Below are 57,671 nucleotides of genomic sequence, written 5' to 3'. Positions count from 1 at the left end.
CAGCCTTGACATCGATCTGCGTAAGGCTTTACATTAAACCCATGCGTACATCCACTCATATCACTGCTGCGAAAACAACTGCCGGACACAGACCCGCTCTGCTGCTCGCGTTTTCGGGCTGGATGCTACTGACTCTGCTATCACTGGCATCTCTACTACTACCTAAATAAGCGCAGAAATTCTGCTAAAAAAGTAGTCTCAATCAGGTTTTACTCCCGTTTTTATTTTCAGTTTTTTCGACTTCACCGAAGTCTTCCTTCAGGAATCCGCATGTACATCAGCGCCAGATTGATCAGCCGTTTTCAGCATCGTAGCGACGCCGAGCTGATGCTGTCCATCGCTGTGCAAGCACTGCTATCCGTACTACGACTACCGATCGGTTAACTGGCCTCGCGTACTGTTTGCTGGCCGTCAGTTAACCTCTGAGCGCCAGCTTCATTCCGTTCAACAGTCCAGACCACTATCGCTTGAAAGCGAGGCGGACTGCCGTTAAAACCTAGCCGAGAGATACAGATGCTTGCTCAACCGTCGAACAAATACCGCCCGTTTCCTCCTATCGATTTGCCCACACGTCAGTGGCCAGAACGCGTCATCAGCGCAGCACCCATCTGGATGAGCACCGATTTACGTGATGGGAATCAGGCGCTGACAGAACCCATGAACAGCGCCACCAAATTGCGCTTTTTTGAAATGCTGACACGCATCGGTCTGAAAGAAATTGAAGTGGCGTTCCCGGCGGCATCGGACACCGACTTCGATTTCGTCCGTCAATTAATTACGGAACAGCGGATTCCTGATGACGTGACGATAGAGGTATTGACTCAGGCTCGCCCCGAACTGATACACAGAACCATCGCGTCGCTGAAAGGTGCGCGACGTGCGATCGTGCATTTGTATAACCCGATTGCACCCGCATTTCGCCGTATTGTCTTTGCAAAAAGCCGCGAAGAAATAAAACAAATTGCCATCGCCGGAACACAACTGATCAAAACGCTGACCGACGCACAACCGGAAACCGAGTGGATTTTTGAATATTCACCCGAAACCTTCAGCATGGCTGAGCTCGATTTTTCGAAAGAAATATGCGATGCCGTCAGCGAAATATGGCAAGCGACACCTGAGCGGAAAATCATCATCAACTTGCCAGGCACCGTTGAATCAAGTACGCCGAATATTTATGCAGATCAGATTGAATGGATGCACAGGCATCTCACTTACCGCTCTGCGACAGTGCTCAGCGTTCATCCGCATAATGACCGTGGTACCGCCGTTGCGGCAGCCGAACTGGCCATAATGGCCGGCGCCGATCGTGTTGAAGGCTGCCTGTTCGGTAACGGTGAACGCACCGGCAATGTCGATCTTGTGACGCTGGCACTGAATTTATATACCCAGGGGATACATCCGCAGCTTGATTTTTCTGACATCGATTCTGTGCGTCAGTGTGTGGAAGAGTGCAATCAATTGCCGGTGCATCCGCGTCACCCTTATGTCGGCGATCTGGTGCATACCGCATTTTCAGGCTCACATCAGGATGCCATAAAAAAAGGACTGGCTCAGCAAGACCCACAAGGTTTTTGGGAAGTTCCGTATTTACCTATAGATCCACAAGATATAGGGCGTAATTACGATGCAGTCATCCGCGTCAACAGCCAGTCAGGTAAAGGCGGAATGGCATTTTTACTTGAACATGAATATGGCATACGGCTGCCACGTCGCTTACAAATCGAATTCAGTCAGGTCATTCAGCGCGTTGCAGACAGCAGCGGCAAAGAAATGCAGGCGTCAGAAATTTTTCATATTTTCAGTCAGGAATACCTGACACCGTTTCCGCACTACGCTTATCAGGCACATCAGCTTCTGGAACACAGAGCACAGCCATCCGATTCAGCGCAATTATCGTTGCAGCTGGAGCTGCTGTTTCACGGACAATCACAAGTTATCCGTGCGACAGGCCGTGGCATTCATGAAACCTTACATCGGGCCTTTCAGTCACAAGGCATAGAACTGCAGATATTCAGCCACAGCGAAGAAAAAATACGTCAGAATCCAGAGAGTAAAGTGCTTTGTATTCTGGAAATACGAGTGAACGGCGCGCGCGAGTTTGGTGTTGCAATGGCCTATACCAGTGAGGCAGCGTCGATACAAGCCACCATTAACGCGATTAACCGGCGACAACATCAACGTCTGGAAGAAACAATACTCTGACGTTGGCACATTAAACCAACAATACCCGCAGCGGCATCATGGTTCGTGTTGATACCGCTGCAGATCGGCTACAAGTATTCTGATCATTACGTTAAACTGTCTGTCAACACTGAGCGAACCGGTTTTACTGATCGCGCTGTTTGGCAACGCAGCATCAAATCGTGTCGGGACAGGTACAGCTAAATTTATCCATGATCGCCTGAAGGAATTATATGGAACAGTATTGTGCAAAAGTGGTTTGGAATCGCGGTGAGCAAAATTTCAGTGATAATAAATATAGCCGCGGTCATGAATGGAAATTTGACGGCGGCCTGACGATACCTGCGTCTTCGGCGCCATCATCCGTTCCTCTGCCATTCTCGGTTGCAGAAAACATAGATCCGGAAGAAGCACTGGTCGCCGCGCTTTCGAGCTGTCATATGCTGTTTTTTCTCGCCTTCGCCAGCAAGCAAGGCTTTATCGTTGACAGTTATGAAGATAACGCCGCCGGTATCATGGAAAAAAATGAAAAAAGGCGGATGTCCATCACCCGCATAGAATTGCGCCCGCATACTGTATTTTCCGGGCCAACCATTCCGACTGCCGAACAAATTCTGGCGCTGCATCACTTGTCCCACGAACACTGTTATATAGCGAACTCTATACGTGCAGAAGTCGTCATTACCCCAGTGTGAGCGAATAAAATGTATACACCCGCAGTGTTCTCCGAGCAAAAAATTGAAGTGCTGCATGCACTGATAGCTGAACATCCGCTGGCAAGCATAGTGACTCAGGCTGAGGATGGCTTGACTGCAGATCATATTCCCTTGATCATCGCCCCGCCGAGTGCTGATGCGCCGTTCGGGACGCTGCGCGGACACGTCGCGCGACAAAATCCGCTATGGCAGTACCCGTCAGAAATGCTGTGTATTTTTCAGGGGCCGAGCGCTTACATCACACCTAGTTGGTATGAAGAAAAAAAACAGAATGGCGCCGTTGTTCCTACATACAACTATGCAGTGGTACACACATACGGAAAGTTACGTGTCGTCGAAGATCAACAGGAATTTCTCGCGCTGCTCAATAGCCTGACCACACATTTTGAGGCTCAACGGACGATGCCGTGGCACATCAGCGATGCCCCATCAGACTATATTCATCATCTGATGGAGGCCATCGTCGGCATCGAAATTCCCATCACCCGCATCACGGGAAAATGGAAAGCAAGTCAGAATAAAATAACGCAAAACCGTATCAATATTGCGATGGGTTTGCGTGAAGAAAATAATCAGGATGGCATTGCGATGGCAGACCTGATGGAACTAGCTTTGTTTTCTCCGAATGAAAATAACACGTAAAAAATATTGCGTTTTTTACGCCGGGTTTCATACAGCTGCAAATGCCGGCATCTCGTTGCAGTGTCTTGGAATACAAGTTGATACGTAAAAGGCTGCACGCCTGAACCGAATAGTTTTTCATTTTTTTTACTGAGAGTTTCTGCACCAAACAAAAAATCATTCCGCCCTGAAAAACAACTTCAGAAAGCATGCCATGCCGACGAAAAAGAACGTGTATTTCTATATCTACATTTCTTATTTTTTTACCGGACTCATTCTGATTTTTGCTTTGATTATGGGCGCGGTACAATTTCCGCACATGAGCAGAATCATTCTCGCTCAGGCGAACAATGCATATGAGCTGATCGGTAAAGAAATTACCACGGATGTCCGGGAAATTTATGAGCCGGTAAAAAACCAGACTGAAATTCTGGCGCAGATTCATCCCCTACCCGGTAACAGCCTGAATGAACGATTGCGGAATGTCGCCTATCTGGCGAAAGCAATAGAAAAACTGCCATCGGCAACCTCCACCTATGTCGGTTATGCCAATGGCGATTTTTTTCTGTTGCGTCAGTTTGCAAAATCGAATGGCGGCAAAGAAGTATTTAACGCCCCGCCCGATACCACCTGGATAGCGCAAAGCACCAGCCATGATCATGGCCATCTGGTCGAATACATTGTGTATCTGAACGGCAATCTCAAAGAAATAAAACGGCTGGAAATTCCTTTAAGAAATTTCGATCCACGTCAACGTAACTGGTACTTGTCTGCAATGGAAAATCAAACCAGGGCAAACGTATCGGAACCCTATTATTTCTTTACTACCGGACAAATCGGTATCACCTACTCACAGAAAATTGTGAATGAAGAAGCGGTGGTTGGCATCGACATTGAAATACCGACGATACAAGACATCATCAGGAATCACAACGTCACGCCCTCGACTTCGATTGCGCTGACGGACCAGCAAGGGCAGTTACTCGCGTGGAAAAACGGGCGCTATGGCAGCTATAAGCCGCAGATCAGCGTACGTAAGGATGGCAGCAAAGGCATGCCACTGCTCGCAGATCAGGATGCGCCTGTGCTGAATCAAATACGAAAAACTGACGGATCGGTGCCAGCAGAACAGGTTCACACTAAAAGTGCAGCGATTGATGTGCATGGTGAAACCTGGTCAACATATCAGACCAGACTGCACATTCCGGGTGGGCAGGATCTGAACATACTGATCGCCAGTCCGCATGCGGAGCTGCTGGCAGACATCTTGAGCATGCGCAAACAAAACATCGTGATATTTGCGCTACTGCTGCTCGGAGAAATCGGCGTAACAATTTATTTTTCACGTCTGGCGTCAAAGCCGTTGAATCAACTATCAGACGAAGCGAAAAAAATTGCGCACTTCGACTTTCACAGCAAAATAGAAATTGAATCGCGTATCAGAGAAATTGCCGATCTCGCTGATTCTATGAAAGGGATGAAAGCCACCATACAATCGTTTCTCGACATCGCCAGCAGTCTTGCATCAGAAAGTAATTACGATCGTCTGCTGGCCAGAGTTTTAAAAGAAATGTCTGAAATAACAGGTGCTAAATCGGGCCTGCTGTATCTGTACGAACCGCAAAAAAATGCGCTGAATGTTGTTCAGATTTATGCCGATCATCAAGTGATTGAAACAGATGCACAAAGCGTCGTCATGAGCGATCACAGCCATCCGGTTGTTGCGGCCTGCCATTCCGGTTCGCAAATTATGCAACTACAGGCAGGTGATCTGAAACTATTTTTCAGTGCATTACCAGAGTCGTCGCATGTAATGACACTGATTTCTATCCCTCTGAAAGACCGCAACAACACACTGTCAGGCGCGATCGCACTGGTGATTGACGCGGCCGGAATTGACGATGCTCATCTGGCAATGGCGGAAGCTGTATCTGGCGCTGCCGCAGTCGCAATAGAAAATCAACGTCTGATTCAGGAACAGAAAGCCTTGCTGGCATCGTTCATACAACTGATCGCCAGTGCGATTGATGCCAAAAGCCCCTACACCGGAGGACATTGCCAGCGCGTTCCTGTGCTGACAAAATTACTCGCACAAGCAGCCTGCAGAGAAACCAGCGGGCCTTATGCCAGCTTTGATCTGAATGACGAAGAGTGGGAAGAATTACATGTAGCTTCGTGGTTGCATGACTGCGGTAAAGTAACGACGCCGGAGTACATCGTCGATAAGGCCACGAAACTGGAAACACTGTATGACCGAATTCATGAAATACGCATGCGCTTTGAAGTAATGAAACGCGATGCCGAGATCGCCTGCTGGCAAGCCATTGCCAATGGCGGAAATACGGCAGAACTGAAAGAAAAACTTAGTTCCGAAATCAGACAACTGGATGATGACTTTGCCTTTATTGCCGAATGCAATGAAGGTGGAGAATTCATGGCGCCAGATAAAATCGCCCGTATAAAAGCGATCGCTGAACGAACCTGGCTCAGAACATTATCTGACCGCATCGGCATTTCACACGACGAAAAAGAACGCAAAAACTGTACTCCGGAACCGGCACTGCCCGTAAGCGAATACCTGCTCAGCGACAAACCTGAACATATTTTTACCCGCTCAGCACGCGATCACATTCCTGCAGATAATCCCTGGGGCTTCAAAATCAAGGTGCCAGAGAATTTATATAACCGCGGCGAGCTGTATAACCTGTGCGTAACCCGCGGCACACTGTCCGAAGAGGAGCGCTATAAAATCAATGAGCACATGACGCAAACCATCATGATGCTGGGAAAATTGCCGTTTCCGCGCTATCTGGCAAAAGTACCTGAAATCGCTGGCGGTCATCATGAGAAAATGGATGGCACCGGCTATCCGAAACGTCTGACCGGCACTGAGATGAGTATTCCCGCCCGTATGATGGCCATCGCTGACATCTTTGAAGCCCTGACCGCTGCCGACCGCCCGTACAAAAACGGCAAGACCTTATCCGAAGCCATCAGGATTATGAGCTTCATGAAAAAAGACCAGCATATTGATGGTGACTTGTTCACGCTATTCCTAAAATCAGGTATCTATCTCGAATACGCGAAAATGTTTATGAAGGCTGAACAAATTGATGAGGTTGATGTGAGTATGTATTTAGCATCAGCAGATCACCTTGAGTAACTCGGCAGTTGATGTCCTTAAGGCACAGTATGTTCACACCAGCTTGAGACACCGATGTCCGCTACAAATTTACAAAAAAAAACGGCTTATTTACTAGCCGTTTTTTTGTTTTCAAAGTATGCCAAATTAACGTTTCAAACCTGAGAATATCCCAGAGTAAGCTGTATTTGGCACTGACCAACGTCCAGTAACACTACCGTTAGCGGAATCAATACTGCCACTAAAAGTAGCGCTGCCTGCATAACCAGTACTTGTCATTGATACGCTACCACTGGACGAAACCGTACCTGAAACGGTAAACGTCAAGTTATAAACTGTGGAATAGCCAGTTCCGATAATACGACCATCATTTCCAAGGCTCACACTGAAGGTGCCATTGTCGGCGCCACTGAAACTACCTGAATAATTACCGGAAAAACTGGCTACCGTCGGTATGCTGCTACCAAATTGAAAGCGGCTGAGCGGAATCACGACTCCATTTGGCATGGTCAGGCTGGCCACTGTCGGACTCTGAAATTTCAGCGTCACATTACCAACGTTAGCGTTAACCATCTGTGCCGGCTTAAAAAGGCCGGTCAGCGTCTGGCCATTTCCATACTGTTGCCAAACACCTTGATAAGTATCTGTACTGACAGGTAAGGTCGGGCCAAAGGCGTACCAGGTAGGATTACCTGCAGCATCATACATATATCCGGCCATATACAGCGTCCCATTTTGCACTTCTATGGTGTAACCGCGTCCACCTTCGGCCGGATTCCACCACCAGCCAGTTTGCGGCGCAGTCGGTGACACAGGAGCATTAACGCCGCCAGCAACAATATTGAACCGTTCAATCGGAACCGTACCACCTGGCCACGTCATCACACCATGTGAAGGATCTGAGAATACGATGCTGACGTTACCGCTATTCATCGTTCCGGTCACAGGATGATAAGTGCCAGTCAATGACTGACCACCCAGATAAGTAATTAACGGCGCACTGAACGTCGAGCCTGACATGGCGGCAGGCCCTGCCGCAAGCCACGTTGCGCGCCCTGACGGATCATACAAGTAACCTGCAAGATAGATTGTTCCATTTTGTACTTCCAAAGCGAAACCTCGACCACCCTCGGCCGGATTCCACCACCAGCCAGACTGAGGTACAACTGCATACACATTTGCCACGAAAGCAAAAATAGCAATGAAGCTAAAAATTATATTTTTGCAGATTTTCAAATACTTCATATACCACCTTAAAAAATTGATTTATCGAGAATAATCAACGAGAAAAGTATGCACTTTTTCAAAGTTGAAAAGGCTAACATCAATACTTAATTGACAATTATTTTTTACAAATAGTTACCCCATTCTTCACGTCATTTTTTTGTAATCAAACGACTTTTTTCCATCTTGTATTACTTGAAAAAAAAGAAAATCCGCTTTTGCAGCAACAAAAGCGGATCAAGGTCGGTAAAAAAACGCAGATAAAATCTAATCGCCGGATACTTGCGCCTTCGCCAGCATTGCATGCAATAACACATTACATCCGGCGGCCAAATGCTCCGGCTTTGCATCTTCGATTTCGTTATGGCTGATACCGTCTTTGCAGGGAACGAAGATCATGCCCGAAGGTGCCAGTCTGGCGGTGTAGATGGCGTCATGACCCGCACCGGACACGACATCCATGGTGCTGTAACCCAACATGGCCGTTGCATTGCGCACGGCATCCACGCAATCAGGATGAAACGGACATGGCGGATAATAAGACACTCTTTCAACGCTGATCTGAAGCCCGCTGTTGTTACTGGTTTGTTCAACAAACGCCAGCATTTCCTGATGCATGGTATCGAGTAATTCAGAAGACACGTTGCGCAGATCAATACTGAATTTGACTTCACCGGGAATCACATTCCGGCTATTCGGAAACACCTGCACCATGCCAACAGTGCCGCGACCATACGGCGGATAACGATTACCGATGTTCACCACTTCCTGCATGATGCCGGTGGCGACTTGCAGTGCATCTTTGCGTAAGCCCATAGGCGTGGGACCTGCATGCGCTTCCATCCCGGTGACCACGCAATCGTACCAGGATAAACCCAGCACACCGGGAACCACCCCTATCACTTTGTCCGCATCTTCAAGCACTGGCCCTTGTTCTATATGCGTTTCAAAATATGCGCCGATAGGATGCTGGCCGGGTACTTCTGTACCTTTATAGCCTATGCGCTCAAGCTCATCACCGACGGTTTTTCCTTCGGTATCTTTCGCGGCATAAGCGGTTTCCAGCGTAAATGCGCCGCAGAAGACGCCTGAGCCCATCATCACCGGCACAAAGCGTGAGCCTTCTTCATTGGTCCAGAACGCGACTTCGATCGGTGCTTCGGTTTCGATATGGTGATCGTTCAGCGTACGCACAACCTCCAACGCAGCCAGCACACCATAGTTGCCGTCAAACTTGCCGCCGGTAGGCTGGGTATCGATATGACTACCGGACATCACCGGCGGCAATGCAGAATTTCGCCCTGCCCTGCGCATGAACACGTTACCGATCTGATCGATGGTGATGCTCATGCCCGCCTGCTTACCCCAGGAGACAACCAGATCACGGCCTTGCTTATCCAGATCAGTCAGCGCCAGACGTTTCACGCCGCCTTTCGCAGTCGCGCCTATCTGCGCCAGTTCCATCAGTGATGACCATAAGCGGTCACCGTTAATTCTCAAGTCTGCTACAGACATGCTTTACTCCTGTCAGATTGCGTTGTGCATTTTGCTGAGTGCACCGAACATCGCTGAAAACGGTGGGCGCTTAATGTATTTGCCGCTACCGGCAACGGCACGCAAATCACCTTCCTTAAAAACCAGTTGACCACCGCTGATGGTGTGGGTCGGAATGCCTTTAACGGTGCGTCCTTCAAAGACGTTGAAATCACCTTTGGAGAACTGAGTGGCAACGGATAATGTCTTACTACCCTCCGCGTCCCATAAGACGATGTCAGCATCGGCACCGGCAGCAATCACGCCTTTACGCGGGTAGATATTAAAAATCTGGGCGCAATTAGCTGACGTAACTTTGACAAATTCGGAAGGCGTCAGTCGACCTGTATTCACACCGGCATCCCATAACACCATCATGCGTTCTTCTATGCCGCCACAACCATTTGGAATTTTAGTGAAATTGTCTTTACCCGCTGCTTTTTGTTCAGCGCAAAACGTGCAGTGATCGGTCGCAGTTGTGTGCAGATTACCGCCCTGCAATCCCTGCCACAATGCCTGCTGATGACTGCTGCTGCGGAAAGGCGGGCTCATGACATGCCCGGCTGCCTGTGCGAATTCGGGGTGTTGATACACACTGTCGTTAATCGTCAGATGTCCGGCCAACACTTCGCCAAAGACACGTTGACCGCTTGCGCGGGCACGGGTGATCGCACCAAGCGATTCGGCGCACGACACATGCACGACATACAGCGGCGTATTGAGTACATTCGCAATCGCGATGGCACGCTGCGCGGCTTCTCCCTCCACCATCGGTGGGCGCGATAAAGGATGAGCGTCTGGCCCGGTTTTGCCTTCTTGCAGTAAGCGTTGCTGCAACAGATAAACCAGCTCGCCATTTTCCGCATGCACGGTCGGCATGGCACCCAGCTCCAGCGCCCGGCTGAAACTTTTTACGAGTATTTCGTCATCTGCCATGATGGCGTTTTTATACGCCATGAAATGCTTGAAGCTGTTGACTCCATATTCCTGCACCAACTTCCCCATATCGGCATGCACGCTATCGTCCCACCAGGTTACCGCGACATGAAACGAATAATCGGCAGCCGATTTTTCCGCCCAGCCACGCCAGAGATGAAATGCTTCCATCAGACTTTGCTGCGGATCAGGAATAACGAAATCGATGATACTGGTTGTGCCGCCAGCCAGCCCTGCTGCGGTGCCGGTAAAGAAATCATCCTGCGTGACCGTTCCCATGAATGGCAACTGCATGTGCGTATGCGGGTCGATCCCGCCTGGCATCACGTACAAACCAGCGGCATCAATGATTTCAGCGCCGACGGGGACATCCAGTTGCTCGCCTACGGCAAGAATCTTTCCGTCATCGCACAACACATCTGCCTGAAATTCACGGTCCGCATTCACTACCGTACCACCACGAATCAGAATACTCATCACCCCTCCGTTCCGAATGCTGCAATGAAAGAGGTCAACGCAGGTTCACCTCGGTTGATTTCAGTTTTCACTGACACGCGTATCTGTTACCTGATGCACTCATACAGAAGCGCGCTTATTCCGCATCAACACAAAATACACGATGCCGGAGATTGCCAGACCGACAAACCAGGCATAGGTATAAATTGTTTTCAGCACAGCGGAAACTTCTGGAAAAGAAGCTGGAAATGCTGCATTCAGAAAGCCCGGAATATTCGGTATAACACCAATAGCAAATGCGATCACTGCCGCCATATTCCAGCCCTTACGGTAGCTGTATTGACCATGCTCCTCATATAAAGCTGGTACGTTAATTTGCGTCTGGCGAATGAAGTAATAGTCGATAATCAGAATACCGGCGATAGGCCCAAGCAGGGCTGAGTAGCCGATCAGCCAGGTGAAAATATAGCCTTGTGTGGTTTCCAGAATTTTCCACGGCATCATCACCAGCGCGATACCTGCCGTAATGTAGCCACCGGTTTTATACGAAATCAACTTCGGATTCAATGCAGAAAAATCGTAAGCGGGACCGACCAGATTCGCAGCAAGATTGACCGAGACGGTATCGATCAGCAAAATCACCAGAGCGATCAGCACAGCTGCACCTGTCATGCGGCTCGCGACATCTACCGGATCCCACAACGCTTTGCCGTATAAAACGACGGTCGCTGATGTAACGATCACCGCCATTAAAGCCAACAAGCCCATAGGCGCTGGTAAGCCAACGGTTTGACCAAGTATCTGATCTTTTTGTGATTTGGCAAAACGTGTGAAATCAGGAATGTTCAGCGCCAGTGTTGCCCAGAAACCGATCATCGCGGTCAGTGACGGCCAGAAGGTCGTCCAGAATTGCCCGGCTTTTTTGCCGCCCTCTACAAACTGTGAAGGCTGATCCAGCAACGCGCCAAAACTGCCCGCTTTGTTGTACACCCATGCCAGCAACACAAAACAGATGAGTATCTTTAACGGCGCGGTATATGTCTCTAGCTGGCGTATCGATTCCATGCCATGAAAAATGTACCAGAACTGTATGCCCCAGAAAATCAGAAAGCAAATCAGCTGAGCGGCGTTAATCCCTAAGCCTGTGATGTTGTCACCACCAAGCGGATGTCCGATTAAAACACCTCCGAGGGTGTAGATCATCTGCCCGCCAAACCATGTTTGTATGCCATACCAGCCACAGGCAACAATGGCACGCATCAGTGCAGGCAGACGTGCACCGCGCACACCAAACGAGGTACGCGCCAGCACCGCATAAGGGATACCATATTTCGCACCAGCGTGACCAATCAAAAGCATGGGAACCAGCACAATCGCGTTCGCCAGAAATACTGTCCAGACCGCCTGATAGCCGGACATGCCGCCCTCAATCAGACTGGCAGACAAGGTGTAAGCAGGAATGCACATCACCATGCCTACCCATAACGCCGCGAAGTGATACCACCGCCAGGTGCGCTGCGCTTCTGAGGTCGGTGCTAAATCCTCATTCCAAAGTTGATTGCTTTCCGCTTGCATATAGTTTTTCTCCAAGGTCAATATCTGAGGATTTGCACAAACACATCCATGCCAACAACGCTACTGATACGAGAAAAAATGTCAGTGTTAAGTGGAATGAAATTGATGCAAAAAAAGATCTGAAAAGATGTATTAGATGCATAGCAAACTTCATTCCACAAAACCACATATCGGCCGCATGCATTTTTTACGCAGTCAGTGCGGTGTGAATTCCTGTCAAGCCCGGTATGCGGCAACATCACCTCATACCGTAACAAAGCGGGATTTATACGCTCACATAAGACTGATGACAAGCAAAGCGTGAAACAGAAGAAAAATGCTTCGATGCTGGACTTGCCTGAGCAACTTACTCAGCAAGCGGTTTCTCAACTTATTTTGTTACTCAGCGCATTATTTACTGAGCGCTCTGGGATTGCGCGGGTCTTGCGTCCAGTTCATATAAGGCTTGCCGGTTACCTGTGGCACCATGGTGATGCACTGTTCTACAGGACAAGTGATCTGACACAAATTGCATCCAACACATTCTTCTGCTTTCACTTCGTAACGGCGCGTACCTTCTGCGTTGATCAGTTGTGCAATCGACTGATGCGACGTATCTTCGCAGGCGATATAACAGCGCCCACATTGTATGCATTTATCCTGATCAATCTCCGCGATGACCTGATAATTCATATCCAGATATTTCCAGTCAGTGGTATTCGCCACCGCTTTACCTGAAAAGTCACTGATACGCTGATAGCCTTTTTCATCCATCCACCGCGACAAGCCATCCTGCATTTCTTTAACGATGCGAAAGCCATGCAGCATGGCTGCAGTACAGACCTGAACCGACCCCGCACCTAATGCCAGAAATTCAGCCGCATCACGCCAATTGCTGACGCCACCGATACCGGAAATCGGCAAACCTTTCGTCGCAGGATCACGGGCGATTTCAGCCACCATATTGAGCGCAATCGGCTTGACCGCACTGCCACAATAACCACCATGCGTACTTTGCGTGCCGACGATGGGGCGGGCAATCATCTGATCAAGATCTATCGAGGTAATGGAATTAATGGTGTTAATTAAGGACACCGCATCAGCGCCGCCAGCAAACGCAGCGCGTGCCGGAATACGTACATCGGTAATGTTAGGCGTCAGCTTTACTATCACCGGTAACGACGAATATTTTTTGCACCAGCGTGTGATCATTTCAACATATTCGGGCACCTGTCCCACAGCCGCACCCATACCGCGTTCCGGCATACCATGTGGGCATCCGAAGTTCAGTTCTATGCCATCGGCACCGGTCGCTTCAACTAAAGGCAGCACACGTTTCCAGCTTTCTTCTTCACACGGAAACATCAATGACACGATCATCGCGCGATCCGGCCAGTCTTTTTTTACTTGTGTGATTTCCTGCAAATTCAATTCCAAACTGCGGTCGGTAATCAGCTCTATATTATTGAAGCCGATCACTTCACGGTTTTTTCCAAAGTGCGCTGAATAGCGTGAAGAGACGTTGACTGGTGGTGGATCTTCGCCCAGCGTTTTCCAGACGACGCCGCCCCAGCCAGCTTCAAACGCCCGCACCACGTTATATGCTTTATCGGTCGGTGGCGCAGATGCAAGCCAGAATGGATTCGGTGCTTTAATGCCAGCAAAATTCACAGAGAGATCAGCCATATCACACCTTCGCTTTCAAATCGTCATTGATCGCCAGCGCAGCCAGCTTGCCATGTTGTACTGCCTGTACGGTCAAATCTTGTCCGGCAGCGATGCAATCGCCACCGGCATACACCTTAGTCAGACTGGTTCTGTAATTTTCATCGACCCGGATCTTGCCGCCCTCAAGCTGCAAATGCTGTGCAGCAGTATCGTGCAGACTCGCCACATTCAGGCTCTGGCCTATCGCTTTAAATATCGCCTGGGCAGGAAGTTCTATTGTTTCCCCCGTTGTTTTCAGATTTCCATCAACGACAATGGTCTTATCAAAACGCATCCCGGCGACGTTTCCTGCTGCATCCAACAACACTTCCTGTGGCTGTGCCGAGGTCAGGATGCGAACCTGATTTTCTTTCGCAATCGATTGCTCATGCGCAGTCGCAGACATATCTTCTGCACCGCGGCGGTACACCAGCGTCACGTCTTCTGCACCAAGACGGGCAATCTGAACCGCCATATCGATCGCCGTATTACCCGCGCCAATCACGATGCACTGACGCGGAACCGGCAAGCGACTCAAGTCATCGGCCTGACGCAATTCTGCGATGTAATCGACTGCCGCGACGATACCCGGCGCGTCTTCATGATCAAGGCCAAGCCGACGGCTGACACCTAAACCCAATGCCAGAAACACGGCATCGTAGTCACGCTGCAAATCAGACAGCTGCAAGTTCTTACCTAACACCTGGCCATGCCGCACACTGATACCACCGATCTGCAAAAGAAAATCGACTTCGCGCTGCGCCGTTTCACCGACCAGTTTGTATTTTGCGATTCCGTATTCATTCAATCCACCTGACTGCGGCTGCGCTTCAAATATCGCGACTTCATGTCCTGCCCGCGCCAGTTGATGTGCACAAGAAAGACCCGCCGGACCAGCGCCAACAATCGCGATTTTTTTTCCTGTCGCGGCAGCACGCGTAAATGGATGCTCTGGAAAGTGCATGTGATCCAACGCATAGCGCTGCAGCAAACCTATCCTGACTGGCGCACCTTCAGCATCATGATTACGCACACATGCGTGCTCACATAAAATCTCAGTCGGGCAAACACGTGCGCAACTGGCACCGAGAATGTTCTGATCCAAGATACTTTTTGCCGCTCCATTGATATTGCCGGTCGCGATGTTCTGAATAAAACCGGGAACGTCAATTTCGGTAGGACAGATGCGTGTGCAAGGCGCGTCATAACAATACAAACAGCGTTCGCTTTCTATCGCTGCCTGACGACTGCTTAAACCCGGTTGCAGATCGGTGAATTTTTCCTGCAGCTGTTCATCGCTACTAGTCGCTGATGCAACATGCTTGAGTGCTTCCAACATAGGTGGCTCCAATTCAGCAATATCGTTGGTGATTGTTTATTTCTGACGGCGATAACTTCATCTGTTTCTGTTAGCAATTTTCGTGACAGGGCACAGCAATAAGAGGAACGGCGACACCGATGATGCTCAGCTAAAGTAACTAAACATCAAAATGGTGTCGCCGTCATCGGCAGCACAAAACTCTTTTTCGTTAAGAATTATCGCAACAGATCGCTGACCGTGGCAAAGCGACTTAAGCTTCCGGTGCAACAGATCAGACCGTTTTCTTCAGAATATCGACGAGTTTTCCAAACAGATCGTCGATATGTTTTTTCTCCAGCACTAACGGTGGCGATAAAGCGATGATGTCGCCAGTCGTGCGAATCAACACGCCTTCGGCAAAGGCCTGTTTGTACACCGCCATCGCGCGCGCACCGATTTTCCCCGGAATCGATGCCAGTTCTATCGCACCGATCAGACCGACATTGCGCAGGTCGATCACATGCGGCAAGCCCTTCAGTGAATGCAACGCATCTTCCCAGTATGTGGTCATGCTTTGCGCATGCTCCAGCACTTTTTCTTCTTTGAATACTTTGAGCGAAGCCAACCCGGCTGCACAAGCCAATGGATGGCCAGAATAGGTATAACCGTGGAAAAACTCGATGCCAGCAGGGCTCTGCAGCAGGGTTTCATAAATCATCGATTTACTGAATACGGCCCCCATAGGTACGACGCCATTGGTGAGCCCTTTAGCAGTCGTCATCAGATCAGGTGTGACATCGAAAAAATCACTGGCAAACGGCGTTGCCATGCGTCCGAAGCCGGTAATCACCTCATCGAAAATCAGCAGAATACCGTGCTTATCGCACAATTCACGCAAGCGCTTCAGATAACCTTTTGGCGGCAGAATCACACCAGCGGAACCCGACAACGGTTCCACAATTACTGCCGCTATCGTCGATACGTCATGTAACGCGACAATGCGATCGAGCTCATCGGCAAGATGGGTGCCGTATTCCGGGATGCCACGGCTATATGCATTTTTTTCGAGGTTATAGGTATGCGGCAAATAATCGACACCACCCAACAAATTCGCAAATTGTTTGCGATTGGCAGGCAAGCCACCGAGCGACATACCACCAAAACCGACACCGTGGTAACCGCGCTCACGACTGATGAAACGGGTGCGTTGCCCTTCACCGCGTGCACGGTGATAGGCCAAGACCATCTTCATCGCCGTATCAACAGATTCAGAACCGGAATTGGTATAAAACACCTGACCGAATTTATTACCGCTGTAATCAATTAACTGTTCGGCGAGTTCAAATGCTGCTGGGTGCCCCATCTGAAATGCTGGTGCGTAATCGAGCGTCGCAATCGCCGCCTGCACCGCTTTGACTATCGTCGGATGAGAATGTCCCAAAGGTACACACCACAACCCAGCAGTACCGTCGAGAATCTCGCGACCATCCTGATCGCGGTAATACATCCCGGCAGCCGAAGCTACGACGCGCGGCGCTTCCTTGTAATCCCGGTTCGCCGTAAACGGCATCCAATACGCATTGAGTTGTTGTTTGCTAAGCATGAGGCTCTCCTGAAATAATTTACCGATTGGTAAAAGTATGATGAAATCCTAACCAAGCATATGCGCAGAAGACATATACAGCCAGTGGAATTTCACCCAACCGTATTGGCTTTCTGAACTGCACAGTTTCATTCGAACGATACAGACATCCTGACAGACAAGCTGATAGGCGCTGGTAAGAGCGAATGACATACCAATAAGTGTTCAGATCACAGTTCCACGTCAGATGGCAGGATGAGCGTTGCAATATCAGGGGATAAAATGGAGTTAACTAAAGAAATACAACAGACGTCCGGATCATCCCTATGGCCGCAACTGGCGCTGGAACGAAGCCGTCAAGCCAGCCTGGTTGAGCAGATCGTGCAGAAAGTAACCCAGTTGATCCGGCAAAATCGCTTAGCGCTCGGCAGCAAGATGCCATCGGTACGTCAGTTTGCCAAATGCAATGCCGTCAGTACCTTCACCGTCGTCGAATCTTACGAGAGGCTGATCACGCTCGGCATGCTGAGTTCACGCCGTGGCTCCGGCTATTTTGTGAGCAAACCTGCCAGTGCACCATCGCCTCTGCTACATGCGACAACACCAACCATGCTTGATGCATTAAGCCCTGATTTGTATTCTGGTGTGTCATCTGCTTTACCGGTAGGCTCAGGCTGGCTGCCACCGGAATGGTATGGTGATGATGTACTGCTGGATGCACTGAGACAAGCGATGCGCATTCCCACCCAACGTCTGCGTGGCTACGGTCACCCAGCGGGATTTCCCAGCCTGCGCCAGCATCTGGCTCAGCATCTGTCACTAGAACTGTTTCAGCTTGATGCTGAACAGATTCTGCTCACCAACGGTGCGACACATGCGTTCGACCTGATATTGCGGACACTGTGTAAGCCCGGCGACACAGTGCTGGTGGAAAATCCCGGCTACAGCAATTTGCTGTCGCTGATACGCCACCATGGCTGCATTCCGGTCGGCATACAGCGGGATGCACATGGACTGGATCTGGATGCACTGATGGAAAAAGCGATACTGCATCAGCCTAAAATTATGTTTGTGAATACGGTGCTGCAAAATCCGCTGGGAACCAGCCTTTCTCAGGCACAGGCACACCGTCTGCTGGCACTGGCTGAGCAATTCGATTTCTGGCTGGTCGAAGATGATATCTATCGCGAACTCTGTACACGCCCAGAACCCTCTTTAGCTGCGATGGACGGGCTCAGACGTGTGATACGGGTAGGCAGCTTTTCCAAAGTACTCTCCCCTACCCTGCGCGTCGGTTCACTCTGCGCCTCACACTCACTGATCGATGAGTTACTGCGCATCAAAATGCTGACCGGACTGACGACATCTGAAATCAATGAACGTGCGGTGTTGCACGCGATCAGTTCCAGGCTCTACCGGCGCATGCTGGAAAAACTTAAACGACAACTTGATACCTCGCGCACCGAGGCAATAAGACTATTACAGGATGCAGGCCTGACCCTGCTGACTGAACCACGTGGCGGCATGTTTATCAGCGCCGGATGGCGTGATTCGACAAGAACAGCTCACGAGATAACGACACTGGCACTAAACGCCGGTATCTTACTGGCACCGGCAGATTTTTTCAGTCTTCACGAAACCACTTATCCCTGGTTCCGTTTCAATATTGCGTATTGCAACTCGGCACAACTTCTTACATTTTTACGCAGCATCAGCGACGAGTCCGCTCATGGATAAACGTGTGGAAAAAATCTCCAGCGCGCGTGATGCTATTGAGATTCGTATCTTAGACAGCGCGACCCAGGTATTTGCAGAATCCGGATTTCATGGCAGCTCATTGGCCGGGATCGCTGAATGTGCAGGTATCTCTAAACAAAATTTATTGTATTACTTCGCCAATAAACAAGTGTTGTACCAGAAAGTACTGGATCAGATACTGGATCAATGGCTGGAACGCATGGATTTTCTCGCCACTTCAGATGAAGAACCTGAGCAATTATTACGGCAATACATTCACGCAAAATTACGTTTTTCAAAAGAGCAACCGCAGGCCTCACGTGTCTACGCGATGGAAGTCATCGGTGGTGCGGCGGTGTACTCTCAGCAGATGCGCGAAAAAATTCTGCCTCTATTTAAAAAAGATATAGCGACTTTTGAAAATTGGATAGCAGCGGGCAAAATCAAGGCCGTCAACGCGACCCATTTATTATTTTCCATCTGGGCAATGACGCAGTCGTATGCGGACTTTGCAACGCAAATGAATCTGGTGCTTGCGCAGGAGTCGTTATCAGAACAGGATTTCGATGATGCGGAAGAATTCATCGTCGGCATGGTTTTGCACAGACTGCGCGCTTCCTGAGCGCGCACTACGCAGAAAAAATATAAAAGCAATGTGAGAAAAATAGATTTTTTAACAATAAATAATGGTGTTTTTTGTTAAACATTATTAGTTGTACCAGTGAAACATGTTACCCAGCCGGCTTTCATGATATGAATGCCAGTTACTTCGAATTGATGCCTGTACCGAATTTCACCTATGTTGCCACCGGAATATCCTGAAAATGAAGCGCTGCGTCTCAGTACGCTCAGGGAATGCCGTCTGCTCGACAGCCAGCCCGAGGAGAGGTTTGATCGCATCACACGCCTTGCCCGCCAGATTTTTCACACCGATATCGCTCTGATTTCTTTGATTGACGAGGAGCGACAATGGTTTAAATCCAGGCAAGGTCTGGAAGCGCAGGAAACACATCGCGACATTTCATTTTGCGGTCACGCCATTTTGTCGAGTGATGTCTACGTTGTGGAAGATGCCAGCAAAGATATACGGTTCAGCGATAATCCTTTGGTTCTGGGCGCACCCAACATACGTTTTTATGCTGGCGCGCCTTTGCATACAAAAAATGGGCAGCGCATAGGTACGCTGTGCATTATCGATAGCAAAACCAGAATTCTGACCACGCAGGAACTGGCATCGCTGCGCGACCTGGCCGACTGCGTCGAACATGAAATTGCCAACGAACAGGCACACCGTCAGCACGATGCTTTACTGACTCTGGCCCGCATCACTTCGCTTACCTTCGATGATCCGCAAACCCTATTGCGGGAAACGCTTGCGCTTGGTTGTGAATATCTGAAGCTGAGTACCGGCATCATTTCAAAAAATGAAGGCGATAATATTTACGTCAGCGTACTGCAATCGACACTGGAAACTTTACATGAAGGGCAGCTGTTTCCCAAAAATCAGACCTACTCTGATTTGCTGAAAGTCGATGAAGGCGTTGTCTGCATCGAACATATAGCTCAGAGCAAATACAGCGATCACCCGAGTTACCAACGCTTCCGGCAGGAAACCTACATCGGCATTCCTCTTTTTCTGGAGGGTCATCGGTATGGAACGCTGGGGTTTTCAGATGACCTTCCCCGCGCGACTGCCTATAGCGAAGTCGAAATTGAATTCATCAACGTATTAGGCGACTGGGTCAACAGCACTCTGAAACGACTGGCACTGGATCATGCGCTGGAACTGCAGCAAAAATTAAATGACGCCGTCGCCCGGGCGCAATCGCAATTTATCAAAGGCCGGGATAAGCTCGAAGGTATCAGGACATTACTGAACGACTTAGTTCTGCTTACTGGCAGCCGATACGGTCAGGTCTGCAAGGTGCAACAGGGTAAAACGGGCGACTATATCCTGAAAAATTATGTCAGCGCAGAGGTTAGCGACAACGCTGATCGTACGATTTCCGGGGCTGAGCAAAATGATTTCACTATGGAGGCGGCCACACATTATCTGGATGCGCAGTTTGCTCAGGTACTTAGCACGGGGCAAGCTATATCCGGCAATGCACTCAACGGCGCGCTGCATCGATTCTTGTGTGTTCCGGTTTATTACAATGGCGATATCGTCGCCACCATAGGGCTGGCGAACAGCAGCGCTGATTACGATCAGCAAACGATAGATTTTCTGCAACCCGTGCTGATCACGATAGGTCAGTTAATCAATGCGGCCAAAGTCCAGCGTCAGCATGAAGAAGGTGAAAGACGCCTGGCAAACATTATCGAGGGCACCAACATTGGTACCTGGGAATGCGATATCGCCAGCGGAGAAACCGTCTACAACGAACGGTGGGCTGAAATGCTCGGTTACACGCTGGCAGAGCTTCAGCCTACGACTGTTCAGACCTGGCTGGATATGTGTCATCCCGAAGACTTGAAACGCTCTACCGCAATGCTGGAGAAGCATTTCAAGGGAGAATTGCCCTACTTCGATCTGGTCAGCCGTATGCGTCATAAGGACGGGCACTGGATATGGATCAGAGACCGAGGGTGCGTGGTCAGTTGGAGCGAAGATGGAAAACCACTTGTTATGTCTGGTAGCCATCAGGATGTCACGCAAGAGCGACTGGCGGAAGAAAAACTGGCGCATGCTTATGCACTCCTGGAGCAATCGAACACGGCAGCACGCATAGGCACTTGGGAATTCGACATTCAGAGCCGTAAGGTTTTCTGGAGCCAGGTAACCAAACAAATCCACGAAGTCAGCGACGATTATGAATCTGATGCCGACCATGCTTTGTTATTTTACAAGCCAGGAAAGAACCGTGACCGGATTTTGCAACTGATGCGTGAAGCGATTGCAGACGGGAAAAAATTTGACGAAGAATTTGAAATCATTACTGCGAAACAAAAACAATGCTGGGTTCGCGCAATCGGCTTGCCATACTATCAGGATGATCAGATCGTTCACATCTATGGGATTTTTCAGGACATCAGCGATAGCAAGGCAAACGCCGAAGCCTTGCGTGATCAGGCCGCTCACACCGAAGCCATTCTCGACAATGTGCTTGATGGCATCGTCACGATCGATCACACCGGTAAGGTTGATGCGTATAACGCCGCCGCGGCGAAAATATTTGGTTATAACAAAGAGGAAGTGATCGGTCAGAATTTCAATATGCTGCTACCGGTCTGGGATGATGGCAGCCGGAATCAGAAAATCCGGCAAAATGCATTTGAAGAGGGTATCGGCGTCACGCAGGAAGTCGAAGCCAAACGCAAAGACGGCAGTATTTTTCCACTGGATTTATCCGTCTCAACCGTGCGGCGGCGCGGACACCCGTTGTATATCGGACTGGTGCGCGATATTACCGAACGTAAGCGGCTAGAAAGAATTAAAAACGAATTTATTTCTACCGTCAGTCATGAATTGCGGACACCGCTCACCTCGATTTCGGGTGCGCTCGGTCTCGTTCTCGGAGGTGCTACCGGTGCATTGCCAAAAAATCTGGCGCCGTTACTGACAATTGCCAGCAAAAACAGCCAGCGCCTGACTTTCCTGATTAATGATTTACTCGACATGGAAAAACTCAGCGCAGGGCAGATGCATTTCAATATACAAAATTACCCGCTGAATTATCTGCTCACGCAAGCGCTGGAAAGCAATCTGACGTTCGGTACGCAAAGAAAAATTCGTCTGCAATTACAGGCGCCAGTTCCGGATGTCACTGTTGCCGTCGATAGCCAGCGGCTGATGCAGATATTGTCCAACCTGCTATCCAATGCGATCAAATATTCGCCTGAGAATGAGACTGTGGAAATCAGCGCAGCCATCGGGACAAATACCGTGCGCATTTCCGTGCGCGATCATGGTGAAGGTATACCAGCCGAATTTCATTCGCGTATTTTTCAGAAATTTGCCCAGGCAGATTCATCGAACACCAGGGAAAAAGGTGGTACCGGCCTAGGGCTCGCAATTTCCAGAGAGCTGGTTGAACACATGGGCGGCAATATCGGTTTTGATTCAGGCTTACACAAAGGGGCACATTTCTATATCGATCTGCCCATCGCTGCACCGCGCCCAGCGATGCCTGTATCACAGTAAAAAGACGCTGGGGCGGCTATAATCTCGTTGGTGCGAAAATTCCCCATGTAAAAAATATCCTCGCCGGATTTTTATTCCCGCTACGCTTGATGCAGATGCGTGTTTTGCTAAAACGCGGCTTTTTTATACTTCAAAAAATTTCAGAAATAACTTCATGATAGTGCTCGGTGTTGAATCTTCCTGTGACGAAACAGGGCTGGCTTTGTATGACACGCAACGTGGTTTGCTCGCGCATGCCTTACATTCCCAAATCGCCATGCACAGAGAATATGGCGGCGTCGTACCGGAACTGGCTTCGCGCGACCACGTTCGCCGCACTTTGCCGTTATTGAATGAAGTCATGCAGAAAGCAACGATTCAGAAACAGGATATCGATGCGATTGCCTACACGCAGGGCCCCGGGCTGGCTGGTGCCTTATTGGTTGGTGCCTCTTTTGCCTGCGGACTCGGAATGGCACTGAATAAACCGGTACTCGGCGTACATCATCTCGAAGGCCATTTGCTGTCACCGCTGCTGGCCAGTCTGCCGCCGGAGTTTCCGTTTATCGCCTTATTAGTCTCTGGCGGCCACACACAATTAATGCGGGTAGATGGCATCGGTGCATATCAGTTACTCGGTGAAACCCTTGATGACGCTGCGGGCGAAGCATTCGACAAATCTGCAAAACTACTGGGGCTGCCTTATCCGGGCGGCCCCGAAATTTCCCGGCTGGCAGAATTCGGCAATCCTGGCGTCTTTACATTTCCGCGCCCTATGCTGCACTCCAAAGACTTGAATTTCAGTTTTTCTGGTCTCAAAACGGCAGTGCTGACTGTCGTCAAAAATCAGACCGCCAATATCTGCGAACAAAACAAGGCAGATATCGCGCGCGGTTTCGTCGATGCGCTGGTCGACGTGCTGATTGCCAAGTGCCTCACTGCCATGAAAGAAAGCGGCCTCAAACGCTTAGTCATCGCTGGTGGCGTCGGTGCAAATCGGCAATTACGTGCGGCGTTAAATGCGGCTGCCGCCAAACGTCGCTTTCAGGTGTATTACCCGGAACTGGAATTCTGCACTGACAATGGCGCAATGATCGCGTTCGCAGGCGCAATGCGACTCAAAAAAAATCCCGCGGCAGCGACACGGGATTATGGTTTCAATGTGCGGCCACGCTGGCCTTTGCATGAATTGAGTGCTGCCTGATACTCCGTCAGTTCACACCTGAATGCACATTCACCCTCCTGCGCAAAAATACAGCTATTTCAACGCGCCGTTTTTGTCGCAGGGGTGAGCTGTCCGGATACTAAGTAAGAGCGCAGCACTCAATGCGCGGCGCACCGGAATTCTTACTTTTTCTTGCTGCCAATTTTGCTTTCTTTACCCTTCATCAGATTCACAATGTTCTGACTATGACGGTAAACCAGCAGACCACTCATAACAAATACGGCCAGTAACTTCACATCCGGGCCAAATAACATGCCGTAATAGAGTGGCGCAAAAATCGCGGCGATCAGTGCTGCCAGCGAGGAATAACGAAATGCAAAGGCAATCACCAGCCAGGTCACCAGCGTCGCAACGCCGAGCCAGGCATTAATACCGATCAATACGCCAGCCGCAGTGGCCACGCCTTTACCACCAACAAACTTGAAGAATACCGGCCACAGATGTCCGAGGAAAACCGCAATAGCGACCAGCGCAATGCTGCCATCATCAAGATTAAACTGTTCCGCATAGTGCGTCGCCAGCCAGACTGCAAACCAGCCTTTGACCGCATCCCCCAACAGAGTTAATACTGCGGCCGCCTTATTACCACTGCGTAAAACATTCGTTGCACCGGGATTTTTAGAACCATAAGTACGCGGATCAGATAAACCAAATAATTTGCTCACCACCACGGCAAACGAGACAGAACCAATCAGGTAAGCCAGCACACCGGCCAGAATAGTATTCATGTGTTTCCTAAAGAAGCTACGGGGCGAAAAATATACTCCCCCCAGTATTTTTAAAAGCGCTTTATTTACGCAGACAATAAGGGCATTTTATAACATACTCCCTCAGAATTACTCTTCCAGAGCGCATTCAACAGCGCGCGCCGGCAATAAACTCTGCAACAGTGCGGGGGAAATTCCGACCAGATAACCGCGACGGCCACCGTTAATATAAATTTTCGGTAAATCAAGAATCGCCTGCTCAACATAAATCGGCATCACTTTTTTAGTGCCGAACGGCGAGGTGCCACCGACCATATAACCTGAATGCTTTTGCGCAATTTCCGGTTTACAGGGCTCGATAGATTTACAGCCGATCTGTCGCGCCAGATTTTTAGTTGATACCTTACGATCACCGTGCATCAACACGATTAAAGGTTTCGCCGCCTCATCCTGCATGACCAGCGTCTTGATCACATGATGCTCATCCACCCCAAGCTCACGCGCAGAAACAGCAGTGCCGCCATGTTCTTCGTAGGCGTAAGGATGCTCAGAAAACTCCGCCTTGTTTTTACGCAAAAACTGCGTCGCAGGCGTTTCAGATACATGTTCTTTCTTAACCAAAATTCAACCTCGTATTGCTATTAATATATTCAAGCGATTATAGCCGCTACGTACAAACTGGGAATGTATCTGATACTCAAAACCGGGTCATCCGAATTGCTTTTAATGCACAGAAATAATTCAAGGAAATGGAAATTTGAATGAATATAGGAATAAAAAGTTTTTAATTACCATTTAATGCACCAATTAAGTGCAAATTTGTAGGGTGCTTATGCGGGAAATGATGGCGAATCGTAACGGAAAGTATCCTTTTCTGACAAAAGATTTAAAGAAAAATACGCAGGTGAAGAAGAACAATAATCAGCAAACTATCGGCCATCCGGCCATATCAGGCTCAAAATAAATTTTAAATTTCAATTACTTAGTACAACTTCGTTGAAGCACTCGTGCATCTAAAGCGAGCTCAAGTGAACAAACAAATCTCATTTCATGGGAAAAAGAAAAGAAATTTTCATTCCTGTATCCAATACGCAACAAATAGTCATATTAATGTAACAAACACTTTCACATATACCCATTTTATTTACATAATCGAAGTGCGTCTGATTTATTAACTTTCATTTTCTTTCAAAGTCTGACTAGTTCAAAAGACAAATACCAATTGCGTGAAAAGACCTTCAGGTTCGTTTTCTATTTCGCTTTGGAAGTCTTTATCTACTCAGTTTTTTAAGCATCAGCGTTGAGTTCGTTAACCGTTTGGGGATCATTATGATTTTTAAAGAAAAGATAGGCGTACAGTCAGTACGCTTGGCAATCGGAGTTTTAGCTGGCACGGTCATGTTATCCGGCGTGGCTCAGGCTCAAGAAGAAAAAAGTGTTCAGAAAATCGAAATCACTGGCTCGAATATTAAACGTGCTGACAAAGAAGGCACGTCACCTATTCAAACTATTACTGCCAAAGAAATCAAAGAAAGTGGCGCGACCACCGTTCTCGATTTGTTGAAACAAGTCCCATCGATGGGTACTGGCGGTTACAACGACACACCTGATCAAAACAGCTTTTCCCGCGGTGTAGCAACAGCATCCCTGCGTGGTCTCGGCTCGACTTCAACATTGATCCTGTTGAATGGTCGTCGTATGGCTCCATCTGCCTATGCAAATCCAAATAACGGTCAGTCCGCACTGTACGATCTGAACAGTATTCCACTGTCCGCTTTGGAACGCGTTGAAATTTTCAAAGACGGCGCATCTGCTGTGTATGGCTCTGATGCAATTGCCGGAGTTATTAACTTCATCACCAAACGTGATTATAAAGGTGGCGAAGTTAGTGTATCTGTAGGCGCAAATGATGACCGCGAATTCGGTCGTCAAAATGTTAACGGTACAATCGGTTTTGGTGATTTGGCGAGCCAAGGCTATAACGTTTTAGTTTCATTGGATGCGACGAAAAGAACAGCAACGAGCGAGCGTGATGGCTCCAATGATATTCAAGCTGCTCAATACGCAGACATGAACTACCGCCTGAATCCTTATTCAAGTTCAATTTCTAATCAGGCTTTTTTCTACAAAGAACGCTCTCCAGGCTCTAAATCGTTCTTTACGTCTGGCCCAACCGTTGTTAACCAAACAAATTGTGACGCATCACGCAAATTAGTTGGTTCTTCTGTTCATGGCATCGCGACGACAAGCGTATTGTATGGCCGCACTTTCTGTAACTATGATACAGACCAATTTAATGATGTTCAGGGCAAGTCTGACGATGTCAATTTCATGACTATCGGCACTCTGAAAATCAATGAAAATCTGACCGCTTTTGGTGAAGTTGCATACACTGACTCTAAACGTGTATATCGTGCACCTGCTCGTACCATTGCTGGCACGTCACCTACAACCAACTTTGTTGTTGGTGGTTTGGCTGCGCCATTCCAGGCAATTCTGCCAATTGGTCACCCAGACAATCCATACACAGACGCACGTGCAGCAGTATCGTATCGCTTTGAAAACCTGAAAACAGGTACAGATCTCGAAAATCAAAACGCGCGTCTGCTGGGTGGTTTAAAAGGCAGCCTCGGTAGCTGGGATTGGGAATCTGCAATTCTGTGGAATCGTTCAAAACGTATCGAAACATCGTATGGATTCCTGTATCTGCCGACGTTGAATAAACTGATTTCAGAAAACCGCTCACTGGCTTCTCTGGCAGCAGATCCTACGATCACTAAAGATCTGACCAACAACGGTATTTCCCAAATCGCTCAATGGGACGGTAAAGCTAGTACCGAATTCGGTAGCTTACCAGGTGGTGCAATCGGTTTCGCAGTTGGTGCAGAATTCCGTCAGGAAAAACTGGAAATCGATCCTGATCCAGCAAATGCACGTGGTGATATTCTCGGCCTGGCAACAACAGCGATCAGCGCAAAACGTAACGTCTCTTCTGCATTCTTTGAAGTACGTACACCATTCTTGAAAAACTTCGAGATGGATTTTGCTGGCCGTGTGGATAAATATCCTAACCTGAAAGCCAACTTCGTTCCTAAAGTCGGTGCTAAATGGACTGCAACTGACAGCCTTGCTTTCCGTGGTAGCTATTCTGAAGGCTTCCGTGCTCCAGCATTGTCGCAAATTGCTCCAGGTGGTGCACAATACTTCACTAGCAGCAACGACCCAATCCGTTGCCCTAACGGTGTTACACCAGTTACAGGCGCTGAAACAGCGGATTGTAATAAGAGCTTCTCTGGTGTTGGTGGTGCCAATCCTGATCTGAAACCAGAAAAATCCAAGAGTCTGGCTTTGGGCTTGATTTTCTCGCCTACAAAAGACTTTGACGTAAGTGTCGATGCTTACAAACTGCGTCAAGAAGGTGAAGTTGCTCTGGCAAGTGCGACGTTCTTGCTGGAACATCCGAACAGCTTCCCAGCAGATTATGTCACTCGTGACACAAATCCTCTGAATCAGTTGAAAGATGCGAACGGTAATCCGATTCCAGGCACTGGTCCAATTATCGCGGTTAAAACACCATGGACTAACCAAGGTAGTACGGAAGTGACAGGTGTTGACGTTGATTTGAAATTGCGTAATAACCTCGGTGAATACGGCAAACTGACTACTGGACTGCAAACAACTTATCTGATTGCTTACCGTCGTGCAGAACAACCTGGCGATCTGGAGCGCAATGCCGTTGGTACTGCTGGTGGTCTGAATGACTGGGCAACATCGGTTGGTCCTATTCCTCGTCTGCGTGCAACATTGTCTGGCCGCTGGGAAAAAGGCCCACACAGTGTGAATGCAGCCGTTCGCTTCACAGACAGCATCACTCAATATCGTCGTTATGACAACACAACGACATATGAAAATGGCGGTTTCTGTCACTGGGGTTCCGGTCAACCAGCAGGTTCAACATCTCTGGGCGGTATTGCGAAATACAACCAGTACTATCCAGATTGCACAGTTCCAAGCTGGACAACTGTTGACCTCGGCTATACCTACACTGGTTTCAAAGATCTGTCGCTGGGCATCAACATCAGCAACATTCTGGATACCAAAGCACCGTACTACCCAACAACGACGGCTTCGACCATCGCTCAGGGTTACAACTCGACACTGCATAACAACACCGGTCGTTATTTCCGCGTTTCTGCGAAATACACTTTCCGTTAATTTTATGTAGTTAGTTGGACAATAAACGCCTCGTTAATCGAGGCGTTTATTTTTTCGATAACCTGAATCGCTCCCCCATTGAGGAACTTATGCAAATATTGCTTCGTAAATTTTGTAGAGCATTCGCTGTTGGTGTATTGCTTAGCACTGCTGCAATACCATTTACTGCGCATGCACAAAACAATCCGATACCTGTAGAAAACTTTTTCAAAAGCTCGCAGATCTCCAACGTTATGTTTTCGCCTGATGGAAAAAACATAGCAATGCTGGCAGCCGGAGCAAATGATCGTTTAGTTCTGGCAATCATGGAAGTCGATAAATTAAAACCAAAGATTGTGGCCGGTTACGAAAAAACTGATGTGGTTTTTTTTCAATGGGTGAATAACCAGCGACTGGTTTTCGGCGTGGGTGATCGCGCCCTTGGCGATGGTGACCGCTATACTGGTAGTGGCTTATTTGCCATTAATAAAGATGGTAACGAATTACGGGAATTGATCGCAACCGGTGATACAGGGGGAAAATTCAGAGTACTTAATGGTTACCATACTTTTCTTGATGTCACGCACGTGCCAGACTCCAATGATGTGTATATAACGCGCAGCACTGGAACGCGTAAAACACCGTCTTATACTTTAATGAAACTGAACACCGTGAACGGCTACAACGAAGTCGTTCAGACGCCAACGAATTCTGTCAGTTTCATGATTGATAAATCGGGTGAAGCCAGAGTTGCTGAAACATCTGAGGACAACCTTTCAGCTGTACATTATAAAGACCCAAAAACACAACAATGGCGAAAACTGATTGAGTACGATAACGTCAAAGGAAACGGATTTTCACCAGCATTTATTTCCCCTGATGGACAGCTTTATGTCACGGCAGCAAAGAAAAGCGACACAGTTTCCGTATTCCGTTTTGATCTGGAAAAAAATAAGCTGGATGACACGCCTATCGTCGCTACAAAAGGATTTGATTTCCAGGGAAATTTCGTTTTCAATAAAAAAGAAAATAAACTTCTGGGTATTCACTACGAGAGCGACGCCTATTCAACCTTGTGGCTGGATGAAAAATGGAATGGCTTGCAAAAAACAATCGATGCTGCATTGCCTAATACGGCCAATCTGATTTGGGGCCCAGAAACCGCAAATAACGATACGATCCTTGTTCGCTCGTTCTCTGACGTCCATCCCGGCTCATATCTGCTGTTCAACACAGAAACAAAGAAATTTGTTCCTATCGGTGACGTTCATCCGGAAATCAACTCTAAAACAATGTCCTATAAGGACTTTGTCCGTATCAAAGTGCGTGATGGTATGGAAATTCCTGCCTATATCACACTGCCAAAAAACAGCAGCGGTAAAAATCTGCCGATGGTGGTGATGGTACATGGCGGTCCATATGTCCGTGGCGGACACTGGGAATGGAATCGCGAAACACAGTTTCTCGCATCACGTGGCTATGCGGTTCTCGAACCTGATTTCCGCGGCAGTACTGGTTACGGAACTAAGTTATTCAAAGCAGGCTGGAAACAATGGGGACTTGCAATGCAAGACGACGTGACAGACGCGACCAAATGGGCGATTGCTCAAGGTTACGCAGATCCTCAACGTATCTGTATCGCGGGTGCCAGCTATGGTGGATATGCAACGTTGATGGGGCTGATCAAAGAGCCGGATTTGTATCGCTGTGGTATCAGCTGGGTCGGTGTGACCGATATCAATTACTTATTTGATGTCACCTGGAGCGACACCTCTGGTTCCGCATGGTCACGTTATGGTATGCCATTGATGGTAGGCGACCAGATCAAGGATGCAGAGCAACTGAAAGCAACTTCACCAGTCGCACAAGCCCATCGCTTAACAAAGCCCCTGATTCTTGCTTACGGCGTAGCAGACCGCCGCGTACCTTTGGTTCACGGTGAGCAATTCAAAAAAGCAGCACCTAAAGACGCAAAAATTGAATGGATCACTTATCCGAATGAAGGCCACGGATGGCGCACCCTGAAAAACAATGTTGACTTTTGGACCCGCGCTGAAAAATTCTTAAACGAAAATACCGCAGTGAAATAAGTCGTTCAACAAAATTACCAGACCTGCGTCGCTCAGAGCCACGCAGGTTTTTTTATTCCTTGCGGCTTATAAACCGCGTTATACGATACAAATAATCACCCTCGTGGATGATGCAGTGCATGCAGCTTTTTTAATCGTTCTCTGGCGACGTGGGTATATATCTGTGTAGTTGAGATGTCAGCATGCCCAAGCAACAACTGCACAACCCTTAAATCGGCACCGTGATTGAGTAAATGCGTTGCAAATGCGTGGCGTAAGGTGTGGGGCGAAAGATGAATCGTAATCCCGGCCTGCGCTGCATATTTCTTGATCAGGATCCAGAACATCTGCCGCGTCATCGCACCGCCGCGCGCTGTCACAAAGAAAGCGTCGTCGATCTGGCCATTTAATATCACTGGACGTGCTTCTTTCAAATAACGTTCCAGCCATAATCTGGCGTGCTCACCAAATGGCACCAAGCGTGTTTTATCCCCTTTACCGGTTACACGCAGAACTCCCTCATTTAAGCCGACTTCCAAAGATTTGAGTTGCACCAGCTCGCTGACGCGCAGACCGCATGCATACAGTAATTCCAGCATGGTGCGATCCCGCAGTCCCAAAGGAGTATCATCCGGCGCCTGCAGCAAAGACTCTACCTGTGTTTCGCTCAGGGTTTTGGGTAAGCGGACGGGTTGTTTTGCCGATTTGAGTTTGCTGCACGGATTTTGCCTGACCAGATTCTGCCTGACAGCCAGCAAATAAAACCGTTTCAATACGCTGAGTCGACGATTGGCAGAAGTTGCCTTGGATGACGTGTGCTTCAGCGCGATATAGGCGCTGATATCGTTATAATCAGCCTGATATAAGTCTTTGTCAGTCGCTTCGGACAACCATTCGGCAAACAGGCGCATATCGCGCCGGTAAGCCTCTACGGTATTTTTTGCCAACCCGTCTTCCAGCCACAAAACATCACAGAACTGATCTATCTGGGCCATCACTTCCGCAGGCAATAAAAATGGCACTGAATTATCTTTCGGCATTAAACCAGTCTTTTTTAAACTGACAACATCCTCATGCATAATCAGCCACACCTTCATGCACCAGCAACCAACGCTTTACGCCCAGATGAAAACCCGTTTCATCATCATGATGAGCAAACCCGCCCAAACCACCCGATGCGGTGACGCGATGGCAGGGAATCACCAGCGGATACCAGTTCGCACCACAAGCCTGGCCGACAGCGCGCGGCGCAGAGCGGATTTGCTTGGCAATCTGCCCGTAAGTCAGCACCTGACCTCGTGGAATAGCTGAAATTCCACGCCAGACCGCATTTTGGAACGCTGTACCAACAGTCCGCAAAGGAAGATCAAACTGAAAATCAGGATCGTCGAAGTAGTGCAGTATTTGTGTCGCCACCTTCTCCGAGAGGGAATCACCTGGGTCTTTCTCATGGAACCTTGGTGGCAAATAAACCAGCTCTGTCAGCAAGGAATCAGCGACGCGGATTCCGACTGCGCCAAATGGTGCTGCAACGATGGCAGAAAAAATACCGCTCTCTTTGTCTGACATGAGTGTTCCTCAAAAAGGGAAAAGCTTGCTTCAGTATGAACGACGAGAACATGCCCATCGTCAGATCAGCCTGCTCATCAATCAAATCTCTGTGAATTTTAAACGTCAGCGCACTCGCCGTCAGCATAAAAAAAAGCAAACAGATACTGACAAATTTATCCGCCAGATGTGCTGATTCGGCACTGCGGATAGCATCAATTCGATCCGGAAAAGAAAAAAGGCGCATCAATGATGCGCCTTGAAAGCATGTTTCGCGTTTTCGGCTGTTTAGTTATCGTGTTGCCACAATACTCAGCTTGTAATAAAAACGCGCGTCTCCTCAGTGTACGGCATGGGTACCGTTTTCTTGCACTACCGCCTTTTAATCTTCTGAACTGCTAAAAGTTCGACTGCGCAGAATATAGCACGACCGAATACCAGTGACAAAAAAAAACTACGCAAAAATACTTAATTGTTGCGGATATGTAAAAGACATGTATATATCCGAAAAATGTGCTAATCCAATTTATTTATTATAAAAATCAATTATTTATAAATTAAATTCGGCAGCCAGGTAGAAATCTCTGGAATATACGTAATCAGCAACAAGAATGCGACCATCGTCATCAGCCACGGCAAAACGGCAACTGTCAGCTCGGTAATACCCATTTTCGTAATACCAGAGGCGACATACAGATTCAGACCAACAGGTGGATGACACATCCCGACTTCCATATTCACCACCATAATGATACCGAAGTGGACGGGGTCGATACCGAGTTTCATCGCGACCGGGAACAAAATCGGTGCCATGATCAGCACAATGGAAGATGGCTCCATCACATTACCCGCTAACAACAGCAGAATATTCACCACCAGCAGGAAACTGATCATGCCAAAGCCTTTGTCCATAATCCAGCTTGCCATCGCTTGCGGGATATTTTCGCTGGTCATCAGGAATGAGAACAGTACTGCGTTAGTGATAATGTAGAGCAGCATCGCTGACATTGAGGCAGAATCCAGCAAGACCTTCGGTACTTTTTTCAAGCTCATGTCTTTATAGACAAACACCGCGATAACGAACGCATACACGGCTGCGACAGCGGCCGCTTCCGTCGGTGTGAACATGCCGCTGTAAATACCGCCCATCACAATCACGATCAACAATAAGCCCCAGGCGCTTTTTCTGAACGCAGTAAAACGCTCGCCCCAACTGGCTTTTGGCATACGAGGGTAGTTGTGCTTACGCGCCAGAAACCATGTGGTCAGACCAAGCAAAAATGCCAGCATCAGGCCGGGGATAACGCCCGCCATGAATAATTGCCCAACCGAGGTATTGGTCGAAACGGAATACATCACCATCACAATCGAAGGTGGGATCAGAATACCCAATGCACCGGATGTCGTAATCACCCCAGCGCCGAAACCTTTTGGATAACCTTGCTTAATCATCGCAGGCAGAATAATTGAGCCGATCGCGACCACTGTCGCTGGCGACGAACCCGAAACAGCGGCAAACAAAGCACAGGCAAGAACGCCAGCCAGAGCCAGCCCGCCATGCCAATGCCCGACCATCGCTGCCGCAAAATTAATCATCCGGCGAGCGACACCGCCGTGCGTCAGGAAATTACCGGCCAGAATGAAGAACGGAATCGCCATGATTTCGAACTTTTCTATTCCGGTAAATAACTTCAAGGCAACCGACTCAATCGGCACCTGTGTCATCGTGAAGAGGAACGTCAGTACTGTCAGGCCGAGCGAAATCGAAATCGGCATGCCGGTCAGCATCAACAGCAATAACAAGACAAAAATAATGGTGGCGTTCATGCTTTCACCTCATCTTCGAGACCATCAACATGGGTGTGATCGTGTTTAGGCAATTCACCTGTTTTAACGAAATTCCAGATAACTTGCAGAAAACGGAAACACATCAGATAAGAACCCAGCGGTATCGCCAGATAGACCCACCACATCGGTATTTCCAGATCAGCGGAGGTCTGATCAGTATGGGCAATTTCCCATACAAAACTACCGCCCAGTGTGCCGACAATGCCGGTAAATAAAGCGCCGGCAGCTAAACCCAGAATCACGAATTTATAACGATTCGCGGGGCTTAGCTTATTAATCAGCACATCGACGCCAACGTGAATACCAGTACGCACGCCATAAGCGGCACCGAATTTCGCCATCCACACAAACATATAAATGGTCAGCTCTTGTGCCCAACTGGTATTTATTTTTAACAACTCGTCTTGCAGATAAGGGATTTCAAATCCCGAAAGATAACGGTGCACCACCGCCATAAAAGTGACCAGGGTTGCTGCGCCCATCAGGGTCGCAATCAACCATTCCTCTAGGTGATCAAGGAACTTCATTGTGTTCTCCTGTGAAGGATAGGAATGAGAGATGAGAACCGGCAAACCTGAGCTTACCGGTTCTCATCTGACGGAAAGAACTTACTTGATACCGAGTTTAACGGCTTCTTTGTTGACGTTTGCAATCAGATCTTTACCGATGCGTGATTCCATCTGCTTTTGTACTGGCAGCAGGGCTTTGCGCCATTCTGCTTTTTCTTTTTCAGTTGGCACGTAGACCGTTGTCTTGCCGGATTTCTTCACTGCTTCCAGCGCATTATCGTTCTCTTGCTGAGCAATCGCATTCGCGTACTTGGTTGCCGCTTTCATCGCGCCATCTAACTCATTGCGAATATCCGCAGGCAAACCATCCCAGAATTTCTTGTTCACGATCACCGCATAACCAAGGTAGCCATGATTTGTTACTGTCACATGCTTTTGCACCTCGTGCATTTTTTGTGTGTACAGATTTGATGGCGGATTTTCTGTGCCATCCACCACACCAGTCTGCAACGCCTGATATACCTCGGAGAATGCCAGCACTTGTGGGTTCGCATTCAACGCCCGCATTTGCGCATCCAGCACTTTGGACGATTGTATGCGTAATTTTTGTCCCTTCATGTCGGACGGCAAATGGATAGGCTTATTCGACGACATGACTTTAAAACCGTTATCCCAGTAACCCAGACCGGTGATGCCTTTGGTTTCCAGTTTCTTCAGCAGATCTTTACCGATAGGTCCTTCTGTAACTGCATACAACACATCTTTGGTCGGGAAAATGTATGGCAGATCAAATACCTCGAACTCTTTGACGCCTAAAGGGCCGAATTTAGCCAGCGATGGAGCCAGCATTTGTACTGCACCCAACTGCAATGCTTCTAATTCTTCCTTGTCTTTATACAGTGTGCTGTTGGGATACAGTTCGACTTTCACACGCCCTTTGGTCGCTTTTTCTGCGAGTTCTTTAAAGCGCTCTGCAGCTTTGCCTTTTGGTGTATCGCTAGCGACAACGTGGCTGAATTTAATGACGATAGGGGATTGCGCAAATGCCGCGCCACTAACCAGTGATGCCGCCAGAAGCGAAAACAGAACGGATTTGATTTTCATGAGAGTCTCCAGTTTATTGATTATCAAAGTTATTATTCTACGATTATTGGAAATAGTCACCCGCTGAACAATTGTGGAAAACCACATACCGCACTCGATTGCACATATAAACAACACCTGCAGTAAACTAACAGCATGAAACGTCTATATAAATCGCAGCGATGGCCTAACGACAAGTGGCGCTGGATCCTCCCTATTTTACTGATCGCCCTGTTTCTGACCACGCTGATCTGGTTGCCGTGGCAGGCACAACGCATGGAGGCGAATGAAAGACAGGAGCAGCTGATTGCCGACACTCTTTGGGTAGAACAGGCGATACAATTTCAGATCGACCGCAACGATGAAATGCTGCGTCAGATCGGCGCCGATATGATGAATATTGGCCTGAAGCCGGATGCCATTTTGCTGCGCTTCCGGAATCTGCTGCAAAACAATCATGAGATTTCCCGTCTGATCTTACTCGACCAGCACAATGCTGTTATCACTTCTTCACATGACACAGCATTCAATTCATCCAATATTCTGATACCCGATGACATCAAATCTGCTCAGGCAGAACTGGATAACAAAACCCGTTGTTTTGCTCCCAGACAGGAAACCAAATCACAGAAATACAATTACGCCATCAGTTGTCAGATTCCCTTAAAGAAAGAAAACCACTATTTCGGCAGCATTATCATCACCTACCATGCGAACGGCATACTGGAAGAATTAGTCCCATGGTGGTTTGCGCAGGAAAACCAGATTTCTCTGCTGGACAACGATGACAAAGTAATTGCAACGCGGGCCGCGGGCGGGCCGGGTAAAAATGTGTATACCCATAACCGCAATCTGGAACTGCCCGGCGTCACACTCGCGCTGCGCACCAATAGCAATAAGAGCGAACCCAAGCTACTGTCCAATTTGCTGGTGGTGATGGTCATTCTGCTGTCAATGGGGCTGATCTGGAGTCTGGTTGCTTTGTGGCGCGACATCAATCGGCGCCTGGCAGCCGAAGGCGCCCTGCGCCAGCAAGTCATCTTCCGTACTGCGATGGAAAACTCACTGATCACAGGCTTACGCGCACGCGATATGCATGGCCGCATGACCTATGTGAATCCGGCATTCTGCAAAATGGTCGGCTACCCGGCAGAGCAAATCATCGGTCGTCTGCCACCCATGCCGTATTGGGCTCCCGAAGTCGTAGAAGAATATCAGCAACGCTTTTCTAAACTGCTGGCAGGATCGGTGCCACAAGACGGCTTTGAAACCATTTATCAGCATGCGAGTGGCGAACGGATTCCGGTATTGATTTATGAATCGCCGCTGATTGATGAAAGCGGTAAGCAAACCGGCTGGATGAGCTCGATACTGGATATTTCTGAACTCAAACGGGCGCAGGAACTGACTCGTCAACAAGAAGCCAAACTGCACTCGAGTGCGCGGCTTGCCACCATGGGCGAAATTGCCTCAATGCTGGCGCATGAACTGAATCAGCCGCTGGCCGCTATTTCCAGTTACACCACCGGTGCCATGAATCTGCTGGAAGCGGGCGATACCGATAAAGCCTTATTGTTATCAGCGATGGAAAAAGTGAAAACCCAGGCGCAGCGTGCCGGACAGATTATCCGCAGCGTACATGAGTTCGTCAAAAAACGGGAACCAACCCGGGAGCTGGTCGACATCAACGTATTGATTAAAAATGCGCTGCCACTGGTCGAATTGCAAGCGCAGGCCGCGCACATCAGCCTGCAATGGCTGCCACTGCCCGGCACACCACAGGTGCTGGCGGATCAGGTACTGATCGAACAGGTATTGCTGAATCTGACCCGCAACGCGATTGAAGCGATGGAAGACACGCCGCCAGAACATAGAAATTTACGCATACAAGCCAGCCTCGACAACGAGGGCGATATCGTCGTCGAAGTCATCGACCGTGGACACGGCATTCCTGCCAGCGTGGCTGACCGATTGTTTTCACCGTTTTTTTCCACCAAAACAACCGGCATGGGAATGGGGTTGAATATCTGCAGGACGGCGATTGAGTTTCACGGCGGCAAACTTACTCACCGCGATAACCCGGTCGGTGGTAGTATCTTCCGCTTCATTCTGCCGGCAGTGCAAGAAGAAAATAATCCCGCTGACCTGCCGACTGCAGCGTCACAAAAAGAATAATGAGACGGTCAACGTGCGGTCATACCGATACAGCGTGACCGCTTCTGCCCGTGACATTCTGATATCGCAATTGGAGACGACATGCTACACATCATTGACGACGAGGACGTGATCCGCGATTCACTTTCCTGGCTCGCCCGTTCGCGCCAGATTGCCGCGATTGGCTACAGCAGTGCAGAACAGTTTCTGGCCTCGCTCGATCAACCTTTGCGCTTTGATGCCGAGGGCGACTGCATTTTGCTGGATGTGCGCATGGAAGGGCTGAGCGGCATTCATCTGTTTGATATTTTATCCGGCAAAAAACTGACTAAACGTCTGCCAGTGATTTTTCTGACCGGGCATGGCGACGTACCAATGGCGGTCGATACACTCAAACGCGGCGCTTTTGATTTCTTTGAAAAACCATTTAACGATAACAAGCTCATGGACAGAGTGCAGGAAGCGCTGGCGCAATCACGTGCAGCAGGTGTTTCTGCCGCCGTGCATGAACGTCTGGCAACCTTGTCTGCGCGCGAAAAAGAAGTGCTGGAACTGATTTTGCTCGGCAAAATGAACAAGGTCATCGCAGACGAACTCGGTATCAGCATGCGTACCGTGGAAGTGCACCGCGCGCATGTGTTTGACAAAATGCAAGTCAAAACTGCCGTCGAACTGGCGGGAATCCTGAAGTAGTTTTTAGTAAAAATGGGGGAGTATCCTTGATTTTCACCCTATTCTCCTTGTAAACATTAGGGGTTGAAATATACTCCACCCAGTATGTCTATCTTCACCTTACTCTTTCCTGATTTTAGTTTAATTCTGATCGGCTTCCTGCTCGCCCGCCATTCCCACTGGGGAGGCCATTTCTGGGCTGGCGTCGAAAAGCTCGTTTACTTCCTGCTGTTTCCTGCCCTGCTGTTTTACACCACAGCACGTACCCGTTTTGATTTTCATGCAACCGGACATCTTTTACAGGTGGCTATCATCGCCACGATAGCTGGCATGTTGCTCGGCTGGCTCGCGAAGTATCTGTTCAAAACAGCACCGCGTATTTTTGAATCCGGCGTGCAAACGGCATTCCGCTTCAATTCTTATATTGCGCTGGCGATCGCATCCCGCCTCGCGGGAGATCAGGGCACCGCGCTGATGGCATTACTGATAGGCTTTCTGGTTCCACTCTGCAATATGGCAGCAGTCTATGCACTGGCCCATAACAGTGGCCGCTTGCTGAAAGAAATCGCCAGTAACCCACTGGTGGTCGGCACCGCCAGCGGTGTGATCGTCAGTCTGCTGGACATCCCATTGCCGGAAGGAATAGCAGCAACGCTGTCGCGGCTGGGCAATGCCGCCATCGCACTCGGCTTGCTTGCCGTGGGTGCCGGGATGAAGGTGTCGGCGATACACGAAGCAAAAGGTATCGCCGCCTATTTTCTCTCGGTGAAATTGCTGGCGTTACCGGCGATAGCACTGGTACTTGGCCGCTGGCTGGAATTGCCAGCTCTGCAATTGCAGATCGCCGTCATTTTCTGTGCGCTGCCGACTGCATCGAGCGCCTACGTGCTGGCGGCGCGCATGGGTGGCAATGGCCCGTTCGTCGCCTTTCTGATTTCTGCCAGTACCGTATTGTCAGTGCTGACCCTGCCGATCTGGCTGGCGCTGGTGCGATAGCATCACCACATTTTCACTACGCACTCAGGCCATGGCAGGCTAGCGCCCAGATCACATGCTCACGCACCATCTCTGACGGATGATCAAGGCGCGTGCGTAAGGCCGCCACGATGCCCGCATCGCCGCACATCGTGGTCGCCGCATTACCAAGACCAACCGCGATATTGCGCAACCAGCGTTCATGTCCAATACGACGGATAGGGCTGCCTTCCAGCATGCGCAAAAACTGTTCTTCCGTCCACGCAAACAAATGCACCATGCGCGCATGATCCAAACCATTCCTGACTGCAAAATCATCGACTGCGGCAACTTGTGCAAATTTATTCCACGGACAATGCAACTGGCAATCGTCGCAACCATACACCCTGTTACCGATCAACGACCGGAATTCGATTGGGATACTGCCATGCAGTTCTATCGTCAGATACGACACACAGCGCCGCGCATCGACGGTGTATGGTGCAACTATCGCCTTGGTCGGGCAGACATCAATACACGATGAACACTGACCGCAGTGATTGCCCACAGGCGAGTCAAGCGGCAACGGCAGATCGACCAGTATCTCGCCCAGAAAAAACATGGAACCTGCTTCACGACTCAATAGCAAGGTATGTTTGCCACGCCAGCCGAGGCCCGATTTTTCTGCCAGCGCCACTTCCATTACCGGCGCAGAATCAGTGAAGACACGGTAGCCAAACTCACCGATCTGCTGACTGATTTTTTCTGCAAGCTGCTGCAGGCGACTGCGTAAAACTTTGTGATAATCGCGACCGCGCGCATAGATAGAAATCACCGCAGTATCTGCAGTATGCTGTGCTTCCGCAGCGCGCCAGTGCGGATCGGCTGACAGGTAATTCATGCGTGCCGAAATCACCCTGACCGTGCCAGGCACTAATTCAGCCGGGCGACTGCGCTTGGTGCCATGCGCCGCCATATACGCCATATCACCATGAAAACCGGCGTCCAGCCATTTCTGAAAACCGGCTTCGGTGTGGCTGAGATCAACATCGGCAATACGGATTTCTGCAAAGCCGAGTTCTTTGCCCCAGTTTTTGATCTGTGCGGATAAAGCAGATAAGCTGTCGTCATCCAGATTCACGCGACAGACTCCGGCAAATACACAAGGGCGGGGCAATATGCTATGTTTAGCGAATTCATGAATACGGACTTTGCAGGAAATGTCACATTATAAAACCACACTGCAGGATGAAGCAGCAACGCAGGCATTAGGAAAAAGTCTCGCCCACACATTAGTGCCGGGGCTGGTTATTTTTCTGCACGGCGATCTGGGTGCAGGTAAAACCGCCCTCACCCGCGCCATGATTCACGCCGCTGGTTTTACCGGCAATGTAAAAAGCCCGACTTATACACTGGCAGAACCGTATCAGGTAAAAATCCAATCGCAAACAACAACGATCATGCATTTTGATCTGTATCGTATGCTGAGCGCCGAAGAATTTCTGGACGCCGGATTCCGCGAAGAGTTTAACGCATCGAATATCTGCATCGTCGAATGGCCAGAAAAAGCAGATGGCGTACTGCCAGAACCTGATCTGAATGTATTTTTAAGCGTCGCAGGTGATGGTCGTGAGGTAGAATTGCAGGCGTTGTCTGCCAAAGGTATCGCATGTCTCGCATCACTCCAATTCGCCCCCAATCTGTAAGCCAGAAATCCCCATCACGAAAGCGACGCGCTTTCATTAAAGCTGGCGGTACCCTGCTGCTCTCCGTTTGCGTGCCGCAAGCAGCAAATGCGGCAAAAATTCTTGCTGTCCGGGTCTGGCCTGCCGAAGATTACACCCGCGTCACCCTGGAAAATGATATTGAGCTCAATACCAATTTTTTTACAGTAAAAAATCCTGAGCGCCTGGTGGTTGATATCGAAGGTCTGGAATTAAATCCCACCCTGAAAGAACTGGTGGCGAAGATACAGCCGAATGACCCTTACATCAAGCAGGTGCGGGTTGGTCAGAATAAACCGAACGTTGTGCGCCTGGTGTTCGATTTAAAAGAAGAAATCAGCCCGCAGGTATTTACCCTGCAACCTGTTGGTAACTATAAACACCGGCTGGTTTTCGATCTGTATCCGGCCAATCCGGCCGACCCAATTGCTGCACTGATAGAAAAAGGCGAGTGGCACAAAGACACCCAGACCAGAAGCGTCGCCCCGACCACCCCGACTATGGCGGGTGAAGTCAAAGCCGATGGCAAATCTGATCCAAAAGCATCTAAACCGGAACTCATGGCAGAGGCTAAGCCTGATGATAAGTCGGCGCTGAAACACAGCGAAAAAACTGAACCGCATCTGAGTGAAAAATCACCAGACAAATCAGCTGCACCGGCGATGACCCGCATGATCACAATTGCGATTGATCCGGGTCATGGCGGTGAAGATCCCGGCGCCACCGGGCGTGGTGGCAGCCGCGAAAAAGATGTGGTTCTGGCGATTGCCAAACGACTGAAAGCTAAAATAGAACAGCAACCGAATATGCGCGTAATGCTGACGCGCGATGCCGATTATTTTGTGCCGCTGAACGTGCGGGTGCAAAAAGCCAGAGCGGTGCAGGCCGATTTATTCATGTCGGTGCATGCCGACGCGTTTGTGAATTCATCTGCGCGTGGTTCGTCGGTGTTTGTATTGTCCGACAAAGGGGCAAGTTCAACCGCGGCGCGCTGGCTGGCGGATAAAGAAAATGCGGCCGACCTGATCGGTGGCGTGAATATTAAAAATCACGACAAGCAGCTCGCCAGCGTCTTGCTGGATTTATCCACAACGGCGCAGATCAACGATAGTTTAAAACTCGGCAAAGTTGTGCTGACAGAAATCAGCGGTATCAATAAATTGCACAAAGGCTCGGTGGAACAAGCCGGATTTGCGGTACTGAAAGCGCCGGATATTCCCAGCATATTGATAGAAACGGCGTTTATTTCCAATCCGGAAGAGGAAGCAAAACTGACGGATGATGCGTATCAGGATCAGATGGCGGATGCGGTGATGAAAGGTATCAAGAAATATTTTTCGAAAAATCCGCCACTGGCAAAAAGCCGGCTGACCTGAGCCATCATCCGCAATAGAGTTAACAAAATCATGCCCGACGACATCGCCGGGCATTTTTTATTCTGCCTGTGCGCTGGAATCGCAGCCAGCGCCAGCGGCGATCCAGCGGCGGACTCTGCGCGCAAACAAGGCCTGCCAGCGTAGTGGAAGCCAGCGCAGATACTGTGCAGGCTGAGTCAGCATGCCGCAGCGGTAGGACATTGAAGCCTGATCCCATAATAAGGCACGGCAACTTCCCCGCCGCTGCCACAAAAAAACAAGCGCCACCGGGCAAGGCTCGGCAGCGCAGCAAACACCACAGCCATTACAGGCTTGACCGACTTCTGGCTTCAACGGTGCTTGCTGGCGTAGCCAGATCAGCGTCGATGAAGTCGGCTTTTTCACAATCGTCAGGCCGCTTTACGCAAGCGCTTCAGCATTTTCCACAATGCCCCCAGCAACAGAGGCACAATCGCAGCACCCACCCCCACCAGTACGATGGCGTTCAGATTTTTCTGTATGAAAGGAATGTTACCGAAGAAGTAACCGCTCATGACCAGCGACAATATCCATAACAACGCACCAAGCACATTGAAGAGCTGGAAAGTACGGTGTGTCATATCAGAGATACCCGCCACGAAAGGCGCAAAGGTACGCACGATAGGCACAAAACGCGCCAGCACAACAGTTTTACCGCCATGCTTTTCATAAAATTCATGGGTCTTTTTCAGCGCCGCCTTATCTATCCAGCGATAGTCGTGCGCCATGACTTTGTGACCAATCAGGCTGCCGATCCAGTAGTTAATCGTGTTGCCGGAGATCGATGCAAGCAGCAATAAACCAACCAGCAGCCAGGGGTTCATCGCACCCGTCGCGCAAAAAGCGCCAGCAATAAACAATAATGAATCGCCGGGTAAAAACGGAAAAATCACAAAGGCAGTCTCACAAAAAACAATCGCAAACAAAACGACGTACACCAGCGTTCCGTATTCCGCAATCACCATCCCCAACATCTTATCGACATGCAAAATCATGTCTAACAGTTGCATGAAATCCATTATTGTTCCAGTCAAAGAAATCGCGGCAATCATACACTAAGCCGCAGTACACGCAAGACAGCGCAGGTATAATCTCGCGATGAATCCGAATTCCTCTCCTTACCGTCCGATTCAGGCGCTGCCTGATAACCTGATCTCTCAAATTGCTGCCGGCGAAGTCGTCGAACGGCCGTCTGCCGTCGTCAAGGAAGTGCTTGAAAACGCGCTGGACGCGGGCGCCAGCAGCATCACCATCCGGCTGGAAGAAGGCGGCGTCAAACGGATAGCGATCAGCGATAACGGACGCGGTATACCGCAAGAGCAATTGCCACTCGCCGTGGCACGTCATGCGACGTCAAAGATCGCCTCGCTGACGGAGCTGGAAAATGTCGCGACCCTGGGATTTCGCGGCGAAGCGCTCGCCTCCATCGCCTCGGTTTCCTTGCTGACGCTGACGACCCGTACCGCCGATGCGCCGCATGCGTGGCAGATTGAAAATGGTAAGGTCTCTCCGGCATCGGGTGCGCCAGGCACCACGGTCGATGTGCAGGATTTGTATTACAACACGCCCGCCCGCCGGAAATTTTTAAAATCAGAACAAACAGAGTTCGGTCATTGTGCGGAGGTTGTCCGCCGTATCGCGCTGGCGCGCCCCGACGTCTCGTTTTCCCTCACACATAATGGCAAAGCGGTTGATCACTGGAATGTCAGCGCAATTGATAAGCGTAGCGCGCAGATACTTGGGGATGCATTTTCCAGCGCGCGTCTGCCACTTGATGAAAGCGCGGGGCCATTGCGCCTGCATGGTTTTGTCGGTTTGCCGACCGCATCTAAAGCGCGCGCCGATGCACAATTTTTTTATGTGAACGGCCGCTTTGTCCGTGACAAATTATTGACCCATGCGGTACGCGCTGCCTATCAGGATGTGTTGCATGGCGATCGCTATCCATCTTATGTTCTGGCGCTGGATCTTGATCCGGCGCTGGTTGATGTAAACGTTCATCCATCAAAAATTGAAGTGCGGTTTCGCGATAGCCGCGCCGTTCATCAATTTGTATTTCATGCCGTCAGCCGTGCACTGGCGCTGACATCTGCCACTGCTTTCGGCACCGTTCCGGCACCTGCCACCGCAGCATCGGCATCATCCGTATTGGCAGGAAAAGCGATACCCTGGATTGCCGGTGAACAAACGACGTTTGCGGCGCAATTCGCAACGCCGTCCCCCTATACGAATGCAGGCAACAGCACGCCGAATGCTTACGACCAATGGGGTCGCAATCAGACAGGTAGCGGTAATGGTGTCGCGCAGAATCTGCAAAGTTATGGTGCTATGTTCAGCGACAGTTCCCGCGCAGAAAATGCCGTTCCCACACAAGCACTACCAGAGGATGAACATCCTCTGGGCTTTGCGCTGGCACAACTGCACGGTGTGTATGTACTCGCACAAAACAGCAAAGGTCTGGTACTGGTAGATATGCATGCCGCACATGAACGCATCTTGTATGAGCAGCTCAAGAATGCGCTCGATGAAAACGCCATGCCTGTGCAACCGATGCTGATCCCGGTGACCTTTTATGCTGACGCAATTGAAGTCGGCACTGTCGAAGAACATCAGGACACATTAAAAGCGCTAGGGTTTGACATGGCGGCGATATCGCCCACCACGCTGGCGGTGCGCGCCGTGCCAGCATTGCTTAAAAATGCCGATGCACAATCACTCGCACGAGACGTATTGCGTGAAGTGCGCGAATTCGGCGGCTCACGCGTCCTTATTGACAGACGCAATGAATTGCTCGGCACCCTTGCCTGTCATACAGCGGTGCGTGCCAATCGCAGCCTCACCGTTCCGGAAATGAATGCGCTGTTGCGTCAGATGGAGCAAACGGAGCGCGCTGATCAGTGCAATCATGGGCGACCAACATGGGTGCAACTTGGTCTGAACGATCTCGATAAAATGTTCTTGCGTGGCCAGTGAATTCTAACCATCGTGAACTATCAACACCGTTACCGACTGCACCAATTATAAATACGGAATTAGCATGAACACCTCGAATGCAGCCAACGTCATCGCGATCATGGGGCCGACCGCATCCGGCAAAACGGCTGCCGCGCTGGAAATCGCCAGACACATTCCGTCCGAAATTATCTCTGTTGATTCAGCACTGATTTATCGCGGCATGGATATCGGCACGGCCAAACCCTCTGCCGAGGAACTCGCCAGCGCGCCACACCATCTGATCGATATTATTGATCCGGCGGAATCGTATTCAGTCGCGCAATTCCGTAAAGATGCAGAAAGACTGGTCGCTGATATTCAGGCAAGAGGTAAATTGCCCATTCTGGTCGGCGGCACCATGATGTATTTCAATGCGCTGAAACACGGACTCGACGATCTGCCCGGTGCCGATCCCGTGTTACGTGCCGAACTGGGTGCGGAAGCGGAACGCATAGGCGTACCGGGTTTGCATGCGCGTCTGGCGACCCTCGACCCTGAAACGGCCGCACGGCTGAATCCCAATGACAGCCAGCGTATTCAGAGAGCACTGGAAATCATCACACTGAGCGGACAGGCTATGTCTTCACTACTTGCCCGCCAAACAAAAACAGGACCAGCATTCGCCATGCTGCCGATCTCCCTGGAACCCTCAGATCGCAGCGTTCTGCATGAACGTATTGCAAGCCGCTTCGATCTAATGCTGCAAAACGGCTTTTTAGATGAAGTGAAACAATTAAAGCAACGACAGGATTTGCACGCAAATCTGCCATCGATACGCTGTGTCGGCTATCGTCAGGCATGGGATTACCTCGATCATCTCTGTACTTATGAAGAGATGCGGGAACGCGGCATTATCGCCACCCGCCAGTTGGCAAAACGCCAGCTCACCTGGTTACGCTCCATGCCAGAGCGCATATTGATAGATTGCCTGAGCCAGAATCCATCACAACAAATCCTGCATCTGGTACAACAGGAGATGGTAAGAAAGTAGTCAAGAAGCAGTAATTTGACACTTATTTCATGAAAAACCGCTTGTTTTTTTGCAAAATACCCGATGAATTCCATAAAAACGGATGCCCGGTATTGACACCAGAACAGCCAACTGACATAATCTAATGCTTCTTGGTGATATAGCTCAGCTGGTTAGAGCACAGCACTCATAATGCTGGGGTCGGTGGTTCAAGTCCACCTATCACCACCAGAATTTCGTTTCAGGACATCCTGTAACGTACAAAGAACCCGCTTCTAGCTTAGGCTACAGCGGTTTTTTTGCGTCCCAAGCTTTTAAGACTTCCTCATATCCAAAGTCTTTGCGGGTACATTTAAGGGTACATCCCTTATTCTTTAATGAGTACTCCCCGCCTTCGGACAGCACCAATTTAGAACTCAAAAAACATCTTTTAAGTCTGATATGGAAGACCAGGCATTTCACTCCGTGCGCTACCGAACAGAATAATATTTTTTTTCATCGCATACTCAGTCCGACTGATGTCAGCGGTGACAGCGAACGGATAAGTACGTCACTGATCTGATACAGCTGCACCTCATCCATATCAGATAGGAACTTTATGCTCTATACCATCGCTGTCATTTTAATCATCTTGTGGCTGCTAGGCTTGGTAACGTCCTACACCATAGGCGGTTTCATTCATGTGCTGCTGGTGATCGCGGTCATTATGGTGTTATTGCGTTTAATCAGCGGCAATAATATTTAGCGTACTGATCTCCAGCGCGACAAACGTCACTCCTCTCAACCTGAAAACAATTGTCTGTCTCAGGTAATGTCATATCTCACTCAAAGGTCACACCATGAATATTTCTAAAAACCTCGCCACAATTCTGATGTCATTGATGCTGATAGGCGTTGCAGGCTGCGCATCTACGACAAAGTCTGAAGGTACCGGCGAATATATGGACGATACGTTCATCACGACAAAAGTCAAAGCGGCAATACTGAATGAACCAACATTAAAATCCCGTGAAATTAACGTCGAATCATTCAAGGGTATTGTGCAATTGAGTGGCTTCGTCACCTCGCAGCATGATGTTGATAAAGCGATTGAAGTTACTCGTAATGTCAACGGTGTTAAATCTGTCAAAAACGATATGCGGATTAAGTAAGCTGCATATAAAAACGAACCAGTTTTCCATACTCTGAAGCACGCCATGAATCGAGGAAGCTTGACACCCCGGCAAGCAAAATATAGTATCGGGCACTCATCATGATGGAGTTTGCGATTAAGTAGGTCTGACTCGTTTTTGAGACACGGAAAATATCCGCATCACGCTTTAGCTGATGCGGTTTTTTTATGCCAATTCAACACAGTGTTTTGATCAGGCGACCTGCCATCATTTATCACCAGCCCGCGCGCATGGTTTCGTTTCAATCATTACTTCGCTTGTTATGTCTGCCCGATACACTCAACCTAAGCTCTCTCTTCTACTTCTCGCTCTGCTCGCCCAGTTGAATCATGCTTCGGCACAACAGTCCACAGATCCGGGCATTCAGAACGGTGGCAATTTACAATTCATCGGCGAAAATTCGCGCATCGGCATCGGCTATCAAAATGGTGGCGCATTTACGGGCGAACTGTTTGGTGTGTTATCAGACTCAGGGACAAATGTCTGGCTGGGTGAAGTATGGCTGAGCAATAAATCTGGCGGCGGCAAACTGAGTTACCACTCGCAGCAACAAAATTCTGTCGTCAAGTATTTTGCGGCAATCGACCAGAATGAGCAAAAGGATAAAAAACTCAGCATCGGTATTGGTCAGGAAAATCAGGATTGGTTTGGCCATGTCTATGCCAGTTATAGCCCTGGGAACAAACGGCAGTTGCAAAACACGCTGACAACGACAATTACCGAACAAAACGGCAATGATGCCGGACGTGGATATATTGATACCATCACCACAATCACAAACACGCGTCTGTATGAGCGTGCCTATGATTATGGCGTTGGTGCCCGCGCGGGACACTACTATACGGAAAATGCCGTGCGTGTCAGCGCCGGACTTGATTACGAATGGGGCAAAGCCAGCAGCAAACAATTCGGCATGAGCTTCACTGCGGAAAAGTTCTTTGTTGGTACGCCGCACAGTCTGGCACTGCAAGTTGGTCAGTATCGCAAATCGGGGGATTTCGACAGCCAACAAAATGATCGCCGGATTAATCTGATGTATCGCTATAGTTTTGGCGGTTCCAGTAGTCGCTTTGAGCAAAAATATAGGATGGTTGAAGTACCCGCCGCACCAACAGCCCCGACTATTATTCCTGCCAGAACCGAGCAGCGCCTGGTCAAAACAACGACCACCATGACTGGTGATGCGTTCTTTAAAATCGATAGCGCCGGGTTGACGGATTTTGCAAAACAGGAATTAGCGAAAATCGCTGAAACCTTGAAAAAATATCCGCATGAAGGCAATGTCAGAATTACCGGACATACCTGCGATATTGGCTCTGTCAGCTACAACCAAAAACTGTCGTTATCACGTGCGGTGGCGGTGCGGGATTACCTGATCTCTTTGGGTGTGGTAAATACCGAAGAAGTTGTGGTTGAAGGCAAAGGCAAGCTGGAGCCTAAGTACCCAGCAACCAAAGAAACGCGCGAAAAAAATCGCCGGGTAGATCTCGAGTTTGTCAGCCGCATCGATAAAACTGAAGTCATAGAAATACCAGAGCAAGTTCTGCCTGCGCCGGCGGCGGAAGTCACTTACAAACGTGAGGATATTTCTCAGGAGCCGGCATGGATACGCAGGGCGCTGCGTAACTCGGTAGAGCATAAACGCACAGTCGATACGTATCGCTATCAGGAAAAAACTCAAACCGAAACTAAAACCAGAAATTACCTGAATCGCGCGCCACAAGCGGCCAGCGACAGCGCCAGTACACAGCAAAATCAATCCGTCGTGATCGACGTTTTAAGTAACGACGCTGATCCGGATTCAGATGCAATCACTATCAGCACGGTCGGCAATGCTGCGCACGGAACGGCGACGATACAATCGCAAAAGATTCTCTATGTTCCGCATCCCGATTACAGCGGTAATGACAGCTTCACGTACACCATCAACGATGGTCGTGGCGGACAATCCACCGCGCAAGTCAATGTCAGCGTTGCCGCTGCGAATAAGGCACCAGTCGCGAATGACGATACATTCACCGTCCCGGGTAGTTCGGACATCGTTCTTGATTTGCTCGCGAACGACCGTGACCCTGACGGCGATCCGCTAACCATTTCTGCAATTACCGCTTTATCCGGAAACAACGGCAGTGTCCGTATTTCAGGTAACAAGGTCATTTTCACTCCGGGCAGCAATTCTTTACCCGGTAGTTTCCAATATACGATCAGCGATGGTCGCGGTGGAAAAGCAAGTGCACAAGTCACTCTCAACGTCATTGCTCCTCCGGTAAATAACGCACCTATCGCCAGAAATGATTCCTTCATCGTTCCCGGTACCACTGAAACAACGATCGATCCACTCGCCAACGACAGCGACCCCGATGGCGATCCTTTGACACTCGTGTCGGTCACACCGATGGCAGGAAATACGGGCACACTCCGCATCTCAGGTAACAAGGTGATTTTCTCGCCGTTCGGCAGCTTTATACGTGACAGTTTTCAGTACACCATCAGCGATGGCAAAGGAAAAACAGCAACGGCGACGGTGACTCTGGTCGATCCCTGATTTGTGCTGCGCTTAAACTAAAAAGACAAACAAGAGACTCCTTTGTTTGTCTTTTTTTCTTGATATCACGCAGTGCATCGTCAGCCAATCAGGATTATGATAGTCTCCCAGACAACTGTCGCGCATCTCCCATGGGCATTTTTTATACTCCTGTTGATATCGGCTTATGCATTTTTGCAATGCTGGTCGCACTGGTTCTGCTGGGAGTGGAAATTCGCAAAATCCCCTGGCAGCGCTTGCAGGAACCTACCGTGTTTTCCGCCTGGTGTGCCAGCATCATTGTGCTGATACTGCTATGGCGTATGCGCGTTCCCGTTCATAACGATCTGCATCTTCATCTGATGGGGGTCGCCTTATTTGCACTGATGTTTGGCAGATCACTGGCGATCTTAGGAATTGCAGTTGCCACGCTGGCATACACCGCAGAATACGATGGTATATGGCTGAATCTCGGTGCGAATATTCTTGTACTGGCGGTTTTCCCCAGTTATCTGAGTGAACTGATACTGAACAAAACCCGCCAGTATTTACCTCATCACATGTTTGTGTATTTGTTTGGTAACGGCTTCTTTGGCTCACTAGTCGTCAACGCCAGTGCGGGCCTACTCGCTCTGACAGCGCACATGCTGCTCGCACCAGTGAAAATCATCCCTGGCGACGCAATTGCCTACATGCTGTTACTGACGTGGGGTGAAGCTTTTTTAGTTGGTTTTCTGACTACAATTTTTGCAGTTTATCGCCCTGAATGGCTATTCACTTTTGATGACAAAATTTATCTGACTGGGAAATAATTTCCTCATTTTCCAGCATTGTCTCAGATTGCCTCAGATACTCAGGCACGACAGAATCGACACAAATTGTGTGATCTGCCACACCTGCAAACATTCTTAACGCGTGCCGAACCAGGCGCCAAACGCTGGTAATTCCAAGGTGCTGCTGTTCAGTGTTCCGGGCAAATTGTAGCCCGTGAGCAGCATTGCTCCTGCCACTTCCGGCCATACAAAATTGACAGTCTGATCACCTAAATTAAATGCGGCAAAAATTGTCGGCTCGCCATCAAGCTGACGACAAAACGCTAATACAGGTTCCGGCGCGTCAAAAAAATGAATCTTGCCGTGCATCAGTTGTCGATGCTGTTTGCGCCAGCGCCATATGTGACGCGCATACGTCAAAGCAGAATCCGGATCTTGTTCCTGCTGCGATACCGCAACAGCGATATGTTCAGCTGGCACTGGCAACCACGGCTTACCGCTGGTAAATCCGCCATGCGGCTGATCGGCGCGCCATGGCATAGGAGTACGGCAACCGTCGCGCCCTTTGAATTCCGGCCAGAAGGTAATTCCATAAGGATCCTGTATATCCTCATACGCAATATCAGCCTCAGTCAGCGCCAGCTCATCCCCCTGATACAGACATGGTGTCCCCTTCAGCGCTGCCTGCAGTGCCATCATCATTTTTGCAAACTGCGGTGTAGCTGCATCGCCGCCCCAACGTGACATCACGCGCACCACGTCGTGATTACCTACCGACCACGAAACCCAGCCACCTTTCACCCGCGCTTCAAATTCCTCTACCTGAGTGCGGATATATGCTGCAGACACGTCAGGCGTCAGTAAATTGAAGCTGTACGCCATATGCAGTTTATTGTCGTCAGCGGTGTATTCAGCCATGACGCCGAGCGAGTCATCGGCACCGACCTCACCGATCGCGATCGCGCCGTACTCATTCAGTAGACTGCGCATTTTTTCCAGAAAAGCGATATTCTCGGGCTGCGTCTTATCATAAATATGCGACTGCATACCGTAAGGATTATTGTCTTGCACCGTCTTCGTATCGCGCTTAGTGGCCGGAGGATTACTACGCAAAGAACGGTCGTGAAAATGAAAATTGCAGGCATCGAGGCGGAAACCATCAACGCCACGTTCTAGCCAGAAACGCATGTTGTCCAAATGCGCCTGCTGTACATCAGGGTGATGAAAATTCAGATCTGGCTGACTCGTCAGAAAATTATGCAAATAATATTGACGGCGGCGCGCATCCCATTGCCAGGAAGAGCCGCCAAAAACAGAGAGCCAGTTATTCGGCGGCGATCCATCTGCCTGCGGATCTGCCCACACGTACCATTCCGCCTTGGGATTATCACGGCTTTGACGGCTTTCCACGAACCATGGATGCTGATCCGAACAATGCGAAAGCACCTGATCAATCATGACCTTCAAACCCAATGCATGCGCCCGTTCGAGCAAACGGTCAAAATCACTCAGCGTCCCGAACAAAGAATCAACATCACAGTAATCTGCCACGTCGTAACCAAAGTCTTTCATCGGTGAAGTAAAAAATGGTGAAATCCAGACGATGTCCACGCCTAGCTGTGCGATGTAATCCAGTTTTGCAGTAATGCCTGGCAGATCGCCGACACCATCACCATTGGTATCCAAAAAGCTGCGCGGATACACCTGATAAATCACCGCTTCGCGCCACCACTGCGAATGGGAGTCAGATTGCTGAACGGAATTACCTGAGATCGATGTAGGAAACATAGTAAGCAAGAATAAAAGAACAATACGACATCAGTATGTAGCGTGATCAGCGAGCGATAATTTTTCCGCCAATATCGCAGACACGCCCAGAAACGCCGGGTATTCCGCAGTGATAAGGAAGGTCGGAATAGCCGCCAGATAATTTGCAAACCGCCCTTTCGCCTCGAAACGCTGACGGAAAGACGATTGCATAAATAAATCACCGAGACGCGGCACGATACCACCGCCAATATAAACCCCCCCGGTCGCACCTAAAGTGATGGCAAGATTGCCAGCCGCTGTTCCCAGCATGCCACAGAAATGTGCAACGGTCTGGCGACATCTGGCGCAACTGCCGTCCAATGCGCGACGGCTGATATCGGCTGCGGACAAACTGGCATCCGCACCGTCCGCCTGTAATTCACCCAGCGCGCGATAAATAATTTCCAAGCCCATACCCGAGATTAAGCGTTCAGCGGAAACATGTGGAAATTCCCGCCAGATCACTTTCAATAAATCGACCTCTGCCGCATCGGCCGGAGAAAAGCTGGCATGCCCGCCTTCGCTGCTAAGAGGAATCCATTGCTTGCCAGCCGGGACGATACCGGAGACGCCGAGACCGGTACCAGGTCCGATTAAGCCTATTACCCGCTCTGGCTGCGCCTGCCCACCACCGATCTGTACGCGCTGATGATTTTCCAGGTAAGGCAAAGCCATCGCCAAAGCCGTGAAATCATTCACAACTAATAATGTCTGCAAATGCAAGGCATCGCGCAAGGCCTGAATAGAGAACGCCCAGTGATGATTTGTCATGCTGATCTGATCGCCATTGACCGGATTCGCAATCGCTATCGCTGCATGCTGGACAGGCTGCTGACAGATTCTTTGTACTGCATCGCTTTGCAGGTAGGTAGAGATCGCCAGATGCAATGTAGCGTAATCATTACACGCCAGTACAGCCACAGCCTCAAAGCGATGCGGTTCAGTTTCCAGCGCAAAACGCGCATTCGTCCCACCTATATCGGCAAGCAAACGTGGCGATGTGTAGTTTTGTTTTTTTAAATCTTGCACTGACTTCTCACCATTAGTATGAATAAGCTCAAATTGAAAAAATTTCTGAACAAGTTCAGATAAATTTATGTAACAATACTACATTTATCAAATATACCTGTCTAATATTTTTTAACTTACCAGACAAAATTTGTTGATTAATAACGCAAACCCATAGAAAACAAAGATTTTCTGGCGATATTCAAAAAATACTAAATGTAGTTGAGCTACTTATTTGGAGACAAAAGTGCAGATAAGCAAGCGCATCGTGTTGCCTTCGCCTGTACCAATCAGAACAAGAGCCGGACTGATCGCCTGTGTCAGCGCCTTAGCCTTATTCTTTTCGAATGCCACTTGCTCTGCAACATTGGCAGATACGGCAGATTCTGCACAAATCAACGCAAAGACAACTCCGCTTACCAGCACATCTGACGTACGCGATTGCGATCATCCATCGCATCAGACCATCCTGAATAAGACATCTATCCAGTCAGACGCCCGCGCCTACTGGCTCAATCGCGACTTTATCCAATGGCCAGGAAAAGACCAAAAAGGGACATTCGCCCTCTATGCATCAGTCAGCGGAAAACTGCGCATACAAAAAGGCTTGCCTGTCAGCGATGCCGATCTGAGAATCAGCACGACTGCCCAAGCTGGGGCTCTGCCAACAGACATCCGGCAACGATACAAGTTCATCGGCGAAGGTGCTTTGCTCAGGCATTCGCTGTCCGCGCAGACGCTGGCAAATATACTCACGCAGCAGTTGATTCTGGTTCAGGAAAACGAGCGTGGCGAAGTCATTGATTTCACCTATGTACAAATCGCCGGTGTGATCGATGATCTGTATCAGACGGCTACTGAAGAGACAAAACTTGGTGTCACTGTGACCGCCTCGTCTGCAGATGGCAGCGTGCGGGCAAGTACCAACTTCCGTTTATGGGCGCCAACGGCACAACACGTCAGTGCCTGCATATATAAGACGGGAGCTAGTCATGCCAACGCACTGCTACCAATGATCCTGGATAAACGCACAGGCATCTGGGCAAGCGCAATAAATAAGGATGCGAGCGGCAGCTATTACCGCTATCTGGTCGATGTCTTCGTTCCAGGTGCAGGGCTGATACGCAATCGCGTCACAGATCCTTATTCCATCAGCCTGACCAGCGATTCGCGCCGCAGTTATGTCACCGACCTGCAAAACGCTGCGCTGAAACCGGCGGGCTGGGATCAGCACAAAATACCCGAGCGGGTAAAAAATCCGACAGACATGGCAATTTATGAACTGCATGTGCGCGATTTTTCCATCAACGATAAAACCGTACACCCCGCCTACCGTGGCAAATATCTGGCCTTTACCGAACCGGCATCAGCTGGTATGCGTCATCTGCGAGCACTCAGCGAAGCGGGTATCACCGATATCCACTTATTACCGATTTTCGATATTGCCACCATTCCCGAGCGTCACTGCATCAGCCCTAACGTCAGCGGAGGCGCAGACAGCTTGCGTCAGCAAGCGACCATCAATGCGCAGGCCGGTAAAGACTGCTTCAACTGGGGCTACGATCCCTACCACTACAATGCGCCCGAAGGCAGTTATGCCAGCAATGCTGACGATGGTGCGACGCGTATTCTTGAACTGAGAAAAATGGTCATGGCGCTGCATCAGGCTGGTCTGCGGGTCGGTATGGATGTTGTCTATAACCATACGGCGTTTGCGGGGCAACATCCACAATCCGTCCTTGATCGTATCGTTCCCGGCTATTACTACAGACTGAACGCGCAAGGAGAAGTTGAAGATTCCACTTGCCAGCCCTGCGGCAACACGGCGACCGAAAACCGCATGATGGCAAAGCTGATGAGTGATTCCGTCAGGCTATGGGCGCGTGAATATAAGATGGATTCATTTCGTTTTGATCTGATGGGACATCAGCCTCGCGCGGTCATGGAGGAAATAAAAGCAGCATTGCAGACTGATAATGGCAGAGAGATACAACTGATAGGCGAAGGCTGGAATTTTGGCGAAGTTGCGAATGGCAGCCGCTTTATTCAAGCATCGCAGTTGGCCTTGAATGGCAGTCAGATCGGCACCTTCAGCGATCGTGCCCGCGATGCCATTCGCGGTGGCGGGCATGGCGACAATGCCGCTGCCATCATACAAAACAAGGGGTATATCAATGGCTTACTGCAAGCCGCCGACGCATCGCCAGCACTGTTAAACAATACAGTGCAGCGTAGTGCCGACATGGTGCGGGTGGGCTTGGCTGGCTCAATTGCGAACTATGTCATGCAGACCGCAGATGGTCAGACGAAAAAACTCAGCGAGATTGCATACAACGATCAGCCTGCCGGTTACGTCAGTTCACCTGCAGAAGTCGTTAATTATGTTGAGAATCACGATAACCATACTCTATTTGACATCAATGCATTCCGGCTACCCCTCACAACGAGTCACGAAGACCGTGCCAGAGTGCAGATACTTGGCTTAGGGTTGACGACATTCAGCCAGGGCATTGCGTATTTTCATGCAGGATCAGACATCCTGCGTTCCAAATCGCTGGATGGCAACAGCTACAATTCCGGTGATTGGTTCAACCGGCTGGACTGGACGTATCAACAAAATTATTTCGGCACCGGGCTGCCACCAGAAAAAGATAACGCACGTTTTTACTCCATCATGCGCCCACTGCTGGCCGATCAGCGGATCAAGCCACGGCCGCAGGATATTGCCATGAGCCGCGATGCGTTTCGCGATCTGCTGAGAATACGCAGCAGCTCTGCATTATTTCGCCTGTCCAGCAGCGCAGATATACAGCAGCGGCTGCGCTTCTTTAATACAGGCCCGGAACAAAATCCGGCCGTCATCGCCGCCCATCTGAATGGCGAACATCTGAGCCCAGCTCACTTTAAAGCAGTGATGTATTTTTTTAATGTCAGCAAGCAGGAGCAGCGTCTGATCATTCGGGAACAACAAGGTCGCCACTTTCAACTGCATCCGGTACACCTGATGCATGGTGCTGGCGATCAGCGCATTGCCAGTGAAGCGCACTTTGTCAGCGAGAGTGGCAGCTTCATTCTCCCGGCGCTTAGCGTAGTGTGTTTTGTCGAGCTCAACTGAAATTGCCATCATCACAAAATCATGATCGTGCTACCGATATTAAGGCCTATATTTTTTCAGTCATCAAACAAAAGCAAAAAAGGCAACAAAGTGGACTGACTGGCGAATCCAACGCTGGTCAGCACTGGCAATAAAGAGGTATTAACAACAAAAAAAGGGACTATATGCAAAAAAAATCTGTCTTTGCTACAAAAAATATGAAAACTTTTCAGGCAGCAGACGAAATTTTTTATTCAACAGAGGTTATTATTAGCGCCTTCGTATTCTTAGCTTAAGGAGACAGTCGGAATGGATTTTTCAGATCGCCAGCAAGAGCCGGGCAAGAAGTTCCTGGGCATAGGGCTGGTCATAGCGTTTCACGTAGTGCTGGTGTATGCACTGCTCAATGGCTTGGGTACCAAGCTCATCGA

At 49.4% G+C, this 57,671-nt stretch carries 41 protein-coding genes and 1 tRNA gene; 23 read left to right on the top strand and 19 right to left on the bottom strand.

The features are described 5' to 3' along the window. Window positions 1–513: 513 nt before the first annotated feature. The 4 genes from leuA (at window position 514) to Undi14_RS17480 (ending at window position 6,684) form a co-directional block, all read left to right on the top strand. Window positions 514–2,205: a 2-isopropylmalate synthase gene (gene leuA, locus Undi14_RS17495; RefSeq protein WP_200181919.1), complete on the top strand. Its 1,692-nt coding sequence runs from the start codon at window positions 514–516 to the stop codon at window positions 2,203–2,205. A gap of 212 nt (window positions 2,206–2,417) precedes the next feature. Then, window positions 2,418–2,879: an OsmC family protein gene (locus Undi14_RS17490; protein ID WP_200181918.1), complete on the top strand. Its 462-nt coding sequence runs from the start codon at window positions 2,418–2,420 to the stop codon at window positions 2,877–2,879. A 9-nt stretch (window positions 2,880–2,888) separates the two neighbouring features. Further along, a complete protein-coding gene (locus Undi14_RS17485; RefSeq protein WP_200181917.1) occupies window positions 2,889–3,542 on the top strand; it encodes an FMN-binding negative transcriptional regulator in 654 nt (217 codons plus the stop codon). A 193-nt stretch (window positions 3,543–3,735) separates the two neighbouring features. Beyond that, on the top strand, window positions 3,736–6,684 hold the full coding sequence (locus Undi14_RS17480; RefSeq protein WP_200181916.1) for an HD domain-containing phosphohydrolase: 2,949 nt from the start codon (window positions 3,736–3,738) through the stop codon (window positions 6,682–6,684). 126 nt (window positions 6,685–6,810) lie between these two features. Here the strand turns inward: Undi14_RS17480 and Undi14_RS17475 are convergent, their stop codons facing one another. The 7 genes from Undi14_RS17475 to Undi14_RS17445 form a co-directional block, all read right to left on the bottom strand. Further along, the gene (locus Undi14_RS17475) at window positions 6,811–7,848 is read right to left on the bottom strand and encodes a hypothetical protein (protein WP_200181915.1); all 1,038 of its coding nucleotides are present in this window, start codon (window positions 7,846–7,848) and stop codon (window positions 6,811–6,813) included. Window positions 7,849–8,154: 306 nt separating this feature from the next. Beyond that, on the bottom strand, window positions 8,155–9,402 hold the full coding sequence (locus Undi14_RS17470) for a Zn-dependent hydrolase (RefSeq protein ID WP_200181914.1): 1,248 nt from the start codon (window positions 9,400–9,402) through the stop codon (window positions 8,155–8,157). Window positions 9,403–9,414: 12 nt separating this feature from the next. Next, the gene (gene hydA, locus Undi14_RS17465; RefSeq protein WP_200181913.1) at window positions 9,415–10,833 is read right to left on the bottom strand and encodes a dihydropyrimidinase; all 1,419 of its coding nucleotides are present in this window, start codon (window positions 10,831–10,833) and stop codon (window positions 9,415–9,417) included. A 99-nt stretch (window positions 10,834–10,932) separates the two neighbouring features. Further along, window positions 10,933–12,387, bottom strand: coding sequence for an NCS1 family nucleobase:cation symporter-1 (locus tag Undi14_RS17460; RefSeq protein WP_200181911.1), 1,455 nt, complete (start codon window positions 12,385–12,387; stop codon window positions 10,933–10,935). Between the two features lie 390 nt (window positions 12,388–12,777). Then, on the bottom strand, window positions 12,778–14,052 hold the full coding sequence (preA, locus tag Undi14_RS17455) for an NAD-dependent dihydropyrimidine dehydrogenase subunit PreA (protein WP_200181910.1): 1,275 nt from the start codon (window positions 14,050–14,052) through the stop codon (window positions 12,778–12,780). Window position 14,053: 1 nt separating this feature from the next. Beyond that, a complete protein-coding gene (locus Undi14_RS17450; protein WP_200181909.1) occupies window positions 14,054–15,412 on the bottom strand; it encodes an NAD(P)-dependent oxidoreductase in 1,359 nt (452 codons plus the stop codon). A gap of 253 nt (window positions 15,413–15,665) precedes the next feature. After that, a complete protein-coding gene (locus tag Undi14_RS17445; RefSeq protein WP_234030673.1) occupies window positions 15,666–16,976 on the bottom strand; it encodes an aspartate aminotransferase family protein in 1,311 nt (436 codons plus the stop codon). 261 nt (window positions 16,977–17,237) lie between these two features. On the opposite strand from Undi14_RS17445, the gene Undi14_RS17440 reads away from it, so the two are divergent. The 4 genes from Undi14_RS17440 to tsaD all read left to right on the top strand — a co-directional run bounded on the left by Undi14_RS17440 (window position 17,238) and on the right by tsaD (window position 24,019). Further along, complete coding sequence (locus Undi14_RS17440; RefSeq protein ID WP_200181908.1) at window positions 17,238–18,692, top strand: PLP-dependent aminotransferase family protein; 1,455 nt, start codon at window positions 17,238–17,240, stop codon at window positions 18,690–18,692. Continuing rightward, window positions 18,685–19,314: a TetR/AcrR family transcriptional regulator gene (locus Undi14_RS17435; protein WP_200181907.1), complete on the top strand. Its 630-nt coding sequence runs from the start codon at window positions 18,685–18,687 to the stop codon at window positions 19,312–19,314. The genes Undi14_RS17440 and Undi14_RS17435 overlap by 8 nt, the downstream gene beginning before the upstream one ends. Window positions 19,315–19,491: 177 nt before the next feature. Beyond that, window positions 19,492–22,836: a PAS domain S-box protein gene (locus Undi14_RS17430; protein WP_200181906.1), complete on the top strand. Its 3,345-nt coding sequence runs from the start codon at window positions 19,492–19,494 to the stop codon at window positions 22,834–22,836. 154 nt (window positions 22,837–22,990) lie between these two features. After that, window positions 22,991–24,019: a tRNA (adenosine(37)-N6)-threonylcarbamoyltransferase complex transferase subunit TsaD gene (tsaD, locus tag Undi14_RS17425; protein ID WP_200181905.1), complete on the top strand. Its 1,029-nt coding sequence runs from the start codon at window positions 22,991–22,993 to the stop codon at window positions 24,017–24,019. A gap of 143 nt (window positions 24,020–24,162) precedes the next feature. On the opposite strand, the gene plsY is transcribed toward tsaD, so the two are convergent. Together plsY and ybaK are read right to left on the bottom strand one after the other, a co-directional pair. Continuing rightward, window positions 24,163–24,768, bottom strand: coding sequence for a glycerol-3-phosphate 1-O-acyltransferase PlsY (gene plsY, locus Undi14_RS17420; RefSeq protein WP_186885979.1), 606 nt, complete (start codon window positions 24,766–24,768; stop codon window positions 24,163–24,165). Window positions 24,769–24,876: 108 nt separating this feature from the next. Next, the gene (ybaK, locus tag Undi14_RS17415; RefSeq protein ID WP_200182025.1) at window positions 24,877–25,371 is read right to left on the bottom strand and encodes a Cys-tRNA(Pro) deacylase; all 495 of its coding nucleotides are present in this window, start codon (window positions 25,369–25,371) and stop codon (window positions 24,877–24,879) included. 705 nt (window positions 25,372–26,076) lie between these two features. Between ybaK and Undi14_RS17410 the strand changes: the two genes are divergently transcribed. Together Undi14_RS17410 and Undi14_RS17405 are read left to right on the top strand one after the other, a co-directional pair. Beyond that, on the top strand, window positions 26,077–28,962 hold the full coding sequence (locus tag Undi14_RS17410) for a TonB-dependent receptor domain-containing protein (protein ID WP_200181904.1): 2,886 nt from the start codon (window positions 26,077–26,079) through the stop codon (window positions 28,960–28,962). Between the two features lie 263 nt (window positions 28,963–29,225). Then, window positions 29,226–31,031, top strand: a complete 1,806-nt coding sequence (locus Undi14_RS17405) for a S9 family peptidase (protein ID WP_200181901.1) — start codon at window positions 29,226–29,228, stop codon at window positions 31,029–31,031. Window positions 31,032–31,126: 95 nt separating this feature from the next. On the opposite strand, the gene xerD is transcribed toward Undi14_RS17405, so the two are convergent. The 5 genes from xerD to Undi14_RS17380 all read right to left on the bottom strand — a co-directional run bounded on the left by xerD (window position 31,127) and on the right by Undi14_RS17380 (window position 36,019). Beyond that, on the bottom strand, window positions 31,127–32,050 hold the full coding sequence (gene xerD, locus Undi14_RS17400; RefSeq protein WP_200181899.1) for a site-specific tyrosine recombinase XerD: 924 nt from the start codon (window positions 32,048–32,050) through the stop codon (window positions 31,127–31,129). Between the two features lie 31 nt (window positions 32,051–32,081). Further along, on the bottom strand, window positions 32,082–32,579 hold the full coding sequence (locus Undi14_RS17395) for a methylated-DNA--[protein]-cysteine S-methyltransferase (RefSeq protein WP_200181896.1): 498 nt from the start codon (window positions 32,577–32,579) through the stop codon (window positions 32,082–32,084). Between the two features lie 525 nt (window positions 32,580–33,104). Continuing rightward, a complete protein-coding gene (locus Undi14_RS17390; protein ID WP_190480949.1) occupies window positions 33,105–34,385 on the bottom strand; it encodes a TRAP transporter large permease in 1,281 nt (426 codons plus the stop codon). Continuing rightward, window positions 34,382–34,933, bottom strand: coding sequence for a TRAP transporter small permease (locus Undi14_RS17385; protein WP_186885985.1), 552 nt, complete (start codon window positions 34,931–34,933; stop codon window positions 34,382–34,384). The genes Undi14_RS17390 and Undi14_RS17385 overlap by 4 nt, the downstream gene beginning before the upstream one ends. An 81-nt stretch (window positions 34,934–35,014) precedes the next feature. Beyond that, window positions 35,015–36,019 (bottom strand): TRAP transporter substrate-binding protein, encoded by a 1,005-nt coding sequence (locus tag Undi14_RS17380; protein WP_200181894.1) that lies wholly within the window; start codon window positions 36,017–36,019, stop codon window positions 35,015–35,017. A 135-nt stretch (window positions 36,020–36,154) separates the two neighbouring features. On the opposite strand from Undi14_RS17380, the gene Undi14_RS17375 reads away from it, so the two are divergent. The 3 genes from Undi14_RS17375 to Undi14_RS17365 all read left to right on the top strand — a co-directional run bounded on the left by Undi14_RS17375 (window position 36,155) and on the right by Undi14_RS17365 (window position 39,820). Then, window positions 36,155–38,173: a sensor histidine kinase gene (locus tag Undi14_RS17375; protein WP_200181892.1), complete on the top strand. Its 2,019-nt coding sequence runs from the start codon at window positions 36,155–36,157 to the stop codon at window positions 38,171–38,173. An 81-nt stretch (window positions 38,174–38,254) separates the two neighbouring features. Continuing rightward, window positions 38,255–38,845 carry a response regulator transcription factor gene (locus tag Undi14_RS17370; RefSeq protein WP_186885988.1) on the top strand — a complete coding sequence of 197 codons (591 nt, stop codon included), beginning with the start codon at window positions 38,255–38,257 and terminating at the stop codon, window positions 38,843–38,845. A gap of 84 nt (window positions 38,846–38,929) precedes the next feature. Next, complete coding sequence (locus tag Undi14_RS17365; protein ID WP_186885989.1) at window positions 38,930–39,820, top strand: AEC family transporter; 891 nt, start codon at window positions 38,930–38,932, stop codon at window positions 39,818–39,820. 16 nt (window positions 39,821–39,836) lie between these two features. On the opposite strand, the gene queG is transcribed toward Undi14_RS17365, so the two are convergent. Then, on the bottom strand, window positions 39,837–40,919 hold the full coding sequence (gene queG / locus Undi14_RS17360) for a tRNA epoxyqueuosine(34) reductase QueG (RefSeq protein ID WP_200181891.1): 1,083 nt from the start codon (window positions 40,917–40,919) through the stop codon (window positions 39,837–39,839). Window positions 40,920–40,998: 79 nt separating this feature from the next. On the opposite strand from queG, the gene tsaE reads away from it, so the two are divergent. Both tsaE and Undi14_RS17350 read left to right on the top strand, forming a co-directional pair. After that, window positions 40,999–41,484, top strand: a complete 486-nt coding sequence (tsaE, locus tag Undi14_RS17355) for a tRNA (adenosine(37)-N6)-threonylcarbamoyltransferase complex ATPase subunit type 1 TsaE (RefSeq protein WP_200181890.1) — start codon at window positions 40,999–41,001, stop codon at window positions 41,482–41,484. After that, on the top strand, window positions 41,448–42,878 hold the full coding sequence (locus Undi14_RS17350) for an N-acetylmuramoyl-L-alanine amidase (protein ID WP_200181887.1): 1,431 nt from the start codon (window positions 41,448–41,450) through the stop codon (window positions 42,876–42,878). Before tsaE ends, Undi14_RS17350 begins: the two co-directional genes overlap by 37 nt. A gap of 57 nt (window positions 42,879–42,935) precedes the next feature. Here the strand turns inward: Undi14_RS17350 and Undi14_RS17345 are convergent, their stop codons facing one another. Together Undi14_RS17345 and Undi14_RS17340 are read right to left on the bottom strand one after the other, a co-directional pair. Continuing rightward, window positions 42,936–43,262: a hypothetical protein gene (locus tag Undi14_RS17345; RefSeq protein ID WP_200181885.1), complete on the bottom strand. Its 327-nt coding sequence runs from the start codon at window positions 43,260–43,262 to the stop codon at window positions 42,936–42,938. A 5-nt stretch (window positions 43,263–43,267) separates the two neighbouring features. Then, window positions 43,268–43,915 (bottom strand): VTT domain-containing protein, encoded by a 648-nt coding sequence (locus Undi14_RS17340; RefSeq protein ID WP_200181883.1) that lies wholly within the window; start codon window positions 43,913–43,915, stop codon window positions 43,268–43,270. A 79-nt stretch (window positions 43,916–43,994) separates the two neighbouring features. Here Undi14_RS17340 and mutL point away from each other — a divergent pair, with 79 nt between their 5' ends. From mutL to Undi14_RS17305, 7 genes are all read left to right on the top strand, one after another. After that, window positions 43,995–45,869 carry a DNA mismatch repair endonuclease MutL gene (gene mutL / locus Undi14_RS17335; protein WP_200181880.1) on the top strand — a complete coding sequence of 625 codons (1,875 nt, stop codon included), beginning with the start codon at window positions 43,995–43,997 and terminating at the stop codon, window positions 45,867–45,869. Between the two features lie 64 nt (window positions 45,870–45,933). Next, window positions 45,934–46,881, top strand: coding sequence for a tRNA (adenosine(37)-N6)-dimethylallyltransferase MiaA (gene miaA / locus Undi14_RS17330; RefSeq protein WP_200181878.1), 948 nt, complete (start codon window positions 45,934–45,936; stop codon window positions 46,879–46,881). Between the two features lie 133 nt (window positions 46,882–47,014). Continuing rightward, a tRNA-Met gene (locus Undi14_RS17325) sits at window positions 47,015–47,091 on the top strand. Window positions 47,092–47,458: 367 nt separating this feature from the next. Next, window positions 47,459–47,605, top strand: a complete 147-nt coding sequence (locus tag Undi14_RS17320; RefSeq protein WP_200181876.1) for a lmo0937 family membrane protein — start codon at window positions 47,459–47,461, stop codon at window positions 47,603–47,605. Window positions 47,606–47,699: 94 nt separating this feature from the next. Continuing rightward, window positions 47,700–48,011, top strand: coding sequence for a BON domain-containing protein (locus Undi14_RS17315; RefSeq protein WP_200181873.1), 312 nt, complete (start codon window positions 47,700–47,702; stop codon window positions 48,009–48,011). 283 nt (window positions 48,012–48,294) lie between these two features. Beyond that, entirely contained in the window at window positions 48,295–50,577 is a 2,283-nt protein-coding gene (locus Undi14_RS17310; protein WP_200181872.1) for an Ig-like domain-containing protein, read from the top strand. Between the two features lie 131 nt (window positions 50,578–50,708). Beyond that, complete coding sequence (locus Undi14_RS17305) at window positions 50,709–51,368, top strand: energy-coupling factor ABC transporter permease (protein ID WP_186885999.1); 660 nt, start codon at window positions 50,709–50,711, stop codon at window positions 51,366–51,368. A 96-nt stretch (window positions 51,369–51,464) separates the two neighbouring features. Here Undi14_RS17305 and Undi14_RS17300 read toward each other — a convergent pair whose 3' ends face one another. Continuing rightward, entirely contained in the window at window positions 51,465–53,117 is a 1,653-nt protein-coding gene (locus Undi14_RS17300; RefSeq protein WP_200181871.1) for an alpha-amylase family glycosyl hydrolase, read from the bottom strand. A 30-nt stretch (window positions 53,118–53,147) separates the two neighbouring features. Continuing rightward, complete coding sequence (locus Undi14_RS17295; RefSeq protein ID WP_370589971.1) at window positions 53,148–54,167, bottom strand: glucokinase; 1,020 nt, start codon at window positions 54,165–54,167, stop codon at window positions 53,148–53,150. A gap of 226 nt (window positions 54,168–54,393) precedes the next feature. Between Undi14_RS17295 and Undi14_RS17290 the strand changes: the two genes are divergently transcribed. Continuing rightward, on the top strand, window positions 54,394–57,261 hold the full coding sequence (locus tag Undi14_RS17290) for an alpha-1,6-glucosidase domain-containing protein (RefSeq protein ID WP_200181870.1): 2,868 nt from the start codon (window positions 54,394–54,396) through the stop codon (window positions 57,259–57,261). Window positions 57,262–57,671: the final 410 nt, after the last annotated feature.

This window comes from Undibacterium sp. 14-3-2, from assembly GCF_016595265.1.
GTDB classification, from domain to species: Bacteria; Pseudomonadota; Gammaproteobacteria; order Burkholderiales; family Burkholderiaceae_D; genus Undibacterium; species Undibacterium aquatile.
The sequence above is the reverse complement of the archived record's forward strand: the minus strand, read 5'-3'. Positions and strand labels throughout refer to the sequence as shown.

Bases quoted from the DNA above. Each gene is read 5' to 3' on its own strand.
- Undi14_RS17490 (WP_200181918.1), top strand. From the start codon at position 2,418: ATGGAACAGTATTGTGCAAAAGTGGTTTGGAATCGCGGTGAGCAAAAT.
- Undi14_RS17315 (WP_200181873.1), top strand. From the start codon at position 47,700: ATGAATATTTCTAAAAACCTCGCCACAATTCTGATGTCATTGATGCTG.
- tsaE (WP_200181890.1), top strand. From the start codon at position 40,999: ATGTCACATTATAAAACCACACTGCAGGATGAAGCAGCAACGCAGGCA.
- Undi14_RS17485 (WP_200181917.1), top strand. From the start codon at position 2,889: ATGTATACACCCGCAGTGTTCTCCGAGCAAAAAATTGAAGTGCTGCAT.
- Undi14_RS17385 (WP_186885985.1), bottom strand. From the start codon at position 34,933: ATGAAGTTCCTTGATCACCTAGAGGAATGGTTGATTGCGACCCTGATG.
- xerD (WP_200181899.1), bottom strand. From the start codon at position 32,050: ATGCCGAAAGATAATTCAGTGCCATTTTTATTGCCTGCGGAAGTGATG.
- Undi14_RS17480 (WP_200181916.1), top strand. From the start codon at position 3,736: ATGCCGACGAAAAAGAACGTGTATTTCTATATCTACATTTCTTATTTT.
- Undi14_RS17320 (WP_200181876.1), top strand. From the start codon at position 47,459: ATGCTCTATACCATCGCTGTCATTTTAATCATCTTGTGGCTGCTAGGC.
- Undi14_RS17310 (WP_200181872.1), top strand. From the start codon at position 48,295: ATGTCTGCCCGATACACTCAACCTAAGCTCTCTCTTCTACTTCTCGCT.
- Undi14_RS17390 (WP_190480949.1), bottom strand. From the start codon at position 34,385: ATGAACGCCACCATTATTTTTGTCTTGTTATTGCTGTTGATGCTGACC.
- Undi14_RS17340 (WP_200181883.1), bottom strand. From the start codon at position 43,915: ATGGATTTCATGCAACTGTTAGACATGATTTTGCATGTCGATAAGATG.
- mutL (WP_200181880.1), top strand. From the start codon at position 43,995: ATGAATCCGAATTCCTCTCCTTACCGTCCGATTCAGGCGCTGCCTGAT.
- Undi14_RS17395 (WP_200181896.1), bottom strand. From the start codon at position 32,579: ATGTCAGACAAAGAGAGCGGTATTTTTTCTGCCATCGTTGCAGCACCA.
- Undi14_RS17365 (WP_186885989.1), top strand. From the start codon at position 38,930: ATGTCTATCTTCACCTTACTCTTTCCTGATTTTAGTTTAATTCTGATC.
- Undi14_RS17370 (WP_186885988.1), top strand. From the start codon at position 38,255: ATGCTACACATCATTGACGACGAGGACGTGATCCGCGATTCACTTTCC.
- Undi14_RS17440 (WP_200181908.1), top strand. From the start codon at position 17,238: ATGGAGTTAACTAAAGAAATACAACAGACGTCCGGATCATCCCTATGG.
- miaA (WP_200181878.1), top strand. From the start codon at position 45,934: ATGAACACCTCGAATGCAGCCAACGTCATCGCGATCATGGGGCCGACC.
- Undi14_RS17430 (WP_200181906.1), top strand. From the start codon at position 19,492: ATGTTGCCACCGGAATATCCTGAAAATGAAGCGCTGCGTCTCAGTACG.
- Undi14_RS17350 (WP_200181887.1), top strand. From the start codon at position 41,448: ATGTCTCGCATCACTCCAATTCGCCCCCAATCTGTAAGCCAGAAATCC.
- Undi14_RS17445 (WP_234030673.1), bottom strand. From the start codon at position 16,976: ATGCTTAGCAAACAACAACTCAATGCGTATTGGATGCCGTTTACGGCG.
- preA (WP_200181910.1), bottom strand. From the start codon at position 14,052: ATGGCTGATCTCTCTGTGAATTTTGCTGGCATTAAAGCACCGAATCCA.
- hydA (WP_200181913.1), bottom strand. From the start codon at position 10,833: ATGAGTATTCTGATTCGTGGTGGTACGGTAGTGAATGCGGACCGTGAA.
- tsaD (WP_200181905.1), top strand. From the start codon at position 22,991: ATGATAGTGCTCGGTGTTGAATCTTCCTGTGACGAAACAGGGCTGGCT.
- Undi14_RS17460 (WP_200181911.1), bottom strand. From the start codon at position 12,387: ATGCAAGCGGAAAGCAATCAACTTTGGAATGAGGATTTAGCACCGACC.
- leuA (WP_200181919.1), top strand. From the start codon at position 514: ATGCTTGCTCAACCGTCGAACAAATACCGCCCGTTTCCTCCTATCGAT.
- Undi14_RS17380 (WP_200181894.1), bottom strand. From the start codon at position 36,019: ATGAAAATCAAATCCGTTCTGTTTTCGCTTCTGGCGGCATCACTGGTT.
- Undi14_RS17435 (WP_200181907.1), top strand. From the start codon at position 18,685: ATGGATAAACGTGTGGAAAAAATCTCCAGCGCGCGTGATGCTATTGAG.
- Undi14_RS17470 (WP_200181914.1), bottom strand. From the start codon at position 9,402: ATGTCTGTAGCAGACTTGAGAATTAACGGTGACCGCTTATGGTCATCA.
- Undi14_RS17450 (WP_200181909.1), bottom strand. From the start codon at position 15,412: ATGTTGGAAGCACTCAAGCATGTTGCATCAGCGACTAGTAGCGATGAA.
- Undi14_RS17300 (WP_200181871.1), bottom strand. From the start codon at position 53,117: ATGTTTCCTACATCGATCTCAGGTAATTCCGTTCAGCAATCTGACTCC.
- Undi14_RS17410 (WP_200181904.1), top strand. From the start codon at position 26,077: ATGATTTTTAAAGAAAAGATAGGCGTACAGTCAGTACGCTTGGCAATC.
- Undi14_RS17375 (WP_200181892.1), top strand. From the start codon at position 36,155: ATGAAACGTCTATATAAATCGCAGCGATGGCCTAACGACAAGTGGCGC.
- Undi14_RS17305 (WP_186885999.1), top strand. From the start codon at position 50,709: ATGGGCATTTTTTATACTCCTGTTGATATCGGCTTATGCATTTTTGCA.
- plsY (WP_186885979.1), bottom strand. From the start codon at position 24,768: ATGAATACTATTCTGGCCGGTGTGCTGGCTTACCTGATTGGTTCTGTC.
- Undi14_RS17405 (WP_200181901.1), top strand. From the start codon at position 29,226: ATGCTGGCAGCCGGAGCAAATGATCGTTTAGTTCTGGCAATCATGGAA.